This is a genomic window from Burkholderia savannae (assembly GCF_001524445.2).
GTDB lineage: Bacteria > Pseudomonadota > Gammaproteobacteria > Burkholderiales > Burkholderiaceae > Burkholderia > Burkholderia savannae.
In genome coordinates this window covers 1,831,554-1,889,224 of sequence record NZ_CP013417.1, presented here as the reverse complement: position 1 = coordinate 1,889,224, position 57,671 = coordinate 1,831,554, and the positions used below count along the sequence as shown (strand labels likewise).

Annotated in this window: 44 protein-coding genes and 2 pseudogenes (2 of these 46 cut by a window edge); 25 read left to right on the top strand and 21 right to left on the bottom strand. The window is 68.9% G+C overall.

What is annotated here, in order from left to right; all coding sequences use genetic code 11:
- The 4 genes from WS78_RS09395 to WS78_RS09380 all read right to left on the bottom strand — a co-directional run.
- A protein-coding gene (locus WS78_RS09395; protein ID WP_156437430.1) for a fascin domain-containing protein crosses the window boundary here: on the bottom strand, positions 1 to 29 show its 5' end (the start). 400 nt of this gene lie to the left of the window's left edge; 29 of the gene's 429 nt are visible here — the first part of the coding sequence; it begins with the start codon at positions 27 to 29; its stop codon lies beyond the left edge, outside the window.
- Between the two features lie 534 nt (positions 30 to 563).
- Positions 564 to 1,304: an ABC transporter permease gene (locus tag WS78_RS09390; protein ID WP_038742932.1), complete on the bottom strand. Its 741-nt coding sequence runs from the start codon at positions 1,302 to 1,304 to the stop codon at positions 564 to 566.
- The gene (gene ccmA / locus WS78_RS09385; protein WP_059577560.1) at positions 1,301 to 2,251 is read right to left on the bottom strand and encodes a heme ABC exporter ATP-binding protein CcmA; all 951 of its coding nucleotides are present in this window, start codon (positions 2,249 to 2,251) and stop codon (positions 1,301 to 1,303) included. The genes WS78_RS09390 and ccmA overlap by 4 nt, the downstream gene beginning before the upstream one ends.
- 20 nt (positions 2,252 to 2,271) lie before the next feature.
- Positions 2,272 to 3,309, bottom strand: a complete 1,038-nt coding sequence (locus WS78_RS09380; protein ID WP_226377237.1) for an FAD:protein FMN transferase — start codon at positions 3,307 to 3,309, stop codon at positions 2,272 to 2,274.
- 643 nt (positions 3,310 to 3,952) lie between these two features.
- Between WS78_RS09380 and nosZ the strand changes: the two genes are divergently transcribed.
- From nosZ to WS78_RS09315, 12 genes and pseudogenes are all read left to right on the top strand, one after another.
- Positions 3,953 to 5,920 carry a TAT-dependent nitrous-oxide reductase gene (nosZ, locus tag WS78_RS09375; protein ID WP_059577504.1) on the top strand — a complete coding sequence of 656 codons (1,968 nt, stop codon included), beginning with the start codon at positions 3,953 to 3,955 and terminating at the stop codon, positions 5,918 to 5,920.
- A gap of 183 nt (positions 5,921 to 6,103) precedes the next feature.
- The gene (locus tag WS78_RS09370; RefSeq protein ID WP_059577501.1) at positions 6,104 to 7,354 is read left to right on the top strand and encodes a nitrous oxide reductase family maturation protein NosD; all 1,251 of its coding nucleotides are present in this window, start codon (positions 6,104 to 6,106) and stop codon (positions 7,352 to 7,354) included.
- On the top strand, positions 7,351 to 8,265 hold the full coding sequence (locus WS78_RS09365) for an ABC transporter ATP-binding protein (RefSeq protein WP_059577557.1): 915 nt from the start codon (positions 7,351 to 7,353) through the stop codon (positions 8,263 to 8,265). Before WS78_RS09370 ends, WS78_RS09365 begins: the two co-directional genes overlap by 4 nt.
- Positions 8,262 to 9,094, top strand: a pseudogene (locus tag WS78_RS09360) (ABC transporter permease). The gene WS78_RS09365 and the pseudogene WS78_RS09360 overlap by 4 nt, the downstream one beginning before the upstream one ends.
- On the top strand, positions 9,091 to 9,621 hold the full coding sequence (locus WS78_RS09355) for a nitrous oxide reductase accessory protein NosL (protein ID WP_059577497.1): 531 nt from the start codon (positions 9,091 to 9,093) through the stop codon (positions 9,619 to 9,621). Before WS78_RS09360 ends, WS78_RS09355 begins: the two are co-directional and overlap by 4 nt.
- Before the next feature lie 10 nt (positions 9,622 to 9,631).
- Positions 9,632 to 9,901: a hypothetical protein gene (locus WS78_RS09350; RefSeq protein ID WP_038742918.1), complete on the top strand. Its 270-nt coding sequence runs from the start codon at positions 9,632 to 9,634 to the stop codon at positions 9,899 to 9,901.
- A 2-nt stretch (positions 9,902 to 9,903) separates the two neighbouring features.
- A complete protein-coding gene (locus tag WS78_RS09345; RefSeq protein ID WP_059577554.1) occupies positions 9,904 to 10,323 on the top strand; it encodes a hypothetical protein in 420 nt (139 codons plus the stop codon).
- A gap of 23 nt (positions 10,324 to 10,346) precedes the next feature.
- The gene (locus tag WS78_RS09340) at positions 10,347 to 10,874 is read left to right on the top strand and encodes a c-type cytochrome (protein ID WP_059577495.1); all 528 of its coding nucleotides are present in this window, start codon (positions 10,347 to 10,349) and stop codon (positions 10,872 to 10,874) included.
- A gap of 72 nt (positions 10,875 to 10,946) precedes the next feature.
- Positions 10,947 to 13,079, top strand: a complete 2,133-nt coding sequence (locus WS78_RS09335; RefSeq protein ID WP_059577492.1) for a 4Fe-4S binding protein — start codon at positions 10,947 to 10,949, stop codon at positions 13,077 to 13,079.
- A 210-nt stretch (positions 13,080 to 13,289) separates the two neighbouring features.
- Complete coding sequence (locus WS78_RS09325) at positions 13,290 to 15,722, top strand: DUF3772 domain-containing protein (RefSeq protein WP_059577488.1); 2,433 nt, start codon at positions 13,290 to 13,292, stop codon at positions 15,720 to 15,722.
- 276 nt (positions 15,723 to 15,998) lie between these two features.
- Positions 15,999 to 16,304 (top strand): hypothetical protein, encoded by a 306-nt coding sequence (locus WS78_RS09320; RefSeq protein ID WP_063889441.1) that lies wholly within the window; start codon positions 15,999 to 16,001, stop codon positions 16,302 to 16,304.
- A 172-nt stretch (positions 16,305 to 16,476) separates the two neighbouring features.
- Positions 16,477 to 16,707 (top strand): hypothetical protein, encoded by a 231-nt coding sequence (locus WS78_RS09315; RefSeq protein ID WP_059577485.1) that lies wholly within the window; start codon positions 16,477 to 16,479, stop codon positions 16,705 to 16,707.
- Positions 16,708 to 17,372: 665 nt separating this feature from the next.
- Here WS78_RS09315 and WS78_RS09310 read toward each other — a convergent pair.
- Complete coding sequence (locus WS78_RS09310; RefSeq protein ID WP_038742906.1) at positions 17,373 to 17,813, bottom strand: hypothetical protein; 441 nt, start codon at positions 17,811 to 17,813, stop codon at positions 17,373 to 17,375.
- A 495-nt stretch (positions 17,814 to 18,308) separates the two neighbouring features.
- On the opposite strand from WS78_RS09310, the gene WS78_RS09305 reads away from it, so the two are divergent.
- Complete coding sequence (locus WS78_RS09305) at positions 18,309 to 18,599, top strand: YciI-like protein (RefSeq protein WP_059577482.1); 291 nt, start codon at positions 18,309 to 18,311, stop codon at positions 18,597 to 18,599.
- Positions 18,600 to 18,609: 10 nt separating this feature from the next.
- Here WS78_RS09305 and corA read toward each other — a convergent pair whose 3' ends face one another.
- The gene (corA, locus tag WS78_RS09300; RefSeq protein WP_059577479.1) at positions 18,610 to 19,587 is read right to left on the bottom strand and encodes a magnesium/cobalt transporter CorA; all 978 of its coding nucleotides are present in this window, start codon (positions 19,585 to 19,587) and stop codon (positions 18,610 to 18,612) included.
- Between the two features lie 202 nt (positions 19,588 to 19,789).
- Between corA and cydX the strand changes: the two genes are divergently transcribed.
- Positions 19,790 to 19,948: a cytochrome bd-I oxidase subunit CydX gene (gene cydX / locus WS78_RS09295; RefSeq protein ID WP_038743296.1), complete on the top strand. Its 159-nt coding sequence runs from the start codon at positions 19,790 to 19,792 to the stop codon at positions 19,946 to 19,948.
- Positions 19,945 to 20,565 (top strand): AAA family ATPase, encoded by a 621-nt coding sequence (locus WS78_RS09290; protein WP_038742900.1) that lies wholly within the window; start codon positions 19,945 to 19,947, stop codon positions 20,563 to 20,565. The genes cydX and WS78_RS09290 overlap by 4 nt, the downstream gene beginning before the upstream one ends.
- Before the next feature lie 236 nt (positions 20,566 to 20,801).
- On the opposite strand, the gene WS78_RS09285 is transcribed toward WS78_RS09290, so the two are convergent.
- Complete coding sequence (locus WS78_RS09285) at positions 20,802 to 21,902, bottom strand: saccharopine dehydrogenase family protein (protein ID WP_038742899.1); 1,101 nt, start codon at positions 21,900 to 21,902, stop codon at positions 20,802 to 20,804.
- A gap of 488 nt (positions 21,903 to 22,390) precedes the next feature.
- On the opposite strand from WS78_RS09285, the gene WS78_RS09280 reads away from it, so the two are divergent.
- Positions 22,391 to 22,714, top strand: coding sequence for a hypothetical protein (locus WS78_RS09280; RefSeq protein WP_059577475.1), 324 nt, complete (start codon positions 22,391 to 22,393; stop codon positions 22,712 to 22,714).
- 106 nt (positions 22,715 to 22,820) lie between these two features.
- Here the strand turns inward: WS78_RS09280 and WS78_RS09275 are convergent, their stop codons facing one another.
- Both WS78_RS09275 and WS78_RS09270 read right to left on the bottom strand, forming a co-directional pair.
- Positions 22,821 to 23,900: a zinc ribbon domain-containing protein gene (locus WS78_RS09275; RefSeq protein ID WP_059577472.1), complete on the bottom strand. Its 1,080-nt coding sequence runs from the start codon at positions 23,898 to 23,900 to the stop codon at positions 22,821 to 22,823.
- A 68-nt stretch (positions 23,901 to 23,968) separates the two neighbouring features.
- Positions 23,969 to 24,430 (bottom strand): Lrp/AsnC family transcriptional regulator, encoded by a 462-nt coding sequence (locus WS78_RS09270; RefSeq protein ID WP_038743294.1) that lies wholly within the window; start codon positions 24,428 to 24,430, stop codon positions 23,969 to 23,971.
- 634 nt (positions 24,431 to 25,064) lie between these two features.
- Here WS78_RS09270 and WS78_RS09265 point away from each other — a divergent pair.
- Positions 25,065 to 25,580, top strand: coding sequence for a Spy/CpxP family protein refolding chaperone (locus WS78_RS09265; protein WP_038742893.1), 516 nt, complete (start codon positions 25,065 to 25,067; stop codon positions 25,578 to 25,580).
- A 258-nt stretch (positions 25,581 to 25,838) separates the two neighbouring features.
- Here the strand turns inward: WS78_RS09265 and WS78_RS09260 are convergent, their stop codons facing one another.
- Positions 25,839 to 26,864 (bottom strand): extracellular catalytic domain type 2 short-chain-length polyhydroxyalkanoate depolymerase, encoded by a 1,026-nt coding sequence (locus WS78_RS09260; RefSeq protein WP_059577468.1) that lies wholly within the window; start codon positions 26,862 to 26,864, stop codon positions 25,839 to 25,841.
- A gap of 191 nt (positions 26,865 to 27,055) precedes the next feature.
- Between WS78_RS09260 and WS78_RS09255 the strand changes: the two genes are divergently transcribed.
- Positions 27,056 to 27,490 (top strand): PGDYG domain-containing protein, encoded by a 435-nt coding sequence (locus WS78_RS09255; RefSeq protein WP_038742889.1) that lies wholly within the window; start codon positions 27,056 to 27,058, stop codon positions 27,488 to 27,490.
- Positions 27,491 to 27,702: 212 nt separating this feature from the next.
- On the opposite strand, the gene WS78_RS09250 is transcribed toward WS78_RS09255, so the two are convergent.
- From WS78_RS09250 to WS78_RS09210, 8 genes and pseudogenes are all read right to left on the bottom strand, one after another.
- Positions 27,703 to 28,722 (bottom strand): extracellular catalytic domain type 2 short-chain-length polyhydroxyalkanoate depolymerase, encoded by a 1,020-nt coding sequence (locus WS78_RS09250; protein ID WP_059577465.1) that lies wholly within the window; start codon positions 28,720 to 28,722, stop codon positions 27,703 to 27,705.
- Positions 28,723 to 29,367: 645 nt separating this feature from the next.
- A complete protein-coding gene (locus WS78_RS09240) occupies positions 29,368 to 29,730 on the bottom strand; it encodes a DUF3022 domain-containing protein (RefSeq protein ID WP_059577551.1) in 363 nt (120 codons plus the stop codon).
- A 14-nt stretch (positions 29,731 to 29,744) separates the two neighbouring features.
- Positions 29,745 to 30,296, bottom strand: a complete 552-nt coding sequence (locus WS78_RS38335; RefSeq protein WP_394335872.1) for a YhfC family intramembrane metalloprotease — start codon at positions 30,294 to 30,296, stop codon at positions 29,745 to 29,747.
- Positions 30,297 to 30,313: 17 nt separating this feature from the next.
- Positions 30,314 to 31,189 (bottom strand): annotated as a pseudogene (locus WS78_RS38330) (LacI family DNA-binding transcriptional regulator); the annotation flags it as partial.
- A gap of 638 nt (positions 31,190 to 31,827) precedes the next feature.
- Positions 31,828 to 32,805, bottom strand: a complete 978-nt coding sequence (locus tag WS78_RS09225) for a 2-hydroxyacid dehydrogenase (RefSeq protein WP_038742879.1) — start codon at positions 32,803 to 32,805, stop codon at positions 31,828 to 31,830.
- Positions 32,806 to 32,809: 4 nt separating this feature from the next.
- Positions 32,810 to 34,087, bottom strand: coding sequence for an MFS transporter (locus WS78_RS09220; RefSeq protein ID WP_038742877.1), 1,278 nt, complete (start codon positions 34,085 to 34,087; stop codon positions 32,810 to 32,812).
- A gap of 85 nt (positions 34,088 to 34,172) precedes the next feature.
- Positions 34,173 to 35,162: a sugar kinase gene (locus WS78_RS09215; RefSeq protein ID WP_059577456.1), complete on the bottom strand. Its 990-nt coding sequence runs from the start codon at positions 35,160 to 35,162 to the stop codon at positions 34,173 to 34,175.
- Positions 35,163 to 35,245: 83 nt separating this feature from the next.
- Positions 35,246 to 36,010: a TIM barrel protein gene (locus tag WS78_RS09210; protein ID WP_059577452.1), complete on the bottom strand. Its 765-nt coding sequence runs from the start codon at positions 36,008 to 36,010 to the stop codon at positions 35,246 to 35,248.
- Positions 36,011 to 36,329: 319 nt separating this feature from the next.
- Here WS78_RS09210 and WS78_RS09205 point away from each other — a divergent pair, with 319 nt between their 5' ends.
- On the top strand, positions 36,330 to 36,683 hold the full coding sequence (locus WS78_RS09205) for an SdpI family protein (RefSeq protein ID WP_059577450.1): 354 nt from the start codon (positions 36,330 to 36,332) through the stop codon (positions 36,681 to 36,683).
- Between the two features lie 92 nt (positions 36,684 to 36,775).
- Here WS78_RS09205 and WS78_RS09200 read toward each other — a convergent pair whose 3' ends face one another.
- Positions 36,776 to 37,678, bottom strand: a complete 903-nt coding sequence (locus WS78_RS09200; protein WP_038742869.1) for a LysR family transcriptional regulator — start codon at positions 37,676 to 37,678, stop codon at positions 36,776 to 36,778.
- A gap of 114 nt (positions 37,679 to 37,792) precedes the next feature.
- On the opposite strand from WS78_RS09200, the gene WS78_RS09195 reads away from it, so the two are divergent.
- Both WS78_RS09195 and WS78_RS09190 read left to right on the top strand, forming a co-directional pair.
- Positions 37,793 to 38,863 (top strand): YeiH family protein, encoded by a 1,071-nt coding sequence (locus WS78_RS09195; protein ID WP_059577446.1) that lies wholly within the window; start codon positions 37,793 to 37,795, stop codon positions 38,861 to 38,863.
- A 109-nt stretch (positions 38,864 to 38,972) separates the two neighbouring features.
- The gene (locus tag WS78_RS09190; protein WP_060821804.1) at positions 38,973 to 40,712 is read left to right on the top strand and encodes a ClcB-like voltage-gated chloride channel protein; all 1,740 of its coding nucleotides are present in this window, start codon (positions 38,973 to 38,975) and stop codon (positions 40,710 to 40,712) included.
- A 292-nt stretch (positions 40,713 to 41,004) separates the two neighbouring features.
- On the opposite strand, the gene WS78_RS09185 is transcribed toward WS78_RS09190, so the two are convergent.
- On the bottom strand, positions 41,005 to 41,625 hold the full coding sequence (locus tag WS78_RS09185) for a TetR/AcrR family transcriptional regulator (protein WP_038742865.1): 621 nt from the start codon (positions 41,623 to 41,625) through the stop codon (positions 41,005 to 41,007).
- A gap of 197 nt (positions 41,626 to 41,822) precedes the next feature.
- Between WS78_RS09185 and WS78_RS09180 the strand changes: the two genes are divergently transcribed.
- The 4 genes from WS78_RS09180 (at position 41,823) to WS78_RS09165 (ending at position 49,442) form a co-directional block, all read left to right on the top strand.
- Positions 41,823 to 42,938, top strand: coding sequence for an efflux RND transporter periplasmic adaptor subunit (locus tag WS78_RS09180; RefSeq protein ID WP_038742863.1), 1,116 nt, complete (start codon positions 41,823 to 41,825; stop codon positions 42,936 to 42,938).
- Positions 42,935 to 46,105 (top strand): efflux RND transporter permease subunit, encoded by a 3,171-nt coding sequence (locus tag WS78_RS09175; protein ID WP_038742861.1) that lies wholly within the window; start codon positions 42,935 to 42,937, stop codon positions 46,103 to 46,105. The genes WS78_RS09180 and WS78_RS09175 overlap by 4 nt, the downstream gene beginning before the upstream one ends.
- 2 nt (positions 46,106 to 46,107) lie before the next feature.
- A complete protein-coding gene (locus WS78_RS09170) occupies positions 46,108 to 47,832 on the top strand; it encodes an efflux transporter outer membrane subunit (RefSeq protein ID WP_156437428.1) in 1,725 nt (574 codons plus the stop codon).
- Positions 47,833 to 48,413: 581 nt separating this feature from the next.
- The gene (locus WS78_RS09165; protein ID WP_059577443.1) at positions 48,414 to 49,442 is read left to right on the top strand and encodes a MerR family transcriptional regulator; all 1,029 of its coding nucleotides are present in this window, start codon (positions 48,414 to 48,416) and stop codon (positions 49,440 to 49,442) included.
- Positions 49,443 to 49,523: 81 nt separating this feature from the next.
- On the opposite strand, the gene WS78_RS09160 is transcribed toward WS78_RS09165, so the two are convergent.
- Positions 49,524 to 57,671 carry the 3' portion of a non-ribosomal peptide synthetase gene (locus WS78_RS09160; RefSeq protein WP_059577440.1) on the bottom strand. Its footprint extends 2,109 nt past the window's final position, so the window shows 8,148 of its 10,257 coding nt (coding positions 2,110-10,257); its start codon lies beyond the right edge, outside the window; the stop codon is at positions 49,524 to 49,526.

Genomic DNA, 57,671 nt, shown 5'->3' with positions numbered 1-57,671 from the left:
GTCAACATTGCCGACATGACGTGATCCAAACGGCGCCTCCAAAGCATTGCATTCATTTTTGCCCCCAATTAAACATCTGATAACGAATGATCAGAAATGCGCGGCATGGAAACGATTTCTCTTTACAGCCTCCATCGAAGCGGCCGCGCGACACTCGACGCCAAACCGGTTTCATCGAAATTTCACTTCGTTTTCAACCCCGTTTAATCAATACGGATTTAATTTTTTAAATCCCTCCATGCCTTCAGGAACGATAGATCGTTTTCAACGAAAACATAGAAACTTCAATTCCGCACGAGGATGTGAAATTTCAAACGCCGATTCATTTAATCGAGGATATCGATTCACAATCTGAACTGGTGAATATGGGCGACTTGGAATAATCGTCGTAGAGCCCTGCTCTGTTGGCAGCTTCGGAAGGTCGCCGCATCGACGGGGCGAAGTCGTGTGACGTGGTCGAATGGGAAACCAGACCGTTAGTTGCACCTCTGGATAAACGGACGTTGAGCACGGCTGTCGTGCGCCGTCCCGACGCGTGCCGCTCGACGGGCCCGGATCGCGCGCTAAGCGTCCCGCCGCCCGATGCGACGCACGACGAGCCAGCCCGCGGCGGCGAGGCACGCGGCGAGCGCCGCGATCGAGCGGGACGGCGCGATCGCGAACTGCGTCGTCAACACACCGCGCATCAGGTCGACCCCGTAAGCGGCGGGATCGAACGCGGCCGCCGCGCGAATCCAGTCCGGCGCGAGGTCGAGCGGATACAGGCCGCCCGACAGGAAAAACATCGGCAGCAGCAGCGTGTTCGACACGACCGGAAACACAATCACCGAACGGAACGGCAACGCGAGCGCGAGTCCGAGCGCCGAGAACACGAGCGCGGCGAACGCCATCGCCGCGACGAGGAGCGCGAGGCGCGGCGCCGTGAGGCCGATCCCGATCGCCGGCGAGAACGGCAGCAGCAGCAGCGCCTGTATCCACGCGAGCAGCGCGCCCGAGCCGATCTTGCCGAGGGCGATGTCGACGCGGCGCACGGGCGACACCAGGAGCGCGTTCAGAAAACCGGTCTGGCGGTCGTGCACAATGCCGACTGCGGCCGAGATCGCCGTGAACATCAGCGACAATCCGACCACGCCCGGAAAAATGTACGCCTGGTAACCGCCGATCTCCGCATAGGTGCCGCTTCGCAGCGCCGCGCCCAGCACGAACAGATACAGGAGCGGCTGCGTGAGCCCGAACAGTATCCGCAGCGGCGACGCCCAGAAGCGCTTCAGATCGAACCAGACGATCGCGAGAACGTCGCTCATGCGCGCTCCCCGGCGCGCGGCGCCGCCGCGTCTTCGCGCCGCCGCGCGGCGATCCAGTGGCCGACGACGTCCTTCAGGCCGGGGGCCGCGATATCCGCGCCGAGCACGCGGCACGGCATCCGTCGCAGCAGCGCCGGCAGCACGGCCTGCGGATCGGCGCCCGCGACGACGACATTGTCTTCGTCGACTTCGACCGGATAGCCGTGCTCGGCGAGCCAGCGGCGCGCGGCGTCGATATCCGGCACGCGCAGGCGGATCACGCCGGGCACGGGCGCGCGCATCGCACGCCACGAGCCGAGCGCGACCCGCTCGCCGCGATCGAGCACGACGATGCGATCGGCGTCGCGCGCCTCTTCCGTGTGATGCGTCGAGCACAGCACCGCGCAGCCGTCGGCGACGAGCCGCTTGATCTCCGCCCAGAACGCATCGCGCGCGGCCACGTCGAGGCCGAGCGTCGGCTCGTCGAGCAGCAGCACGCGAGGCTTCGCGACAAGCGCGCGCGCAAGCTCGAGCCGCCGGCGCTGGCCGCCCGACAGCCAGCGCACCGGCGTCGCCGCGTGCGCGTCGAGGCCGAGCATCGCGAGCAGCTCGCCCGTGCGCGCCCGCGCGGCGCGCCCTCTTACGCCCTGGCAATGCGCGATGAACCACAGGTTGTCGCGCGCGGACAGGCGCGGCTCGAGCGCGGACTCCTGAAACACGACGCCGATTCGCTCGCGCACCCTGGCCGGCTGCGCGAGCGCGTCGACACCGTCGACGAAGATCCGCCCGCCGCTCGGCGCGGCGAGCGTCGCGACGAGCGACAGCAGCGACGTCTTGCCCGCGCCGTTCAGCCCCACCATCGCGACGAGCTCGCCGTATCCGATCGACAGGCTCACGCGCCGCAGAATCGCCCGGCCGCCGCGATGGAGGCTCACGTCCTGCAAATCGATGCTCGGCCCGTGCGACATCGCGGCGGCGCTCCCGTCGCTCAATCGAGGCGAGCGGCGCGCAGCGCCGGATCGGCGAAGCGCACGCGCGCGGCCATCGCGTCCGTCGCCCACACGCGCCCTTGCGCATCGACGATCAGCACGGCGTCGACGCCGAGCCCGCGCGTGAGCGGCATCGCCGCTCGTCCCGCGATGAAGGGCGGCTTGCTCGCGCCGTCGGAAAGCGCGCCGGCGTGCGGGCCGGGCGCGACGAGCACGGTCACCGATTCGCTTTGCGTCGCGGGAAAGCCGCTGCGCGGATCGATGATGTGGCAATAGCGAACGCCGTTCGCCTGGAAGAAGCGCTCGTAATCGCCGCTCGTGCCGATCGCCTCGCCGTCGCGCAGCTCGAGCGTCGCGAGCGTGCCGGGCTTGCGCGGGTCCTGAATGCCGACGCGCCACGCCTCGCCGCCCTTGCTGCCGAGCGCGAGCAGATTGCCGCCGACGTCGATCAGCGCGTTGTCGATGCCCTGCGCCTTGAGCATCGCGGCCGCGTCGTCGAGCGCCCAGCCTTTCGCGTAGCCGCCGAGATCGATCGCGATCGCGCGGTTCGCGCTCGTAACGACGCCGGACGGCGAAATGACGAGATCCTCGATGCGCGCATGCCGCGCCGTTTCGCGTTGCACCGCGTCGCGCGACGGCGGCTTCACGTCGAACTGATCGGACTGGAAGCCCCAGAGCCGGATCAGCCGTCCGATGCCCGGCTCGAAAAGCCCCTGTGTGTCGATCGACAAACGGCGCGCCGCGCGCAGGATCGCGGCGAGCTGGGGGGGCGCGTGAAACGGCTCGCCCGCCGCGAGGCTTCGATTGAGCCGCGTGACGTCCGACGGCTGCCACGCGTGCAGCCCGCGATGCATCGCCTGGAAATGCGCGAACACCGCGTTCGTCGCCTGCTGCGCGCGATCGAGCGGCACGCCGTAGAGCGCCAATTGCACGCGCGTGCCGAATACATAAGTGCCCTGGACATAAACCTCCGGCGCTCTGAGCGTCAGCCAGAGCGCAAAGGCGATACCGATAATGGCCGTCAGCGACAGGCCAATGGTTTTCCTAAAAGCAGACAATTTAAATGCACTCGAATCAGTTTTTCACCATGAAGCTCGATGACCGAATTTCATCCGGCCAATGGCGAATTATTATTTTTCCCGGTTACTTTTTGGTTTGATTCAAATCAAATTGGGCCGGCGAAAGGTCCGACAGCGATTTCTTGGCCGGCGGTCCGCTGCGTCCGGGTGCCGCATGTCGGCAGCGTCTTTTCGCATCATTCATCAGACGTTTAAAGTGCCGTAAAACCGCGTCAAGTTGCGTCGAACCCGCACTTCGCCTCCTCCCTCCGGCCGTGTTTCGCGCATCCGGTTTGACGCCGTTCAAGCACACCCGCGACGATGCCAGAAAACATTCATCTCCAATACCCCTTCTTGATCCAGATCATTTCTCATGAATAGGCGAGCTACGACACTAGCGACGGAAATCTTTCCGTTCAAATCAAGATGAATAAATAAATTTCATAATCCTTACTTTTTGTTTTATTTGCATTTGCCCTTGAGATGAAAGGAGATTGAGGCTATTGAGTGACATTTTGCCGCAATGCGGTGCATATCCAGTCACCAGGAAACCCGTATTTCTGAAATCGAAGTAAAGCTACCGGTTGCTTGGCGCTGAATCGAAACGATAAGTGAGAATGTGATGGCTAATACCAAGGCAAACACTGAAGACGCGGCGGCGCCGCAGGACGCGCGGCGGCGCAAGTTCCTCGCGTCGTCGGCGGTCGCCGGGCTCGCGGGCGCGAGCCTGTCGCTCGGCCTCGCCGGCTGCAACAAGGGCGGCGACGCGCCCGCCGCCGCGGGCGGCACGAGCGCGAGCGCGGCGAGCGGCGCGAGCCCCGCCGCCGCGATCGACTTCGGCAAGTACGAAGTGCATCCGGGCAAGCTCGACACGTACTACGTGTTCTCGAGCGGCGGCCACTCGGGCGACATCCGCGTGCACGGCCTGCCGTCCGGCCGCGAGATACGGCGCATTCCCGTCTACAACATCGACTGCATGTCCGGCTGGGGCATCACGAACGAATCGCGCAAGATCATCGGCACGAAGGCCAACGGCCAGCTCGACTACTTCACGGGCGACACGCACCACGTGCACATGTCGTATGCGGACGGCACGTACGACGGCAAGTACATCTTCGTCAACGACAAGATCAACGCGCGGATCGCGCGCGTGCGCCTCGACACGATGGAATGCGACGCGATCACGCCGTTGCCAAACGTGCAGGGCTTCCACGGCATCTTCCCGGACAAGCGCGACCCGCTCGACGACAAGATCAACTACACGACGCGCGTGTTCTGCGGCAACGAGTTCCACATTCCGCATCCGAACGACGGCCGCGACCTGAACGATCCGAAGAAGTACTACTGCCTCTTCACGTGCGTCGACGCGAAGACGATGCAGCCGCGCTGGCAGGTGAAGATCGACGGCAACATGGATCTCGTCGCGACGTCGTACGACGGCAAGCTCGCGTGCTCGAACCAGTACAACACCGAGAACGGCGTCCATTACGAGGACATGATGGCGGCCGAACGCGACGCGTGCGTGTTCTTCAACGTCGCGCGCATCGAGGAAGCGGTGAAGAACGGCAAGACGTTTCGCATCGGCAATTCGCCCGTACCCGTCGTCGACGGCACGCATGCGGCGAACGCCGATCCGAAAACCGCCCTCACCTGCTACGTGCCCGTGCCGAAGAACCCGCACGGCGTGAACGTCTCGCCCGACGGCAAGTACTATGCGTGCGCGGGCAAGCTCTCGCCGACCGCGACGCTGATCTCGCACGAGCTGATGCTCAAGTGGTTCGCGGGCGAGCTGAAGGAGCCGCGCGACGCGGTCGTCGCGGAGCCCGAGATCGGGCTCGGGCCGCTGCACACAGGCTTCGACGGCAAGGGCTACGCGTACACGACGCTCTTTCTCGACAGCCAGATCGTCAAGTGGAGTCTCGACGAGGCGATCAAGGCGTACAAGGGCGACAAGGCGGCGAAGGTGGTCGTCGACCGGATCGACGTCCACTACCAGCCCGGCCACGGCTTCACGTCGATGGGCGAGACGAAGGAGCCGGACGGCAAATTCTTCATCTCGGACAACAAGTTCTCGAAGGACCGCTACCTGCCCGTCGGCCCGCTGCATCCGGACAGCGCGCAACTGATCGACATCAGCGGCGAGAAGATGCAGCTCGTCGCCGATCATCCGACGTATCCCGAGCCGCACGATTCGATCGTCGTGCGCCGCGACATCATCAAGACGCGGCAGATCTACAACCTCGACGAGTTCCCGCGCGCGGTGAAGAACGCGAAGGACAGCCGCGTCGAGCGGCACGGCAGGAAGGTCACCGTCTACCTGACGTCGCAGGCGCCGACTTTCGGGCTGCGCGAATGGACCGTGAAGAAAGGCGACGAGGTCACGATCATCCTGACCAATCTCGACAAGGTCGAAGACCTGACGCACGGCTTCGCGATCCCGTTCTACAACATCAACTTCGTCGTGCATCCGCAGCAGACGCAGTCGGTGACGTTCGTCGCGGACAAGCCCGGCGTGTTCTGGTGCTTCTGCACGAACTTCTGTCACGCGCTGCACCTCGAGATGCGCTCGCGAATGCTCGTCGAAGCATAGCGCGCTCGCACGCCGGCGGCACGTGCCGCGCGGGCGGCGGCGACGGGAACCGGGGCTTCGCGCCCGGGCGAGCACGCCGCTGCCCGGGACGACGCGGGCCGCCGGCGGCCCGCGCGCGAAGCGAACGAAGCGAACGAAGCGAACGAAGCGAAAAACGCCGACGCCCTGACGAAACGGAAAACAATGCCCACTCCCCACGTTCTCGTGACGCTCGCCGCCGCGCCGCTGCTGATGCACGCCGCGTTCGCGGCGACGCTCGCCGTGCATCCCGGCGAGCGCATCGGCGCGGCGCTCGCCGCCGCGCGGCCGGGGGATACGGTGCTCGTGCATCCCGGCCGCTACGCGGAGAACCTGACGATCGACAAGCGCCTCACGCTGCGCGGCGTCGGCCGCCCGACGATCGACGGGCGCCTTTCCGGCGACGTGATCCGCGTGGCCGCGCCGGACGTGACGATCAGCGGCCTGTCGATCGTCGACAGCGGCGCCGACCTGACCGCGCAGAACGCGGGCGTCTACGTGCAACCGGGCTCCGACCGCGCGCGCATCGAGCACTGCGAGCTCGTCTACAACCTGTTCGGCATGTGGATCGAGCGCTCGGCCGACGTGCAAGTCACCGACAACGTGATCGTCGGCAAGCGCGATTTCCTGTCGCCGAAGCGCGGCAACGGCATCCAGCTCTACAACACGACGGGCGCGCGCATCGTCGGCAACACGATCAGCTACGCGCGCGACGGCATCTACGTCGACGTGTCGCATCACGCGCGCTTCGAGCGCAACACGATCCACGACGTGCGCTACGGCACGCACTACATGAACTCCTACTACAACGTCTGGGACGGCAACGACGTGTATCACAACCGAGGCGGCCTCGCGATCATGGAGGCGCGCAATCAGATCGTGCGGAACAACACAGTCTGGGGCAACACCGATCACGGCATCATGCTGCGCACGATCCAGGATTCGCTGATCGAGAACAACGTCGTCGCCGGCAACCAGCGCGGCTTTTTCGTCTATGACGCCGAGTACAACACGATCCGCGGCAACCTCGTCGTCGACAACAAGGTCGGCGTGCATCTGTGGGGCGGCTCGATCCACAACGACGTGACGGGCAACGATTTCGCCGGCAACCGCGAGCAGATCCGCTACGTCGCCGCGGCCGACGTCGCGTGGCCCGGCAACTACTGGAGCAACTACATCGGCTGGGACCCACGCGGCCGCGGCGTCGGCGACGTGCCGTACAAGGCGAACGATCTCGTCGACCGGCTGACCTGGCGCGTGCCGCCGGTCAAGGTGCTGATGAACAGCCCGGCCGTGCAGGCGCTGCGCGTCGTCGCGCGGCAATTTCCGCTGCTCGCGGTGCCGAGCGTCGTCGACGACGCGCCGCGCATGCGCGCCGCGCACGCCGGCTGGCAACAATGGGCGGGCAAGCGATGATCGAGCTGACAGGCGTCGTCAAGACATTCGGCGCGGTGCGCGCGATCGACGGCGTCGATCTCTCGATCGCGCCGGGCGAGCTGTTCGGCCTCATCGGCCGCAACGGCGCGGGCAAGAGCACGCTGTTCCAGCTGATGCTCGGCCTCGTCGCCGCCGACGCGGGCGACGTGCGGATCGAAGGCGTGTCCGCGCGCGACGCGCGGTTTCTCGCGATCCGGCGCACGCTCGGCTATCTGCCGGAAAACGTCGTGCTCTACGACAACCTGACGGGGCTCGAGACGCTGCGCTTCTTCGCGCGGCGCAAAGGCGTCGAGCCGGCCGCGTGCGCGCCGCTCCTGGAAGAAGTGGGGCTCGCCCGCGCGGCCGCGCGCAAGGTTCGCGAATACTCGAAAGGCATGAAGCAGCGGCTCGGCTTCGCGCAGGCGCTACTCGGCGATCCGCGCCTGCTGTTCCTCGACGAGCCGACAAACGGCCTCGATCCGGAAGGCATCCGCGCGTTCTACCGGATTCTTCGCGAGCGGCAGCGCGCGGGAGCGACGATCGTCATCACGTCGCACATCCTCGCCGAGATCCAGCAGCGCGTCGATCGCCTCGCGATCGTGCGCGCGGGCCGGCTGCAGGCGGTGGGCAGCGTCGACGCGCTGCGCGGCGAGACCAACCTGCCGCTCACGATCGAGCTCGTGCTGCGCGACGACGACACGCGCGCCGTCGAGGCCGCGCTGCGCCGCGCGCCGTTCGGCGAACCGACGATCCGCGGCCGCCGGATCGCGTTCGCCTGCCCGCAACACGCAAAGATGGCGGCGATCGCCGCGCTGTCGCCGCTCGCCGCGCGCATCGTCGACCTGCACATTCACGAACCGTCGCTCGAAGACGTGTTCCTCGGCTACGCCGGATACGAGGTGAACGCATGAGCACGCCCGCTCGCCCGCCGTGGGCGCAAATCCGCGTGATCGCGGGCAAGGAGTTCCACGACCGCATCCGCAACCGCTGGGTGCTCGCGGTCTCGCTCGTGTTCGCCGCATTCACGCTCGCGATCTCGTATTTCGGCGCGGCCGCGCAAGGCGCCGTCGGTTTTCACGGCATCGAGCCGCTGATCGCGAGCCTCGTGAGCCTCACGATCTACCTGCTGCCGCTCATCGCGCTCATCCTCGGCTTCGACGCGCTGGTCGGCGAGCGCGAGCGCGGCACGCTGAACCTGCTCCTGTCGTATCCGCTCACCCGCACCGAGCTGCTCGTCGGCAAGTACGCCGGCCTCGCGGCCGCCCTCACCTGCGCGACGCTCGCGGGCTTCGGCGCGGCGGGCGCGGTGATCGCCGCGCGCGTGCCCGTCGCCGACTGGTATCAGTACGCGGGCTTCGTCGTGAGCGCGGTGCTGCTCGGCTGGGTGTTCCTGAGCATCGCCGTGTGCGCGTCGGCGTTCTGCGCGAGCCGCACGTCGGCGAGCGGCGTCGCGATCGCGCTGTGGTTCTTCTTCGTGCTCGTCTACGACCTGCTGCTGCTCGGCGCGCTCGTGCTCACGGGCGGCGCGGGGATCGGCCCGCTGCTGCCGCCGCTGCTGCTGCTCAATCCCGCCGACGTGTTCCGCATCCTGAACATCTTCGGCCGGGCGATCTGCATACGATGTTCGGCGCCGTCAGCGCGTTTCCCGCCGCGCTCGCGTCGCCGCTCTTTCTCGGCCCGGTCATGCTCGCGTGGATCGTGGCGCCGCTCGGCCTCGCCGCCTGGAGATTCAATCGATGAAACACCGCCGCATCCCCGCCGCCGTGAGGACGGCCGTCGCCGCGCTCGCCGCCGCTGTCCTCGTCGCCGCCTGCGGCCACGATGCGCAAACGCCGCCCGCGCCGCGCGAAATCACCGACGCGACCGTCAGCGTGCTCGACGGCATGAGCCTGAAGGATTACCCGGGCCCGAAGGCGCAGATCGTCTACGCGGACGGCCAGCCGGACTTCTTCTGCGACACGCTCGGCCTCTTCTCCGTCTATCTGCGCCCCGAGCACGACCGCAAGGTCCGCGCGCTCTACGTGCAGGACATGGCCGCGGCCGACTGGCGGCACCCGGTCGGCCACTGGATCGACGCCAAGCGCGCGATCTACGTGATCGGCTCGAAGAAGCTCGGCGCGATGGGCCAGACATTCGCGTCGTTCGCCTCCGAAGCCGACGCCGCGCGCTTCGCGCAAACCGAGGGCGGCAAGCTCTACCGCTTCGACGAGATCACCCCCGAGATGGCGACGACGGATGGCGGCGTCGTCAAGGACCAGACGATGTGAGGACGACGAGATGACGCATTTCTTCCGCAACCTGCCCAACGAGGCGGCGCAGCAGATCGACGCGCTGAGCCGCCTGCTCTACGACCTGCGCGAGGATCGCAAGCGCCTCCTCGCCGAATTCGGCGCGGCCGACGAAGCGGCGCTGCTCGCGCGGATCGCGGCGGGCGAAGTCGACGAACACCCGGCGTACGAGCACTACGTCGCCGCGAAGACGCTCACCCACACGCGCGAGACGATCCGCGAGCAACTGCGCGCGCTGCTGCTCGCGCAAGGAGCATGACGATGCTGCACATCGAACTGAAGGAGCGCATCGAGACCACGTTCGACGCGACGCGCGTCGCGTCCGTCACGCTGCGCCGCGACGCGCTCGACGTGAGCCTCGCGAACGGCGTCGAGCTGACGCTGCGCATCGCGGGCCCGCACGAATACGCGATCGCCTGGCGCTGGGGCGACGCCGAGATGCGCATCGACACCGCGCCGCGCCCCGCGGGCGTCGACGCCCGCGCGCCGTCGAACGCCGCGCACCCGAATCATCTGCACACGCCGGACGGGCGCGTCGTCGCCGATCCCGTCACCAAGATCGGCGCCGAGCCGTGGCGCAACGTCCGCGTGCTGATCGAACGGCTTGCCGACGCGCCGCTGCTCGGCCACGAACCCCCGTCCGCGCACGGCTCGTCCGATGCGCGGGCCGTTACATCCTGACTCCCCTGATACGAGGAAAAACCATGAAGATTCGAAACCTGTCGATCGCCGCCGTCGGATTCGCGCTTGCGCTCGGCCTGTCGGGCTGCGGCAAGCGCGACGGCGGCGCGCCGCCCGCCGCGTCGTCGGCATCGATCGCGCCCGCCGCTTCGGTCACGGTCGACGCGTCTGCCGGCGCGAGCGCCGGGGCCGCTTCCGCGCCGTCCGCCGCGCCGGCCGCGCCCGCGCCTTCGAGCGACCCGGCGCCCGCGGCCAATGCAGCCGCGGCGGCCCCGACCACCGCCGCGGACGCGCCGAACCCCGCCGGCGAGAAAGTGTTCAAGAGCGTGTGCTTCATGTGCCACCAGACGGGTGCGGCCGGCGCGCCGATCGCCGGCAACAAGGACGACTGGGCGCCGCGCATCGCGCAAGGCAAGCCGACGCTGTACAAGCACGCGCTCGAAGGCTTCACCGGCGGCAAGGGCACGATGCCGCCGCGCGGCGGCAATCCGAGCCTGAAGGACAACGAGGTCGAGGCCGCGGTCGACTTCATGGTCGCCAAGGCGCACTGACCGCACCGCCGCCGGCGACGCGGGCGCGATCGACGTCGCGCCCGCGCCCGCGCCTTCGTCAAAGTGACCAACATGAAAGCACTGTTCCGGATCATCCTGTTCGCGCTCCTCGTCGCGGCGGCCCGCCCCGGCGTCGCGTCGATCTACGAGCAGGAGCTGCCGCCCGAACTCTTCAGCCAGCCCGAGATGTGCAAGTGGACCGATTGCGCGTCCGTGCTGCCGGGCGCCAACGCGTTCTCGGCGCGCAAGGGCAGCCCGCCGTACGTCGACGCTTACGCGGACGACGGGCGCACACGCACGCTGAAGGGCTACGTGTTCCTGTCGACCGACATCGTCGACATCCAGGGCTATTCGGGCAAGCCGATCGTCACGCTGATCGGGATGGACACGAAAGGCACGATCACCGGCGTGCGCGTGCTCAAGCACAGCGAGCCGATCCTGCTCGTCGGGATTCCTGAAAGCAAGCTGCTCGCGTTCCTGCGTCAGTACGTCGGCAAGTTCGCGGGCGCGCGGCTCGAAATCGGCAACGGCGACGCGGGCGCGACGAGCGTCGACGCGATCTCGGGCGCGACCGTCACCGTGATCGCCGAGAATCAGTTGATCTCGCGCTGCGCGGTCGCGATCGCGAGCCAGGTCGGCATCGTGAAGGAAACGGTGCTGCCGCAGGCGAGGCTGCTGCCGTCGAACACGCGCTATGCGTGGCGGACGCTCGTCGAGCGCGGCGCGCTCGCGCATCTCGCGATCCGGCCGGCCGACGTCGGCGCGCCGGACACGGGCGCGCCCTATCTCGATCTCTACTACGGCTATCTGAACGCGCCCGCGATCGGCAAGAGCATCCTCGGCGACTACGAATACGCGCAACTGATGAGCCGGCTGAAACCGGGCGAGCACGCGCTGTTCGTCGTCGCGAACGGCACCGAGTCGTTCAAGGGCTCGGGCTTCGTGCGCGGCGGCATCTACGATCGCATCCAGGTCCGGCAAGGCATCAACGCGTTCACGTTCAAGGATTCCGACTACCTGAATCTGTACGCGATGCAGGCGGCCGGCGCGCCGGCCTTCGACGAGACGGGCATTTTCATCGTGCGCAGCACGCGGTTCAGCGCCGCGTATCCGTGGCAGTTCGTGTTCCTCGGCCACCGGTCCGACAAGGAGACGGGCGCGAAGACGTTCTCCGCGTTCGGCTCCCGGTACTGGCTGCCGGGCGAATTCCTCGCGGGCGGCCGCCCGCGCGTCGACGAAGACGTGCCCGCGTGGCGCAAGGCCTGGACGGCCAAGCATCTCGAGATCGGCCTGTTCGTCGCCTGGATCGCGGCCGTCACGCTCTTCTTCGCGACGCGCGAGCGCTGGGTGCGCCGCGCGACGCGCGCGGACAAGCGCTGGGTGTCGTGGCCGAAGACCGCGAGCTGGCTGATCGCGATCGGCTTCGCCGGCTGGCACGAGATGGCGCAGCCGTCGATCACGCAGGTACTCACGCTCGTCCATTCGCTCGCGGGCGGCTGGAACTGGGGGCTTTTCCTGTCCGATCCGTTCGTCTTCCTGTTCTGGATCGCGATCGCGATCACCGCGATCGTCTGGGGCCGCGGCCTCTTCTGCGGCTGGCTGTGCCCGTTCGGCTCGCTGTCCGAGCTGCTCTACAAGACCGCGCGCGCAACAGGCCTCGCGCGCCTGCAGCGCAAGCTGCCGCCGCGCTGGCACGGCCGGCTGCGCATGCTGAAGTACGCGGTGTTCGCCGTGCTGCTCGTCGTGTCGTTCTTTTCGATGCCGTGGGCCGAGAAGCTCGCCGAGATCGAGCCGTTCAAGACGACCTTCCTCGTCGGCGTCCTCAACCGCTCGTGGCCTTTCATGCTGTTCTGGACGCTCGTCGTCGGCGCGTCGATCTTCATCGAGCGGCCGTTCTGCAAGTATCTGTGCCCGCTCGGCGCGAGCCTCGCGCTGCCCGGGCGCTTGCGGCTCCTCAAGCTGCGCCGCAAGCCCGAATGCACGAGCTGCCATGCGTGCGCGGTCGGCTGCGGCTCGCAGGCGATCGACGCCGCCGGCCGGATCGATCCGATGGAATGCCTGCTGTGCCTCGACTGCATGGTCATGTACTACGACGCGCACAGCTGCCCGCCGCTCGCGAAGGAACGAAAGCGCCGCGAGAAGGCCGGCCTGCCGGTGACGCCCATCGGCAAGGACGGCCGTTACATACCGATCGAGCGGATCTGAGGTCCGCCGCGCGCCGCCGCGCATCGCGACCGGAGCCGCGCGCGGCACCGGCGCGCGGCGGCGCGCGGCATGCGCTGTCAAGAACCTTAATATTTCGTTTTCCTTTCAGTTGTTTCGGATTGTCGTCGGCGATACGCGAGCCGAAAAACCGTGGCAATCTACAGCGCATTCCGGTTGTCCGTTCGCGCAACCGATCTGTAAGGTTTCCCGATGGTCCGTTTTCCGAAATTTGCGCGCCATGTCGCGCTCGTTTGTCTATTTCATCTGTTCTGTGTGGCGCTGCCCGCCGTCGCGGCCGTCGACCTCGCGTCCGGCGCGACCGTGCCGCCCGCGCCGACGATCTCGCGCGACGAGGCCGTCGCCGAGCTCAAGCGCGTGCAGGTCACGCTCGACCGCATCAAGCAGCAGGCGTCGACCGCGACAACGTACAAGCAGCTGAACGCGCTCGACGAAGCGACGCAAGCGCTCGCGACGGACGTCGAGAAGCTGACGGCCGCGCTCGTGCCCGCGCGCGCGCAGCTCCAGGCGCAGCTCGACGTGCTAGGCCCGCCGCCCGCGCCGGGCGCCGCGCCCGAGACGGCTGCCGTCGCGCGGCAGCGCGCGGACCTGAACGCGCGCAAGACGCAGTTCGACGCCGCGCTCAAGCAGGCCGCCGACGAGAAGGACAGCCTCGTCAACCTGACCCAGCAATACTCGAAGCTGCGTCGCAGCCTGCTGCGCGACCAGCTCGTGCTGCGCTCGGGCAGTATCCTCGGCGCGCAGTTCTGGGCGCCCCTCTTCCATCCGTCGGACGACGACCGGCAGGAGCTCGACGCGTTCGGCGCGCAGATCGGGCAAATGCTGCGCGCGGCGTGGGAGCCGGGCCGGCGGCTCGGCACCGCGCTCCTCATCGCCGCCGCGCTCGCCGTGTGGACGATCGGCAGGCGGCTCGCCGAGCGCGCGCTCGCCTGGTTCAGCCTGACGAAGCTGCCGGAAACCCGCGTGCGGCGCAGCGCGCTCGCGACGTCGGTCGTGCTGGCGAGCGTCGTGACGACGGGCGTCACGGTGCAGCTCGTCTACCTCGCGCTCACGCGCGACTACGCGCTGCCGAGCGCACTGCAGGATTTCGCCGACGAGCTCGCGAAGCTCGCGCTGACCTGCGCGCTGATCGCGGGCCTCGGCCGCGCGCTCTTGTGCACGCGCCATCCGAGCTGGCGCCTGCCCGCGCTCGCCGACGAAGTCGCGCTCGCGATGCGGCCGTTCCCGGCGATCCTCGCGACGCTGCTGCTCGTCGCGGGCGCGCTCGAGCAACTGAACCGCACGGCCGACACGAGCGTGCAGGTCACGCTGTTCGGCCGCGGGATCGTGTCGCTCGTCGTCGTCATGACGATCGGCGCGTCGCTGCTGCGCGCGAACCGCGTGCGCACCGCGCTCGCCGCGGCGGGCGAGCCGCCCGAGGCGCGCTCGACGCTCGCCGGGCTGATCCACGCAGGCGTCACGCTGACCGTCGTCGCGGCGCTCGTCGCGCTGCTCGTCGGCTATATCTCCGTCGCCCGCTTTCTGACCTACGAGCTCGTCTGGTTCGAGATCGTGCTCGGCAGCCTGTACCTGCTGACCCGTCTCACGCGCGACGTGTGCGCGAGCGCGTTTTCCGCGAACCTGTCGAGCGGCAAGCTGATCAAGCATCTGTTCGGGCTGAACGACAGCCATCTCGATCAGGCGAAGACCGTGCTGTCCGGGTTCGGCACGAGCATGCTGCTGCTCGTCGCCGTGGTCGCGCTGCTGACGGGCGGCTTCGGCACGACGCCGAACGACCTGCTCGTGAGCGTGATCTCGATGTTCGGCGGCGACAAGCTGCAGCGCCTGAACATCGTGCCCGACCGCATCCTGAACGCGGCGCTCGCGCTCGCGGTCGGCCTCTATCTGCTGCGTTCGGTGCGTCGCTGGCTCGACAACGAGCTGCTGCCGGCGATCGGCATGGACCCCGGCATGCGCGCGTCGCTCATCACGCTCTTCAGCAATGTCGGCTACGTCGCGATCGTACTGCTTACGCTGTCGCTGCTCGGCGTCAAGTGGGACAACCTCGCGTGGATCGTGAGCGCGCTGTCCGTCGGCATCGGCTTCGGCCTGCAGGAAATCGTGAAGAACTTCGTGTCCGGGCTGATCCTCTTGACCGAGCGGCCGGTGAAGGTCGGCGACATGATCAGCATCTCGGGCGTCGAAGGCGACATCCGGCGGATCAACGTGCGCGCGACCGAGATCCAGCTGTCCGACCGCTCGACCGTGATCGTGCCGAACTCGCAGCTGATCTCGCAGAACCTGCGCAACGTGACGATGGGCAACAGCACGCAAGGCGTCGCGACGCTGATGCTCACGTTCCCGCTCAACACCGATCCCGAGCAGGTGCGCGACCTGCTGCTCGGCGCGTACCGCGAGCACGCGGCGATCCTCGAGAAGCCCGCGCCGTCCGTCACGTTCAGCCAGCTCACGCCGGACGGGATCACGCTCAGCGTGACGGGCTACGTCGGCAGTCCGCGCATCGCCGGGACGACGAAGAGCGATCTGCTGTTCGAGATCCTCAAGCGGCTGCGCGCGGCGGGCATTCCTCTGTCGAATCCGCAGACGCTGATGGTGCAGAACCTGCCGCCGCCGCAAAGCGAGTGATGCGATCGCGCCGCGTCGATTCACTTGCGGCGCGAGCCGATGCGAATGGGCGCGCGGCGGCGCACGGCGGCACACGGCATGCGCACCCCGGTCGCGAATGAACGGCCTTCGGCGGCTGCACGAGCGTCGTGCCTTTCCCGAGCGTCGGTCCGCCGCCCGGGACGACACGCGGCGCCGCATCGCGCGGCGCGGCGGCCGTCATCGTCATATACCGTTGCAATCCTTTACACGCGGCGGTCCGCCAACTCTCTATGATTCGGGTTACGAACCGACTTCATGGGGTTGAAAGTCATGAAAAAACTGATGCTTCTGCCGCTCCTCGCGAGCGCAATGCTCGCAGGCTGCGCTGTGTATCCGGCCGAACCCGCCGTCGGCGTGAACGTCGGCATCGGCTGGCACGGCGACCGTTATTGGGACGGCCAGCGCTACTGGGAACGCGCTGAATGGGAACGCTCGCATCCGCCGCAATACTATCGCCGTGACGACAACCGGCGCGACGACCGGCGTGACGATCGCGGCGGCTATCGCGACGGCGACCGCGGGCGCGACGACCGACGCGGCGACGACAATCGCCAGTACTGAGCCGACCGACGGCGGCGTAACAAGCCAATGCGCGGCGCCGGCCGTCCGCGCGACGCGCCGGCATCGAGCGCGTCGCGCGATTGTCAAAGATCATTCGGCGCAGGCAAACGAAAGGCACACGGCCCGCAGTCGCGCTATGCTCGTTCGCCTTATCCGACCGGAGCACATTCTCTTGAAGCTTTCGATTCTCATCGCGGCCGCCTGCGCCGCATTCGCGCTGACCGCGCTGGCGCCGGTCGCCCACGCGCAGACCTATCACTTCGGCGAAGGTCAGACGGGCATGTCCGGCGGCGCGCAGGCCACGCCGGCACGGCACGCCGTGAAAACGACGCATCATCACAAGCAGCGCCGACACCACGTGCGGCGTGCCGTGCGCGCGCCGCGCACGTACGCGCATCACTGACGTCGCGTGACGCGGGGGCCGCGCGCGGTAGGTTACGGCTCGCGGCGTTGGGCTGACCAGGCCATTGAAAAACTGGTTTGCGAGGTGCTCCTCGCACAAGGTTTTTGGGGGAGCCTCCCCCATACCGAAGCCGAACAAGCGGTTTGTCGCGCATTCAGAGAGGTCGACGATTTTCTCCGACACCTTGCAGGAGAGAATTTCAACGGCCTCTGTTAGGGCTTAGGGCTTAGGGCTTAGGGCTTAGGGCTTAGGGCTTAGGGCTTAGGGCTTAGGGCTTGCGCGAGCGCTTCTTCGCGGCCCGGTTCCCCGCCTTTCCCAACCTTCTCGCGCCACAATCTTTCCGTGCAGCGGCCGATCGCCGAATGCGATCGGGCGTCGCGCTCGCGCGCGAGTTCGCTGTCGCGGCGACCATTTACCGCCCAGCCCGCCTCCAATCGGCGCGACCGAGCACATGCCGCGCGCACCACGGCGCCCACCGCCGCGATCGGTCGTTGCAACGCGCGGGGGCCCCGCCCGAAGCCGGTCGCCGTGCGCTCACATCGGCTTCGAGCGATGAGCGACACGCCACGCGCCGCTTCGGCGGCGGCTCAATTGCATGAAGCCGATCGCCGCCGCACGCCGAAATACGCAGCACTCCCGCCGACCACCGGCCGCGAACGGCCGGCTCACTGCGGCTGCGACGCGCCGCTCGCCGCGATCGCACCGCTGATGCGGTCGATCAGCGACTTCGCCGCACCGGCGGCGAGCGCCGCATCGACGTGCGACGTCTGCCACGCGCCGTCGCTGCCCTCGGTGAACGTGAGCGTCGTGCGCAACGACGCGTCGCCTTCGTCCGGCCGCCCGTCGTGCCAGGTGATCGCGACGTTGCACGAATACGTGCGCTCGGCCACCTTCGTGCAATCGCCGACGGGCTTCACCGACGCGACGTCGGCCGCCACCGGCAGCGGCTGGCCGAGCATCGAGTTGAGCGGCCCGCGATTCTCCGCGTCGAGCGCGCGGCGCACGGCCGCGTCGATGTCGCGCTCGCCGGGGCCCGCATGGAACCAGCCGCACGCGGCGAGCATGGCGGACGACATTCCCAGTAGCAACAGTGTTCGGAGCTTCATCGATTCGTGTGGTGTCGTGTGATTCGGTGCGGCGTCGCGATCGCGCCGCCTGCGTATCGCAAAGGCATGCCGCGCGACGGTCGTGAGCGCTCGCGTACGCTCGTGCGTCTGCCGTCGCGCGATGCGTCCGCAGCGTCCGCCCGATGGATGAACATGCGGACGAACGTGCGCATTGCGCGCCAGTCTGACGCGTGCGGACGCCACGGTCCGTATCGATTTGTAACGGCGTGTTCGCCGCGACGCGCGGCAACCGCCGCGCCGCCGACGAGATTCGGCGCTCAAGCCCGCCGGGCGCGCCGACGCGAACGTTCAGGGGCGGCCGCGCGGTCGATGCGAGGTGTTCGCCCGCGACCGATTGTTACACGATGCGGCGCCCGCGAAGCCCAGCCTATACTGGCCGTTTACTGGCCGTTGCCCGTGGCCGTTGCCCGTATAACCGCCCGCCGCGGGTTCGCGCCGACGGGCCGGCATGCCCCATCCTGTGAGGAGCGCTCCATGTACTACCTGCTGACCTACGAACTCGTCGACGACTATCTCGAGCGGCGCGGCACGTACCGCGCCGAGCATCTCGAGCTCGCGAAGGCGGCCACCGCGCGCGGCGAGCTGCTGCTCGCGGGCGCGCTCGCCGATCCGACCGACGAAGCGGTGCTCGTGTTCGACGCGCCGTCGCCCGCCGCCGCCGAGGCGTTCGCGCAAGCCGATCCTTACGTCGCGAACGGCCTCGTCAAGCGCTGGCGGGTGCGGCCGTGGAGCGTCGTCGTCGGCAAGCTCGCGACGCCCGCGTGAGCACGGCGGCTCACAGCCATCCGGCCTTCCTGAAGCGTTTCCACAGGAACAGGTCGGCGGCCGCCATCACGCCGAGGCACACATAGAAGCCGTAGCGCCAGTGCAACTCCGGCATGTTGTTGAAGTTCATCCCGTAGATCCCGGCGATCATCGTCGGGATCGCGAACAGCGCGGCGAACGAACCGAGCCGCTTCGTCACCTCGCTTTCCGCGAGCGAGATCATCCCGAGGTTCACCTGGAGCGCGGTCACGAGCATCTCGCGCCGCCCTTCGATCGTCCGCACGATCCGCAGCAGATGGTCGTAGACGTCGCGGAAATAGTGGTCCATGCCCGCGCAGACCTGCGGAATCCGCCCGCCGACGAGCTTCGCGAGCGGCTCGACGAGGGGCGCCGTGTGCTGGTGCATCATCACGAGCCGGCGCTTGAGCGTGTACAGATCCTCGATCAGCGCGCGGGCGGCGGCCGTGCCCGTCTTCTCGAAGATCCGGTCCTCGAGCGCCTCCAGCTCCGCGCCGAGCGCCTCGAGGATCGGGAAATAGCGGTCGACGACCTGGTCCATCAACGCGTAGAACACGAACGCGGCGCCCTCCCTCAGCAGATGCGGCTCGCGCTCGCAGCGCGCGCGCACCGCGCGGAAGTCCTGCTCGGTGTGATTGCGGATCGACAGCACGTAGTTCGGGCCGACGAACACGTTCAGCTCGCCCAACCGAAGCTCGCCTTGCCCGTCGATCTCCAGCGTATGCAGCACCGCGAACAGCGAATCGCCGTATTCCTCGATCTTCGGGCGCTGATGGCCCTTGCGTGCGTCCTCGAGCGCGAGTTCGTGCAGATCGAACTCCTCGCCCATCCGTTCGATTTCTTCCGGCTCGGGGTCCTTCAGCGCGACCCAGACGAAGCACTCGGGCTTCGCGACGTAGTCGCTGATGTCGTCGATGTCGATGTCGGCCAGCTTGCGGCCATCCTGGTATGCGGCGCAATTGATCAGCATGCTGTTGCTAGGTTCGAAGCGATTCCGGCGCACAGTTTAGCCGCTCTCGCGCGAAGCGGCGGCGACGCGTCGCTTGCGCGGGCCGCCGATATTGGTCATGATCGGCGTCGTGCACGCGTCGCCGCCCGCCCTCGCGCGAAGCGGCGCTCCCTCGAATCGTCCGGCGGCCCATGCCGCCGTCCTGAGCGTCAAGGAGGCAGCGATGTGGTACTTCGCATGGATTCTCGGCATCGGCGTCGCGCTCGGCTTCGGCATCATCAACGCGATGTGGCTCGAAGCGAGCGGCAATTTCCCGACGGGCTCGCCCGACGACGCACACCGGGCGAGCGAGCCCGCCGCCCCGGAGGGCAGCCGTTCGTGACGTATCTGGTGTTTTTCTGCGGCCATGCCGGCACGGGCAAGACGACGCTCGCGAAGCGGCTGATCCGGCCGCTGATGAAGACGACGGGCGAAGCGTTTTGCCTGCTCGACAAGGACACGCTGTACGGCCGCTACAGCTCGGCCGCGATGGGCGCGCTGACGCACGACCCGAACGACCGCGACAGCCCGCTTTATCTTCAGCATCTGCGCGATCCCGAATATCAGGGGCTCCTCGACACCGCGCGCGAGAACCTCGAGCTCGGCATCAGCGTGATCGTCGTCGGCCCGATGTCGCGCGAAGTGCGCGACAGGCGCCTCCTGGACCGCGCGTGGCTCGGCATCGGGCCCGACGTCGAGCTGCGCATCGTCTGGGTCCACACGGCGGAGGAGACCGCGCACACGCGGATCGTCGCGCGCGGCAACCCGAATGACGCCTACAAGCTCGCGCACTGGGACGAATACCGGCAGCGCCGCTTCATCCCGACGGGCGAGCAGTGCGAAGGCCTCCTGATGTTCGACAACACCGCGCCGTCGGATGCCGACGTCGGCGCGCTCCTCGATCACATCGCACCGCCGCCCGCGCGCGGCGCGTCGACCGTGCCGCCGCTGCCCGCCTGACGCGGCGAATCGCGACGGCTGTCCCATTTCCGTTTCCGACACGGCTTGCAAAAAACGCCGGGCGGCCCTACGGCCGGCCCGGCGTCGTTTCGCGGGGTCTTTGCGGTCTTTGCGGTCTTTGCGGTCTTTGCATCGACGCGCCTCGATTCACGTTGACGCGCCGCGCTCCGGTCGGCACCGCTCGTCGCGACGGAGCCGCCCGCCGCGCGCAACACGCGTCGCGCGCGGCGCAGGCATTACGCGAGCGCGTGCATCCTCTCGAGCGTGCCGCCCTCGTACAGCTTGCCGAAGCGGTTCGCGAGGAACGCGTGCAGCGGCACCTGCTCCTGGCGCACGAAGCCGCTCTGCGGCAGCTTCTTTTCGCGGAACAGATCGAGCACCGCGCACATCGCGCCCGCCGTCGTGATCTGGATCGCGCTCATCGGCATTGCGCAAACTTCCTTCGCGAAGATCTTGCGCGTGAACACGTCCTGCACGAGCTGGCCGTGCTTCATGCCCGTCACCGTGACGAACACGAGCACGACGTCCTGCTTCGTCGACGGCACCGCGCGGCGCATGATCGCCTTCAGCGTGTCGCGATCGGTCGACAGGCGCAGATCCTCGAGCAGGAACTGGATCAGCTCGCGGTGGCCCGGATAGCGGACCGACTTGTAATCGAGCGTCTCGACCTTGCCTTCGAGCGTCTCGCACAGCGTGCCGAGGCCGCCCGACGTGTTGAACGCCTCGTATTCGATGCCGTCGAGCGAGAAATGCTCGAGCCCCTCGAGCGGCTGCACCCATTGGCGGCGGCCGTCGCGAACCGCTTCGCACGGCTGGCAGTATTCGTTGATGAGGCCGTCGACGCTCCACGTCAGGTTGTACTTCAGCGCGTTGGTCGGATACTCGGGCAACGCGCCGACGCGCATCTTCACGTCGCGCACCTCGGAGAAGCCGTTCACGAGCTCGTGCGCGGCGATGCCGATGAAGCCGGGCGCGAGGCCGCACTGCGGCATGAACGCGCGGTTCGCGCCTTCGGCGAGCTCGCGGATCGCGCCCGTCGCGCGCACGTCCTCGGTCAGATCGAAGTAATGGACGCCCGCGGCCTTCGCGGCGGCGGCGACGTTGACGGCCAGGTAGTACGGCAGCGCGTTGACGAGCGCGTCGAAGCCCTTCACCGCTTCGCGGATCGCGGTCGCATCGGCGGAATCGACACGCAGCGTCGCGATCCCTTCGTTCGCGAGCTTCGCGAGCGCGTCCGGATCGCGGTCGAACGCGACGACTTCGTAGTCGCCGGTTTCGCGCAACAGATGAGCGATGGTGTGACCGATGAGACCCGCGCCGACGATGGCGATTTTCATGTCGTTCTCTCCTGACAAGGTGATTGTTGTAAGTGGCGTGTTGCCCTGTCGGAAAGTGTAGGGATGTGCAAAAACACTTTGTAGACGAAAACTGATGCGGATCGACGCGAATTTTCGACGGATTGCCGATCGTTTTCGACGATTCGTCGAAAACGATCGGCGGGCGGCCGATTCGAGCGGACCGCCCGCCTGTGCTGCTCCGCGATATTGCCGCCGCGTGGCCACCATATCGCCACCATGTCGCCGCGACGCGCCGCAAGGCATCGGCCGCCATTCGACGCGCGTTGCCCGCCCACCAGATTTCGCAGCTTGACGGCACGCTTTCGGCTTTCTTAGGCTCGATCGCGGGCATCGTCGCGCCGCATCGCGCCGTGACGCATCGATCCCGCCCGGCTCCGGCGCGCCGCCGGCCCATCGCCGCGCCCCTACGGGCGGCCGGCTCGTCCGAGGCCGGCCGGTCTCGGACGCATTCGCTGGAAAGAAGAACAATGACAATCGTCACCCGGAACGCAGGCCGTCTGATCCGTCTTGCCGTCGTCGCAGGCTTCGCGTCGCTCGCCGCCGCGCCTGCCGCTCACGCGGCAAAAGTCAGTCAGGAGGGGCGTTGCTCGATCAAGGAAGGCGCGCCCGCCGACCCGTGCAAGGCCGACCGCGGGCGGTCGGCCACGGGCGTCGTCCCGGGCAACAGCCACGACGCGTGCACGGCAGCCAAGAAGCTCGCGCGGGAAAACCTGCAACGGCTCGTCTCGAACAAGACGTGCATGAGGTACACGGACTGCAACAAGCCCTGCAAAGTGATCGAATCGCCGTAACCCGGCCGCGCGCGCAAACGGCCGCCCGCCACACACCCATGACACACCCATGACGACCCATGACGCGCCGGCCGCGCGTCATGCGTGATGCGTGATGCGTGATGCGTCACGCGTCGTCCGCGCGCCGCCGCTCGTCTTCCGCACGGCTCACCGACGCCCCGCAGCCGCTGCAAAACGGGAAAAACGCGAAGTTGCGCGTGCCGCACCCGCACGGCTCGAACAGCTTGAGCCCGCAGTGGATGCAGAACGTCGCGCCGTCGCCGCCCAGGTTCCATGGCTTGTCGCACGACGGGCACAGCTTCTTCTGATACGCGGCGATCGCCTTGTCGTAACCGATCGCCTGTGCGCGTTCGCGCTGGCTGCGCCGCATCTCCTCGCGCTTGCGCTCCACGTACCGCTGGAACGCGCGAAGCATGTAGACGCCCGCGAACACCGTCAGCACGATGCCGACGATGACGCGCACGTAGCCGCCGAAGCTCGGCAGATACGGCACGAGCTCGACGAAGAACGCCGTCAGCGCGAACATCCCGAAGCCATAGACGAACGGCCAGTAGCGCACTTTCCGGTAACGGACGAACAGCCAGACCGCGAGCACGAGGATCGGCAGCGTGAATGCGAGCCGCCACGCGAACACGACGAGCTCGTAGCGCCGGCTTGCCTGCTCGAAGCGCTGCTCGGCCTGCGTCCGCGATTGCGCGAGCTGCGCGCTCACGTCGTCCTGGCGCTTGCGCAGCGCGTCGAGCTGATCGGCGATCTGATCGTGCCGGCGCTGCCATCCGGCCACGGCTGCCTGCAGCTCGTCGAGCTGGCGCGTGCGCGCGAGCACCTCCGGGTTGCGGCTCGCGTCGCCCGTCGCGCTGCGCGTCGCGATCCAGTTGCGAAAGCTCTCCTTCGCCTGGTCGTAGTCCTGCTGCGCGCGATTGCGGGCGGTCGCGAACGCGTCGGCCTTATCCGTCAGCGCGCCCTGCTCGCGCTGCAGTTCCCGCTGCGACGCGCGCAGCGCGGCGTCCGCCTGCGTGTCGGCGTAGCGCGCGAGCGTCGGCGGCCCGCCGCGCGGCGCGAACGCCATGTCGCGGATCACGAGGCTGCCCAGCATGTTGAGGAACAGCGCGAACGCCACGGCGATGCCCCACGACGCGATCTGCAGCAGCCGCTCGGGGCGCGAATAGGTTTGGCTCGTCGTCATGATCCCGGCCTCTCGTCAAGGTTGTCTCATTCGTCCTCGCCCATCGCGCGCTCGGGCGACGCGGCGCGTCAGCCGATCGTCCCGCGGTCGATCTTGCGCGCGAGGATGATCGACGTCGTCGTCCGCTCGACGCCTTCGAGCGCGCCGATCTGATCGAGCAGATCGTTCAGGCGCTCGGGCGAATCGGCGCGCAGCCACGCGACGTAGTCGTACTCGCCGCTCACCGCGCACAGCAGTTGCACCTCCGGCATGCGATCGAGGCGCTTGAGCACGTCCTTGCCGTACTTCGGCGCGAGGATGATGCCGACGTACGCGTAGATGCTCGCGTCGAGCACGTCCTGCCCGAGCCGCACGCTGTAGCCCGCGATCACCTGCGTGCGCTCGAGCCGCGCGATCCGCGCGAGCACGGTCGTGCGCGCGACGTCCAGTTGCCGCGCGAGATCCGCGACGCTCGCGCGGGCGTTCGCCTGCAATAGCGCGACGAGGTTGCGGTCGAGTTCGTCGAGTTGATCAAGTCGGGGTGGACGCATGGCGAATCGGCAAATGGAAGTGCCGCGATGATAGCGCCGAACGGCCGCGCGCCCAACCTCGCGTTCGATCGACAGACCGATCGGCTTTTCGACCGAATCCGCCGTACCGAGCTGTCGTGCGAGCGACGGGGACGCTGCGCGCGGGCGCGAGAGCAAGATGGACGCCGCGCTGGTGCGCCGGTGTCGGTCGATGTCGGTCCGGCTTGGTCACTTGGTCACTTGGTCGGTTGGTCGGTTGGTCGGTTGAGACATCCATTCATCGAAGCGCGTTGCGCACATCCTTCGCCGCCGTCCGGATTCCAGACATCGGCGCCGCGCTTTCGCAGCTTGCCGACACGCACCGCAAGCGATCCGATTCGCGCCACGGCGCGCCGACTCGACGAAGGCGTCGCCGATCGCGGCCCCGCCACCGCGCGCACGCCCTGATCCACCCGCCGCACGCCGACGCGCACGCCGGCCGAAACCTCCCCCGCACAGGCGTGATTTCGATTCGTTTCGGTTGTAAGCAGATGTCGCATCGTCGCCCAACGGCCCGATACCGTGCTACTAATAGCGCGGGACGCGCGCCGCGCAGGCGGTCGAACGCGCCGCGCCCGCATCCGAATTCCCGTCCGACGACCACACAGGAGCTCCAATGAAAAAGATCTCGCTGACTTTTGCTGCCGCGCTCGCGCTGGCGGCCACGCTCGCGCACGCGCAGACGAGCGCGTCGGCGCCGGCCGCGCCGGCCTCCGCCCCTGCCGCCGCCGCGCGTCATGAAGCGCGCGTCGAGGAGCGCATCACGTACCTGCACAACCAGTTGAAGATCACGCCGGAGCAGGAAGCGCAATGGAAGACGTTCGCCGACACGATGCGCGACAACGGCGCGACGATGGCGCGGCTCTATCGCGAGCGGATGGAAAACAAGAACGCGTCCGCGCTCGACGACATGAAGCAATACGCCGAGCTGACGCAGGCGAACGCCGACGGCGCGAAGAAGCTCTCCGACGCCTTCGCGCCGCTGTACGCGAGCTTCCCGGCCGAGCAGAAGACGCTCGCCGATTCGACGTTCCGCAAGTGGCTGCACCCGGAGCCGGGCAAGGCGCGCGCGCGCAAGCATCCGGGCAAGGCGGACGGCCAGGCCGCCGCGAGCTCGGGCGCCGCGCAGTAACGGCATGAAAAGCGTGTCGCGCGGGCCCGCGCGACACGCTCCCGTCAGCTCACGCCCGCTTGCGGCGCGTTGGGCGAGCGCGCAACCTCGCGAACGCACCGCGAACCAATCTCCGACGCGTCGCCCCATAACCGTCCCCTACGGCACACGCTCGCTCGGTCATCACGCGTTCACCGGCCCGCCGCTAGCTCGCCGATTCGCGCGCCCCTCGCACGCGCGCCCGAGCCGCCCGAACCCCGCCCCTACGGCACACGCGCGTCACCGCGCGGACGTCACCCGATCGATCATCGCCCGCACCGCGCGCATCTGCGCGCCCGACTTCAGCGCATAGTTCTGCCCGGTATACGCGAACCAATCCCAGCATCCCTGCGGATTGCCCGGCGTGCCGGCCTTCGCGACCTGCGGATACAGCACCACGATATTGTTCGCATCCGCCCAGTCCCGGTAGGTCGTCATGTCGCGCACGACGTCCGCCGACTGCAGGCAGCCATGGAACACGACGTGGACCTTGCAGCCGGCGCTCGCGCCGCATGCGCTCGGCACGTACGCGTAGCCGTCCGCCGCGAGCCCGCTCGACGCCGGCGCGAACTCGCGCTGGTCGAACGTGATCGCGCGCCCCGTCGGCTGCGCGACGGGCGGCGCAAGCGGCCCGTAGATCGTCTCGAGCAGCGCGCCCGCCTGATCGTAGCCCGACTGACCGACCCTGCAATGGCTGATGTACGGCGCGGCGTTCGCATCGCACGCGTTGCCTGCCGACGGCGTGATGAATGCATGCCCGGCCGGAATGTCGGCGACGTAGACGATGTTCGTCACGGGCACGCCGGCCAGCCAGAAAAACGACCACGTCGCATCGACGGCGGGCTCGCGGACGATCGTGTCCTTCGTGCCGCTGAACAGATAGATCTTCGCGCGCTGCAGGTTCGCGAGCGGATCGATCTGACCGCTCGCCGCGAAGCCCAGCGCGGCGGTCAACAGCAGCCCGGAATCGGGCACCGTGTTCGGCAAGAGTCCCATGCAGATGCCCGTGTTCGTGAGGCTGCCCGCCGCGCAGTAGTACGGGCCGCCCGCGATCACGCCCGCGCCGATCACCGACGCCGAATACGCGACCTGATACTGCACCGCCATGTACGCGCCCGACGACAGCCCGGACACCGACACCTGGTTCGGGTCCGCGCGCAGCGCGGGCAGCGGCGGCGAAGCTTGCGCGCTCGCGGACACGGCGGCGAGCGCGATGGTCAACGCGGCGGCGAGGATCGCGCGCGCGGCGGCGTGGCGCATCTGCATGGATTTCCCCTTGATCCCGCCGGGCGACGGCAACGACGGCCGGCGTCGCCCGGACAGGTCGACACAGTCGGACGGCAAAATCGAGACGCGATCACTTCATATTCGTCGCTGCCTCCGTTGCCCGCAAGGTCGGCGTTCACGCGCGCCTGGATTCGCGCTAAAGTGATGCGCTTTTATTGACAAAAATCGACATGATCGAATTGAAAAACGTCGACCTCCGCAATGATCCGGACGCCTTGCGCGTCGTCAAGAACGAGACGGTCCAGGTCAAATTCGCCGCGCAGGCAGGCGAGCTGATGAGCCTCGAAGGGCCGAACCGCTATGCGGCGGGCGACGCGCTCGTCACCGGTTCGACGGGCGACCGCTGGGTGGTGTCGCGCGAGCGCTTCGACGCGAAGTACCTGCCCGCCGCCGACAGCGTCGTGCACGGCGCGCCGGGCGCGTACCGCAACCGTCCCGCCGTCGTGCTCGCGAAGCGGATGGACGCGCCGTTCTCGATCGCGCGCTCGGCGGGCGGCGACACACTGCATGGCGACGCGGGCGACTGGGTGATGCAATACGCGCCGGGCGACTACGGCGTCGTGCAGGCGCAGCGCTTCGCGCAGGTGTACCGCGAGGCGGACTGACGCCGGCGCCGGCGGTACGACGCCGCCCGCGCCGGCCGTGAACACTCCGCGTGCGCGCCGCGCGCACCTCCGCTGCTCTCCCCATGCGGCGGGCGGCGGCGAAGCGTCATGCACGCCACGCCGCATGCGCGCCGCCGCCTTCCTGCTCCCTCCCGCGCCGCGTCGCCGCGGCTTCACGCGCGAGCGCGTCTGCGCGTCTGCGCGTCTGCGCGTCAATGCGACGACGTCACCCGTTCGATCATCTTGCGCACCGCGCGCATCTGCGCCCCCGACTTCAACGCATACTCCTGCCCCGTATAAGCGAACCAGTCCCAGCATCCCTGCGGATTGACGGGCAAATCCGCCGCCACCTGCGGATACAGCACGACGATATCGTTCGCATCCGCCCAGTTCCGGTAGGTCGTCATGTCGCGCACGACGTCCGCCGATTGCAGGCAACCGTGGAACACCACGTGCACCTTGCAGCCGGCGTTCGCGTCGCACGCGCGCGGCACGTATGCGTAGCCGTCTTTCGCAAGCCCGCTCGCCACGGGCGCGAACTCACGCTGATTGAACGTGATCGCGCGCCCCGCCGGTTGCGCGACGGGCGGCGACAGCGGCCCGTAGATCGCCTGAAGGAGCGCTCCCGCCTGGTCGTAACCCGCTTGCGAGACGGTGCAATGATTGATGAAGGGCGTCGCGTTCGCGCTGCACACGCCGCCAGCGGCAGGCGTGACGAACGCGTGTCCGGCCGGCACGTCGACGACGTACGCGAGATTTGCCGCAGGCACGCCCGCCAGCCAGAAAAACGACCACGTCGCGTCGACGACAGGCTGACTCACGACCGCGTCTTTCGTGCCGCTGAAGAGATAGACCTTCGCATGCTTCAGGTTCGCGAGCGGATCGATCTGGCCGCTCGCCTCGAAGTCGCGCGCCCTGGTCATCAGTTGCTCGGTATCCGGCATGCCTTGCATGCAGTTCTTCGTGTTCGCGAGCTTGCCCTTCGCGCAGTAATACGGGCCGCCCGCGACCACGCCCGCGCCGATCACCGACGCCGAATACGCGACCTGGTACTGCACCGCCATGAACGCGCCCGACGACAGCCCGGACACCGACACCTGACGGGCGTCGGCCCGTAGCGCGGGCAACGACGCGGAAGCTCGCGCGTTCGACGACGCAGCGGCCGCGAGCGCGAGCGTGAGCGTGAGCGCGGCGGCCGACATCGCACGCGACGCAACGTGACGTATCTGCATGGATTCCCCCTTTTCGTCATGCCGATCGACCGTCGGATGCGATCGGAGTCGATCGGCCGGTTGGCACAACCGGTCGGCCCCTCGGGCCGCGATGCGGGCATCTTGAGCGCATCGCGGCAAGCTCGGCAAGCGCGATGCCCGTGCGGGTCCGGTTTCAAGCCGGCGCGACGCGTCTTTTTCCGCGCGCCCCGATGCGATCGGGCCGAAAGATGCCGGCCTTCGCAACGATCCCGATGCCTGACGCCGCGTCGAGCGCATCGCTGCCTGCATGAAACGTCGCGCGCGAATGCGCCGCGAGGTGAAGCGAGACGAAATGAGATGAGGCGAAACGAAATGCATCGCGGCTCGCGATCGCGCGCGCATGTCGCGAAAAAGACGAATGGAAGGAAAGCGCGCCGAGTCGAGAAACGGCCGGCCGTCGAACCGATCGAAGCCGGACGTCGATTCGGCCCGTGAGAAGAGCGACGTCGCGAAGCAAGGCAAGCGGTTCGAGCGGGACGTTGCGCCGGGATGTCAGGCAGGCAGGATCGGAACGGCGCCCCGGGCGATGCGTCGCGGCGTTCGTCGATCGCCCGTTTGCGCGCGCGCCGCCGCCATCGTGCGCGCGGCGATCACGCACGCCGCACGCCCGTTACGCAACCCCCGTCACGCGAACTCGTCGCCGAGCTCGAGCGTCGTCTCGCGCGGCACCGCCTCGCCCGCCGCATGCCGTTCCTCGAGCGAGCCGAGCGTCGCCTCGACGTACGCGCGCAGCACCGCGTGGCTGCGCGCGCGCTGCATCGGCCTGAGCGCGAGATAGCGCCGCAGCGCGGCGCCCGCGAAGCGCACGTCGAGCGTCGTCTTGCGCGGCGTCGCGCCGAAGCGCATCGCGAGCCAGTGCACGGATAGAAAGCGCCCCGCTTCGTCGGCGCGTTCGGCAAAGCGCGTCTGCTCGGGAAAGAGATCGCAGATCACCCGCGCGAGCTCGTCGAATTCGGCGCTCGCGCAGTCGTATTGATAATCGTCCATCGTCGCGTTTCGGTTCAGCGTGCGGCGCGCGCGGGCCGGCACAGTTTCATCAGCGCGCCGGCGAAGCCCGCCGTCAGCAGCAGATACAGCGCGACCATCCATTCGAACGGCACGCCGCCGCCGTTATACAGGATCGACGGCAGATCGATGACGGGATGCAGCACGATCATCGCGGGCAGAATCCAGCGCTTGTTCGCGCGCATGCCGCGCCACATCAGCACGGACAGCGCGAGCTGCACGACGAACGCCGCGACGCGCTCGAGCGCCGACACCGCGACCGACACGGGCGACATCGTCGCGAGCATCACCTGGATGCGCAGCGCCAGGTCGGCGGGCATCGTCGACAACTGCGCGTTCAGCTCGCCGCGGTTCGCGAGCCACGCGAGATAAACCCATTGCGCGAGCACGACGACGCCGACGAACCACGCCTGCGCGCCGCCGTGGCCGATGCCGTTCGACAAGCCGCGCGCGTCGCCGTCCGACGGGCCGTAGCGTTTCGCGAGAAAGCGCAGCCCGAGATAGCGGCCGATTTCCTCGAAGAGCGCGGCGACGACGGTGCCGAACACGGCGAACGTGACGGGCGATCGTCGATCGCGATCAGCGCGGCGCGCTTTTGCCACGCGTCGCCGTACCGCGCGTGCAGATGCCGCGCGATCACGAGCGCGACGGGCGCGTTCGCCGCGAAGATCGCGGGCCGCACCGGCTCGCCCGCGGCCGCTTCGATGCGCGCGTCGAGCTCGGCGAGTGCGCGCTGCGTCGACTCCGGACCCTTCGGCTCGAGCACGATCGTCGGATGGACGGTGCGCCCCGATGCGCCAACCTGCGCGCGGAACGCGGCCTCGCGCAGCCGCCGCGAACTGACGTGCTCGAAAGGCTGCACGACGAAATGAATCGACCGGAAGCCCTGCGCGAACAGATGCTGCAAGCCCATCTCGATCGCGGCCTCGTTGTCGAGGCCGATCATGTCGGTCGCGAAGCCTTCGACGCTGCGATCGACGAGCACGGTCGGAATGCCGCCGCCGCGCAGCGATCTCAGCGCGTTCTCGTCGGCCCCGAGCGCGTTGACGATCATCCCTTCGACGCGGTAGGTGGTCAGCAACTGCAGATAGCGGCGCTCCATCTCGAGCTCGTTCGCCGCGTGGCAGATGAGCGGCATGTAGCCGAGCGCGTGGCACGCGGCCTCGACGCCACGCAACACTTCGACCGTATAGGGATTCGTCAGGTCCGCGGCGAGCAGGCCGAGCAACCGGTTGCGGCCGCGCTTCAGGCCGCGGGCCATCTGGTTCGGACGGTAGTTCAGGCGCGCGATCGCATCCTCGATGCGCTGGCGCAGGTCGGCGGACAGCACGTTCGTCTCGCCGTTCAGATAGCGCGAGACGCTGGTCTTGCCGGTGCCCGCTTCGCGGGCGACATCGCTGATCGTCGCGGGACGCGACGGTAGAGTTCGTGGATCGCTCACAGTGGCGCCTCGTAACGAGCGGCCCGCGCCGCCTCGCAAACGGGCGGGTCATTGTTGTTGGATGGAAAGGCCAACTGACGATGTCTCCTGTCGGCCGATTCCGGCCCGGCAAAGCTACGGACGGCGCACGAGCGCCCATCTTGCCGCGACGGCTGCGCGACAATTAGCGGGCGATCATAACGCAGGCGATCGGACCGTACCAAGACGGCCTCCTCTAGCGTGGAGGGACGCGCGGCGCGCGCGCCGGATGCGCGTCGCGCGGCCGCGCGGCGCCGGCGTCCGGGCGCGGCGCAAATCGAATGAACGGTCGCTGCGTTGCGCATCATCGCGTTCTCGGCATCGAATCCTGCGTACGCGGGCAAGCCCGCATGCTGTCGGACTGCTGACGATTCGGCAACCGAATCCCGGCGCCGGGCTCGGCATCGGCCTCGACGCGAAACGGGCCGCGCCCGACGCCGCGCACGCGGCTCGCCGCATCGGATACGATGCGGCGAGCCGATTCGGAACATTCCTAAAAGTCCGCCAAACGCGCCGCGGCGCGCATGACGAACCGCTCCCTTCTTCCGCCCTGCTTGCGTCCGTCGCCATCGCGAGCGGCGAACATGCCGCGCGCGATCCGCCGGACGTTCGCGCCACCTTTACGACACCGATTGCGCGCGCTGCAGCACATCGCGGTTGACGACGTTGCGCGCCAGCGTGCCGTCGAGCGCCGCGATCAGGTTCTCCGCCGCGCAGCGCGCCATCGCGTGGCGCGTCTCGCGCGTCGCCGAGCCGATGTGCGGCAGCGCGACGACGTTGCTCATCGACAGCAGCGGCGAATCCGCCGCGAGCGGCTCGTGCTCGAACACGTCGAGCCCCGCCGCCCGGATCGTGCCCGCGCGCAGCGCGTCGATCAGCGCGGCCTCGTCGACGACGGGCCCGCGCGACGCGTTCACGAGGATCGCGCTTCGCTTCATCTTCGCGAATTCGCGCGCGCCGATCAGATGCCGCGTCTGCGGCGTGAGCGGCACTTGCACGCACACGAAGTCGGCTGTCGCGAGCAATTCGTCGAGCGCGACGCGGCGTGCGCCGAACTGCGCCTCGGCCTGCGGATTCGCGCTGCGGTTCGTGTAGAGCACCGGCATCCGGAAGCCGAGCGCGGCGCGGCGCGCGAGCGCCGCGCCGATGCGCCCGAGCCCGATGATGCCGAGCGTCTTGCCGTTCACGTCGGTGCCGTATAGCGGCTCGCCGATGCTCTGCCGCCACTGCCCCGCCTTCACGAATTCGGCGAGCTCGACGACGCGCCGCGCGCTCGCGAGGATCAGCGCGAACACGGTGTCGGCCGTCGATTCGGTCAGCACGTCTGGCGTGTGCGCGAGCACGATCCCGCGGCGCGTCAGGTCGGCGACGTCGAAATTGTCGAAGCCGACCGAGATCGTCGACCATGCGCGCAGCCGCGGCGCGCGATCGAGCAGCTCGGGCGTGATCTCGAGGCTCGCGCCGAGCGCGCCGTCGGCGGTGTCGAGCGCGCGCGCAAGCGCGTCGGCGCCGTCGACGATGGTTAGGTCGGCGCGCTCGCGCAGATACGCGAGCACGTCGTCGGGGAGCGGCTTGTAGACGACGATGCGATGCTTCATCGATTCACTTTCCTTGCAACGGATGGGCGAGCGGCGGCGTCGCGCCCGCCTGCCTCACCGACAGCGTGAGCACGACGGCCGCGACGAGCGCGGCGCTCATGAACGCGTAGGACGCGGCGGGCGAGCCCGTCGCGCCGTTCAGATAGCCGACCACGTACGAGCCGACGAACGAGCCGAGCGCGCCCATGCTGTTGATGAGCGCCATCGCGCCGCCCGCGACGTTCTTCGGCAGCAGTTCCGGCACGATCGCGAAAAACGGCCCGTACGGCGCGTACATCGCCGCGCCCGCGACGACGAGCAGCGCGTACGACAGCCAGAAGTGCGCCGAGCCGAGCGCGTACGACGCGGCGAACGCGGCCGCGCCGATCAGCAGGAACGGCCACACGAAGCCCTTGCGCGAGCCGAGCTTGTCGGACGCCCAGGACGCGGCGAGCATCGCGATCGTCGCCGCGAGATACGGCAGCGCGGACAGCCACCCCGTTGCGACCATGCCGAGCGCCGAGCCGTTCTTCACGATCGACGGCAGCCACAGCACGAAGCCGTATACGCCGATGCTCCAGCAGAAGTACTGTGCGCACAGCTTGACGACGGCGGGCGAGCGGAACGCCTCGCGATAGTTGCGCACCGGCTTGAGCGCCGCCTGCTCGGCGGCGAGCGCGGCGTCGAGATCGCGCTTTTCCTGGTCGGTGAGCCACTTCGCCTGCGCGGGCTTGTCCTGCACGAGGAACCACCAGCACACCGCCCACACGACGGCGGGCAGCCCTTCGGCGACGAACATGTGGCGCCAGCCGAACTCGTGGACGAGATAGCCCGATACGACCGACATCCACAGCACCGTCACCGGGTTGCCGAGGATCAGGAAGGTGTTCGCGCGCGAGCGCTCGCGCTTCGTGAACCAGTTGCTGATGAAGATCAGCATCGCGGGCATCACGGCCGCCTCGACGACGCCGAGCAGGAAACGGATCGCCATCAGCGACGGGATGTTGCTCACGATGCCCGTGAGCGCCGCGCAGCCGCCCCACAGCACGAGGCTCCAGAACACGAGCGTCTTCACGCTGCGGCGCTCCGCGTAGATCGCCCCCGGAATCTGGAAGAAGAAATAGCCGAGGAAGAACAGCGCGCCGATCAGCGACGACAGCCCCTTGCTGATGCCGAGATCCTGATTGATCCCGGCCGCGGCGGCGAAGCCGTAGTTCGCGCGGTCGAGATAAGCGAGGCTGTACGTGACGAAGACGATCGGCATGATCGTCCACCAGCGGCGAAGCGCGAGCGTTGCGGGCATGATGTGAGTCTCCAGTGTCGTGCGGCGCCGTATGAAACGCGGGGATTCGCCGCGATTGTGCCCGTCCTGCGTCGGGACGGGCGGCTTATCGGACGAGCGGCGCCTCTAGCCGATCCGGCGCATTGCTCAGATTTTCGATCCGATCGAGCTGCGCGCGCAAAGGCAATCCTTCCGAGTCGCCGATTACCTGGATCGCGAGCGCGCCGATCCGGTTGCCGCGCGCCACCGCGTCGTCGATCGCGCGGCCTTCGAGCAACGCGCTCACCACGCCGACCGCGAAGCCGTCGCCCGCGCCGACCGTGTCGACGACGTGCTCGACGCGCTCGGCCGCGACCGTGCCTTCGCGGCCGTCGTCCGTGCGGAAGTACGCGCCCGCCGCGCCGAGCTTGACGACCACGCCGCGCGCGCCCCGCTCGATGTAGAAGCCCGCGATATCCGCGGGCGTGTCGAGGCCCGTCAGCTGACGCCCCTCGGCGAGGCCCGGCAGCACCCAGTCCGCCTGCTCGGCGAGCGCGTTCAGCGTGCGCGCCATTTCGTGCGCGGACGGCCACAGCGTCGGCCGCAGGTTCGGATCGAACGACACCGTCTTGCCCGCCGCGCGCATCGTGCGCGCGAGGTGGAACGCGAGCTCGCGCGACGAATCGGACAGCGCCGGCGCGACGCCCGTCAGGTGCAGGTGGCGCGCGCCGAGCGCGTAACCGGGCGCGTAGTCGTCGAGCGACAGGCGGCTCGCGGCCGAGCCCTTGCGGAAATATTCGACTGCCGGGTCCGCGCCGTCGGTCGCGCGCGACTTCAGCTGGAAGCCCGTCGGATAGCGCGCGTCGATCGTCACGCACGACGCGTCGACGCGCTCGCGCGCGAGCGTGTCGAGCACGTAGCGGCCGAACGAATCGGCACCGACGCGGCTGATCCAGCCGACCCGAAAGCCGAGGCGCGCAAGGCCGATCGCGACGTTCAGATCGGCGCCCGCGATGCGCTTCGTGAACTGCGTCGCGCTGTCGAGCGGGCCGGGCTCGGCGGCGACGAACATCGCCATCGCTTCGCCATAGGTGAGAACGTCGAGCGGGGCTTGCATGGTGTTGGCTTACTCCTTCGGTCAACGGCCTGGCGCCGGCGCAAGCGTCGAGCTTGGCCGACTCCGGCGCGAGTGGGTGGATCTCATGCGGCCGCGAGCCATGCGACGCGCGTCGACGCGTCGTCGGCCACGCGCGCCGCATCGAGCGGAAACTCGATCCCGCGCGGCGCCGTGCGCGGCAGCAGCGCGAGCACGTCGTCGCAGAAGCGCTCGCCCGGCCTCGGCGCGACCGCGAAGCGGCGCGCGCCCTCGCCGTCGACCGCCTTGCAATGGACGTATTCCACGTGCGCGGCGAGCGCGCGCGCGGCGGCGAGCGGCGCGTCGCCCGCCCACAGCCAGTTGCCGATGTCGAACGTCATGCCGACGAGCGTCGGGCATCGCTCGTCGCGCAGTGCGGCGAACAGCGACTCGAACTGCGCGAGCGCGCCGCCCTGCCGCAACTGGCCGTTCTCGACGAGCGCGCGGGCGCGCGCGCCGCGCGTCGCGGCGGCGATCTCGGCCGCGTGCGGACGCGCGGCGAAGCCGCCGAGCTGAAACTTGACGAAGCGCGCGCCGAGCGCGTCGGCCTCGGCGAGCGTCGCGGCGAGCGCGTCGCGGTTCAGATCGCCGCCGTCCGTGTAGAGCGTCGCGGGGGTCGAATACACCGACCACAGCCCGGCCGCGGCGATCGCGTCGCCGAGCCGCGCGAGCGCGGGGGCGGCCGCGTCGTCGTCCGACGCGAACAGCTCGCGCCGCACCTCGAACCCCGCGGCGCCCGCGTCGGCCGCCGCCGCGACGAATGCGCGATGGCCCGCGCGGCGCACCGCGTCCGCGCCGAACGCGCTCGCGACGATCACGATGTCGACCATGCTTGGCTCGCCTCCTTCTCGATCGGGATATTGTCGAAACCGTATGAATGGAACCGGTTCCATTCATCAACGGACGAATAGTGCGCCGAGCGTTCGAGGCGAACCATAGTGGAAATCCCTAGGCGCGGCGGACGGTGAACCTGCGGCGTTGACCGCGCGCAGGCGGCGCGCCGACGGTGCAGAATAAGCAGCGGCAAACCGCCCGGACGCCGCGGCAACGAGCCGATCGCGCCGCTTCGTTGTACTTCGTTGTACTTCGTTGTACTTCGTTGTACTTCGTGGCGCTTCGTTCGCCTGTCTGCCCCCAGGAGCAAACGGCATGCTCGATTTTTCCGATGGCGCCCCGTACCTGCTCGTGAGCGCGCTCTTCTTCCTGCTCGCCATCCCGCTCGCGGCGAAGCGGGTCGGCCCCAATCGCTTCTACGGCGTCAGAACGCGCGCGACGCTGCGCGACCCGGCGCTCTGGTATCGCCGCAACGCGATCTTCGGCGTCGCGCTGATGGGCACGAGCGCGGCCTTCATCGCCGCCGTCGAATATTGCCGGCTGCGCGGCGTGCGCGTGCCGAACGCCGCCCTGCTGGCGGCGTTCGTCGTCGAAATCGCGGTGCCGGCCGCGCTCTGCTTCGCCGCGCCCGGCCCGCCGGGCGACCGTCCGGACGGCGGCCGCCGCTAACGCGTCAATCACTCGCCGGTCACTCGCCGGCCACTCGCCGATGAGCGGCCGATGAGCCGCCGACAGCGCGACTGCCGTCGCCGCGCCGCCCGTCAGGCCGGATCGGCCTGCGCGACGCACAGCGCGAGAAAACGCTTGGCGACGCGCGACGGCGTCGCGCCATGCGGCACGAGGATCGAGAAATGGCGCGTGAGCGGCTCGGGCGCGATCGACACCATCGCGAGCGCCGCATCGTCATGCCTGAGCGACATCGCGGACACGAAGCCGACGCCCATTCCGGCGCGCACCGCCTCCTTCACCGCCTCGACGCCCGCGATTTCGAACGCGACCGCAAGCGGCGCCGCCGCGCGCGCGAACGCGCGCTCGACGAGCTGCCGCACGCCCGAGCCCGCCTCGCGCAGCACGAGCGGATACGCGGCGAGCTCGTCGAGCGTCGCCCGCGCGCGGCCTTGCTCGCGGCGCGCGGCGAGCGGATGCGACGACGGCACGATCGCGACGATCTCGTCCTCGCGCCATTCGTGCACCGACGTGCCCGTCGGCAGCGCGTCGCCGGGCGGGCCCTCGATCAGCGCGATGTCGAGCGACGCCAGCGCCGCGACGACGTCGGACGTGTTGCCGCTCATCGTCTGGATCGCGACGTCCGGCGCGAGCGGATGGAACGCGGCGAGCAGGTACGGCAGCAGGTAGCTCGCGGGCGTCGTGCTCGCGCCGATCCGCAGCGTCCCGCGCTCGAGCCCGCGCACCGCGTCGCGGTACGCGCGCGCCTGCGCGAACGTATCGCGCAGTTGCGTCGCGTGCCGCGCGAGCGCCTCGCCGACCGGCGTGAGACGCACGCCGCGCCCGTCGCGCTGGTACAGCGGCTCGCCGAACTCGTCCTGCAGCTGGCGCAACTGGCCGGACACCGCGGGCTGCGACAGATGCAGCGCGAGCGCCGCGCGGCTGATGTTCAGGTGCTCGGCGACCGCCGCGAACGTTATCAGTTGATCTGGGGTCATCGGTCTAAAATATCGGATTTTTGGATATTTTACGTTACAAATCACGATTTTTCATATCGATATAACCAATTTAGGATTAGGCCCATCGTCACAGAGAACGAAACGAACGAAGCCATGTCCACGCTCACCTCTCCCCAGCTCAGCGCCGCCGCGCCGTCACTGCGCGGGCGGCTCAACGGCATCCTGTTCGTCGGCCTGTTCGCGCTCGCCGTCACGAGCGTCGCGCAACTGCCCGCCGTCGCGCGCTTCGGCTTGAGCCCGCTCATCGTCGGGATCGTCGCGGGCGCGCTGTACGGCAATCTGCTGCGCGACGGCATGCCCGCGAGCTGGGCGGCCGGCATCGATTTCTCCGCGCGCAAGCTGCTGCGGATCGCGGTGGCGTTCTTCGGGCTGCGCGTGAGCCTGCAGGAAATCGCGCAGGTCGGCCTGCCGGGGCTCACCGTGTCGGCGCTCGTCGTCGCGAGCACGCTCGCCGTCGGCACCTGGGCCGGCATCAAGCTGATGAAGCTCGACCGCGACACCGCGCTCCTGACCGCCGCGGGCAGCGCGATCTGCGGCGCGGCCGCGGTGCTCGCGTTCGAATCGACGCTGCGCTCGAAGCCGCACCAGAGCGCGATGGCGGTCGGCAGCGTCGTGCTGTTCGGCACGCTGTCGATGTTCGCGTATCCGCTCGCATACCGCGCCGGCTGGCTGCATCTCGACGCCACGGGCCTCGGCCTCTTCTTCGGCGGTACGATCCACGAGGTCGCGCAGGTGGTCGGCGCGGCGAGCGACGCCGGCCCGGAGGTCACGCGCGTCGCGACGATCGTCAAGATGACTCGCGTGATGCTGCTCGTGCCCGTGCTGCTCGTGCTCGGCGCGTGGCTCGCCCGCTCGGCGCGCCGCTCGCCGGCGGCCGGCCACGGCGCGCCGCGCAAGCTCGCGGTGCCGTGGTTCGCACTCGGCTTCCTCGGCTTCGTCGTCGTGAATTCGCTGCAGATGCTGCCCGCCGCCGCGATCGGCACGCTCAACGCGCTCGACACGTTCGCGCTCACGATGGCGATGACGGCGCTCGGCATCGAGACGCGGATGTCGCAGATCCGCGCGGCCGGCCCCCGCGCGCTGATGACGGGCCTCATCCTGTACGCGTGGCTGATTTTCGGCGGCTATGCGATCGTCTGGGCGACGGAGCGCTGGCTTGGCTGACCGCCCGCCCTCCTCGCCGCGCCGCCGCGCCGCGTCCGCCGGGTTCGCCCCGCGCACGCGGCGCGGTGCTATTCTTCCGCTCGATTTCATCCGCCGGGCCACCGCCGCCGTGCTCTCGTTCCTGCTCAAGCTGCGCACCCGCGCGCAAACCCTGTTTCGGCTGTCCGACGCGCACACGATGCTCGTGTGGTCGGTGATCGTCGGCATCGGCGGCGCGCTCGCGACGGTTGCGTTCCGCGAAGGGATCGAGCTGATCCAGCGCGCGGTTTCCGGCACGAGCGGCAGCTTCACCGAGATGGCGAAGCGCCTGCCGTGGCAGATCCGCTTCTGGCTGCCGGCCGCGGGCGGCTTCCTCGCGGGCTGCGTGCTGCTCGTCGCGCAGCGCGACGCACGCAAGCAGAGCAAGACCGACTACATGGAAGCCGTCGCGCTCGGCGACGGCGTCGTGCCCGTGCGGCAGAGCTTATGGCGCAGCGCGTCGTCGCTCCTCACGATCGGCAGCGGCGGCTCGATCGGCCGCGAAGGCCCGATGGTGCAGCTGGCCGCGCTCGCCGCGTCGCTCGTCGGGCGCTTCGCGCACTTCGATCCGCCGCGGCTGCGCCTGCTCGTCGCGTGCGGCGCGGCGGCGGGGATCACGTCCGCGTACAACGCGCCGATCGCGGGCGCGTTCTTCGTCTGCGAGATTGTGCTCGGCTCGATCGCGATGGAAAGCTTCGGGCCCGTCGTCGTCGCGTCGGTCGTCGCGAACATCGTGATGCGCGAGTTCGCCGGCTACAAGCCGCCTTACGAGATGCCCGTGTTTCCCGCCGTGGCCGGCTGGGAGGTGCTGTTCTTCGTCGCGCTCGGCCTCCTGTGCGGCGCGGCCGCGCCGCAGTTCCTGCGCCTGCTCGAGCTGTCGAAGACGCAGTTCAGGCGCCTGCCCGCGCCGCTGCCGGTGCGGCTCGCGGCAGGCGGCCTCGTCGTCGGCGTGATCTCGGTGTGGGTGCCCGACGTCTGGGGCAACGGCTACAGCGTCGTCAACGCGATCCTGCATTCGCCGTGGACCTGGCAGGCGCTCGTCGCGGTGCTCGTCTTCAAGCTGATCGCGACCGCGGCGACGGCGGGCTCGGGCGCGGTCGGCGGCATTTTCACGCCGACGCTCTTCGTCGGCGCCGTGGCCGGCTCGCTGTTCGGCATCGCGCTGCACGCGCTTTTGCCCGAGCACGTGTCCGCGTGGTACGCGTACGCGATCGTCGGCATGGGCGCGTTCCTCGCGGGCGCGACGCAAGCGCCGCTGATGGCGATCCTGATGATCTTCGAGATGACGCTCAGCTATCAGGTCGTGCTGCCGCTGATGGTGTCGTGCGTCGTTGCGTATTTCGCGGCGCGCGCGCTCGGCAGGACGTCGATGTACGAGATCACGCTGCACCGGCACCGCGACGACGAGGAACGCACGCGGCTGCGCGCCGCGCAGATGCGCGACCTGATCCAGCCGGCCGCGACCGTCGTGCCGCTCACGGCGAGCGTCGCCGACATGACGCGCGTGTTCCTCGAATACCCGGTCAAGTACCTGTACGTGACGGACGACGCCGGGCGCTTTCGCGGCGCGGTCGCGCTGAAGGACATCACGTCCGATCTGCTCGAGAAGCGCGACACGACGCACAAGCGCGCGGCGAACTACTTGCACACGCCGTTTCCGCTGCTCACGCCCGACATGCCGATCGGCACGGCGCTCGAGCACTTCATGCGGTTCCAGGGCGAGCGGCTGCCCGTCGTCGAGCGCGAGGACGAGCCGACGCTCGCGGGCGTCGTCTACAAGACGTCGCTGCTCGACGCGTATCGTCGGATGAACACGGACCTGGAACGCTGATCAAAGGTTGGCGGTTGGCGGTTGGCGGTTGGCGGTTGGCGGTTGGCGGTTGGCGGTTGGCGGTTGGCGGTTGGCGGTTGGCGGTTGGCGGTTGGCGGTTGGCGGTTGGCGGTTGGCGGTTGGCGCGATCGCTCATTCGCCCCACGCAGGCCCGCCGGCGCGCGATCGCCACGCGCGACGATCGCACGCGATTCGCGCGAAAAATCGCCTGAAAAAAGTCGAGGCGGACGAAGTCAAACGCCCGTGCGAAACGCGGCGGCCGGACACGCGCGCGAATGCCGCGCCGCCATCGTCAGTCCGGCGCGCGCCCGAGCACGACGCGCGCGAAGAAGCCGGCAAGCACCTCCTGCGCGGTATCGCCCGTCACGTGCCGCGGGTCGGCCGCGTGATAGGACTGCACGCCGTCGCAAAGGCTCATCAGCCCGAGCGCCAGCACGTCGGCGGGCAGCAAGAGCGGCGTGCCCACGCGCTCGGCGAACGTCAGGATGTAATGCGTGAAGCGGTCGCGCTTTTCCTTCACGAACTCATTGAAGCGCGCGCGGAACTTCGCGTCGCGCGTCGCCTGCAGCTTCGCCTCGCCCCACAGCAGGAACGCCGGGCTGTTGCGGAAGAACTGGCTGTAGTACTCGAGCGCGTGCGCCTCCATCTGCTCGCGCGTGCCGCCGCTCTCGAAGATCTTCTGCATATCCGCTTCCGCCTCTTCGTGATCGCGCCTGAGCAGCTCGAGCAGCAGCTCGGCCTTGCTGCGGAAGTTCGAATAGAACGCGCCGCGCGTGTAGCCCGCCGCCGACGCGATGTCCTCGACGCTCGCGGCCACATACCCCTTCTTCGTGAAAGTGGCGTGGGCAGCGCTCAGCAGACGCTCGCGCGTCAAATCCTTGCTTTGTTCTCGAGTCAGGCGGGTCGGCTTCATGGCCGGGAAGTCTAGCATCTTCTCGCGAATCGAAACAACTTTGCATCCAGATACAACCCTGTATTAGAATTCAGCCAAGTTTTTGTAAGCAAGTTGGCAACGTGCGCGCGGATTGTTTTGTTTTTGCCGCGCGCGACGCCGGGCAAGCGTATCCGGCTTGCCGGTTTTTCCGTTTTCTCCTGTTCCGAGGGGTCACCGTGAATCGTTCCGGTTCTCGCGCCGCGCTGATGATCGGCGTCGCGCTCATCGTTGCCGCCTGCCACCGCAAGGAAGCCGCGCCGAGCGCGCCGCGCCCCGTGGTCGCGGTGCCGGCCCAGGCGGACGGCGTCGCCGCCGCCGTGTCGCTGCCCGGCGAGATCCAGCCGCGCTATGCGACGCCGCTGTCGTTCCGGATCGCCGGCAAGATCGTCGAGCGCAAGGTGCGCCTCGGCGACGCCGTGAAGAAGGGGCAGGTCGTCGCGCTGCTCGACACGTCCGACGTCGCGAAGAACGCGGCGAGCGCGCAGGCGCAGCTCGACGCCGCGACGCATGCGCTGACGTTCGCGCAGCAGCAGCTCGAGCGCGACCGCGCGCAAGCGCGCGAGAACCTGATCGCGCCCGCGCAGCTCGAGCAGACCGAGAACGCGCATGCGTCCGCGCGCGCGCAGCGCGACCAGGCGGCGCAACAGCTCGCGCTCGCGAAGAACCAGCTTCAGTACGCGACGCTCGTCGCCGATCACGCGGGCTACATCACCGCCGAGCAGGCCGACACCGGTCAGAACGTGTCCGCCGGCCAGCCCGTCTACCAGCTCGCGTGGTCGGGCGACGTCGACGTCGTCACCGACGCGCCGGAAAGCGAGCTGCCGCGCCTCACGCCGGGACACGCGGCGAGCGTCACGCTGCCCGCGCTGCCCGGCCGCACGTTCGACGCGCGCGTGCGCGAGATCGCGCCCGCCGCCGATCCGCAAAGCCGCACGTACCGCGTGAAGCTCACGCTCGCGCAGCCCGATCCGGCCGTGCGGCTCGGCATGACCGCGAACGTCGCGTTCACGCCCGACGCCACCGGCAACGCGCGCGCGCAGACGCTCTTCACGCTGCCGTCGACGGCCCTCTTCCATGCGGGCAACGCGCCCGCGCTGTGGGTCGTGCGCAAGCAGGACGACACGCTCGAGCTGCGCCGCGTCGACGTCGTCCGCTACAACGAGCGCACGGTGACCGTGTCGAACGGAATTGCGCCCGGCGAGCGCATCGTGCTGCAAGGCGTGCACACGGTGAGCGCGGGCGAGAAGGTGCGCGCGGTGCCGCCGCTTCATCCGGAGGACGTCGCGTCATGACGGCTGGCCGAGAAGAAGGCGGGCGCTTCAATCTGTCCGCATGGGCGCTGCGCCATCAGGCGCTCGTCATCTACCTGATCGCGCTCTCGACGATCGCCGGCATCCTCGCCTACTCGCGGCTCGCGCAATCGGAAGACCCGCCGTTCACGTTCCGCGTGATGGTGATCCGCACGTTCTGGCCCGGCGCGACCGCGCGCCAGGTGCAGGAACAGGTCACCGACCGCATCGGCCGCAAGCTGCAGGAGATGCCCGCGATCGACTATCTGCGCAGCTATTCGCGCCCCGGCGAATCGCTGCTGTTCTTCGCGATGAAGGATTCCGCGCCCGTCAAGGACGTGCCGGAAACGTGGTACCAGGTGCGCAAGAAAGTGGGCGACATTTCGGTGACGCTGCCGCCCGGCGTTCAGGGCCCGTTCTTCAACGACGAGTTCGGCGACGTCTACACGAACATCTACACGCTCGAAGGCGACGGCTTCTCGCCCGCGCAGCTGCACGACTACGCGGACCAGCTGCGCGTCGTGCTGCTGCGCGTGCCGGGCGTCGCGAAGGTCGACTATTTCGGCGATCCCGACCAGCGGATCTTCGTCGAGATCGACAACACGCGCATCGCGCGGCTCGGCATCTCGCCGCAACAGATCGCGCAGGCGATCAACGCACAGAACGACGTGTCGTCGCCGGGCGTGCTGACGGCCGCGCACGACCGCGTGTTCATCCGCCCGAGCGGCCAGTACGAAAGCGTCGACGCGATCGCCGACACGCTCGTGCGCGTCAACGGCCGCACGTTCCGCCTCGGCGACCTCGCGACGATCAAGCGCGGCTACGACGATCCGCCCGTCACGCAGATGCGCACGGTCGGTAAAGGCACGAGCGGCAAAGCCGTGCTCGGCATCGGCATCACGATGCAGCCGGGCGGCGACGTGATCCGGCTCGGTAAGGCGCTCGACGCAAGCTCGAAGGCGTTGCAGGCGCAGCTGCCGGCGGGCCTCCGGCTCACCGAAGTGTCGAGCATGCCGCACGCGGTCGCGCGTTCGGTCGACGACTTCCTCGAGGCGGTCGCGGAAGCGATCGCGATCGTGCTGATCGTGAGCCTCGTGTCGCTCGGCCTGCGCACCGGGATGGTCGTCGTGATTTCGATTCCCGTCGTGCTCGCCGTCACCGCGCTGTTCATGTATCTGTTCGACATCGGGCTGCACAAGGTGTCGCTCGGCACGCTCGTGCTCGCGCTCGGCCTGCTCGTCGACGACGCGATCATCGCGGTCGAGATGATGGCCGTGAAGCTCGAGCAGGGCTTCAGCCGCGCGCGCGCCGCCGCGTTCGCGTACACGAGCACGGCGTTCCCGATGCTCACGGGCACGCTCGTCACCGTGTCCGGCTTCCTGCCGATCGCGCTCGCGAAGTCGAGCACGGGCGAATACACGCGCTCGATCTTCGAGGTGTCGGCGATCGCGCTGATCGCGTCGTGGTTCGCGGCAGTCGTGCTGATTCCCCTGCTCGGCTATCACATGCTGCCCGAGCGCAAGCCGCCGCCGAAAAACGCCGCGAGCGGCGCGCCGCACCCGGACGCCGCGCACGACCACGAGCACGGCCACGACATCTACGACACGCGCTTCTACACGCGGCTGCGCGTGTGGATCAAGTGGTGCATCGAGCGGCGCTTCGTCGTGCTCGCGATCACGGGCGCGCTGTTCGTCGTCGCGCTCGCTGGCTTCTCGCTCGTGCCGCAGCAGTTCTTCCCGAGCTCCGACCGCCCCGAGCTGCTCGTCGATCTGCGGCTGCCCGAAGGCGCATCGTTCGACGCGACGCTCGCGCAGGCGCGGCGCCTCGAGAAGTTGATCGACAAGCGCCCCGAGATCGACCATGCGGTGAACTTCGTCGGCTCCGGCGCGCCGCGCTTCTACCTGCCGCTCGACCAGCAACTGCAATTGCCGAACTTCGCGCAGTTCGTGATCACCACGAAGTCGGTCGAGGAACGCGAGAAGCTCGCGGCGTGGCTCGCGCCCGTGCTGCGCGAGCAGTTCCCGGCGGCGCGCACGCGGATCTCGCGGCTCGAGAACGGCCCGCCCGTCGGCTATCCGGTGCAGTTCCGCGTGAGCGGCGACAGCATCGCGACCGTGCGCGCGATCTCGGAGAAGGTCGCGGCGACGATGCGCGCCGATGCGCGCGCGGTCAACGTCCAGTTCGACTGGGACGAGCCCGCGGAGCGCTCGGTGCGCTTCGAGCTCGACCAGCACAAGGCGCGCGAGCTGAACGTCACGTCGCAGGACGTCGCGAGCTTCCTGGCGATGACGCTGTCCGGCACGACGGTCACGCAGTATCGCGAGCGCGACAAGCTGATCGCGGTCGATCTGCGTGCGCCGCGCGCGCAGCGCGTCGATCCGGCAAGCCTCGCGGGCCTCGCGATGCCAACGCCGAACGGCCCGGTGCCGCTCGGCTCGCTCGGGCGCTTCCACAACACGCTCGAATACGGCGTCGTCTGGGAACGCGACCGCCAGCCGACGATCACCGTGCAGTCCGACGTGGCGGCGGGCGCGCAAGGCATCGACGTGACGCACGCGATCGACGCGAAGCTGAACGCGCTGCGCGCGCAGCTGCCCGTCGGCTACCGGATCGAGATCGGCGGCTCCGTCGAGGAAAGCGCGAAGGGCCAGACGTCGATCAACGCGCAGATGCCGCTCATGGCGATCGCCGTGCTGACGCTGCTGATGATCCAGCTGCAAAGCTTCTCGCGCGTGCTGATGGTCGTGTTGACCGCGCCGCTCGGGTTGATCGGCGTCGTCGGCACGCTGCTGTTGTTCGGCAAGCCGTTCGGCTTCGTCGCGATGCTCGGCGTGATCGCGATGTTCGGGATCATCATGCGCAACTCGGTGATTCTCGTCGATCAGATCGAGCAGGACATCGCGGCCGGCCACGGCCGTTTCGACGCGATCGTCGGCGCGACCGTGCGGCGTTTCCGGCCGATCACGCTGACGGCCGCGGCCGCGGTGCTCGCGCTGATTCCGCTGTTGCGCTCGAACTTCTTCGGCCCGATGGCGACCGCGCTGATGGGCGGCATCACGAGCGCGACCGTGCTGACGCTCTTCTTCCTGCCGGCGCTCTACGCCACTTGGTTCCGCGTGAAGCCTGACGAGCGCGATCCGGAGCCGCCCGCCACGCCCACGGGAGCCTGACCATGCGCGCCTCGATCTCTCCGTTCCCGTTCGCGGCCCGCCTCGCGCCGCGCGCGGCCGCCGCGGCCGCGCTCACCGCCTCGCTTGCCGGCTGCTCGCTGTTCGCGCCGAGCGATACGCCGCCCGCGATGCCGTCGCCCGCGCATTACGGCGCGACGCCGCTGCCCGAGCGTACGGCCGCGGCGCAAGGGCTCGCGCAGCGCTTCGACGTCGGCGCGCAGCCCGTGCCCGACTGGTGGAAGCGCTACCGGTCGCCCGCGCTCGATGCGCTCGTCGACGAGGGCCTGCGCAACAGCCCGACGCTCGCCGCCGCCGACAAGAGCCTGACCGCCGCGCGCGAGCAGTTGCGCGCGCAGATCGGCAGCTCGCTGCTGCCGTCGATCGACGCGGGCGGCCAGGCGACGCGCGAGCGCGCGCTCGGCGTGCCGACGTTCGGCCCGCAGACGGTGCTCTACAACGTGTTCGCGGGCCAGTTGCAGGCGAGCTACACGCTCGACCTGTTCGGCGCCGCGCACTTCGCGAACCGCGCGCTGTCGAAGCGCGTCGACGTAACCGCGTACCAGCTCGAATCCACTCGGCGTGCGCTCGCCGCGAACATCGTGACGGCGGCCGTGACGTCGGCCGCGCTCGCCGAGCAGGTGGCGACGACCGAGCGGCTCGTCGCGCTCGCGCGCGAGCAGGCGAACGACACGGCCGCGCGCCATCGGCTCGGCGCGGCGTCGCGCACCGACATGCTGAACGCGCAGCAAAGCGCGGCGGCGCTCGAGGCGAGCCTGCCCGCGCTGCGCCAGCAATGGCAGACGACGCGCCACGCGCTCGCCGTGCTGCTCGGCCGCACGCCGGATCAGGCGAGCGCCGATCTCGCGCTCGCCGATCTGCATCTGCCGCAGGACGTGCCCGTCGTCGTGCCGTCGACGCTGCTGCAGGCGCGGCCCGACATCCGCGCCGCCGAGGCCGGGCTGCAGGCGGCCGCGGCCGAGGTCGGCGTCGCGACCGCGCAATTGTTCCCGCAGCTGTCGCTGTCGGCGTCGATGGGCCATGCGGGCTTCAACTGGCCCGCGATGCTGTCGGGCGCGGGGGCGATCTGGAGCGTCGGCGCATCGCTCACGCAGCCGCTCTTCCACGGCGGCGCGCTGCTCGCGCAGCGCCGCGCGGCGCGCGCGACCTACGAGGCGGCCGTCGACCAGTACAAGCAGACCGTGCTCGCCGCGTTCCAGGACGTCGCGGACAAGCTCGCCGCGCTCGACAACGACGCGAGCGCGCTCGACGCTTCGAACCGCTCGGCCGTCGCCGCGCGCGGCGCGTTCGACGACACCGCGGCGCGCGTGCGGCTCGGCGCGCTGCCGCCTTCGGCCGCGCGCGCGAGCGAGCAGCAGTACCGCAACGCGCGGCTCGACGAAATCCGCGCGACGGGCACGCGGCTCGTCGACACCGCGCGGCTCTTTCAGGCAATGGGCACGCCGACGGACGGCGGCAAGGACGCGAAAGACACGAAGAGCGCGAGCGGCGCGGACGGGGCGAACGATGTGGGCGCGACGCAGCGCGCGAACGACGCCAAGCGGACCGGCGACGCCGGCGATGCGCACGTGCCCGGCACGGCCGGCGAGGTCGACGCGGCGGGAGCGTCCGGCGCGGCGGGCGCTGCCGCCGGCGCAATGGTCGCGACAAACGGCGAAACAAACAGCGAAAACGCGCCAGGTACGCAGCCGGCCGACGGCCCCCGATGAACGCGATGAACGCGATGAACGCAGCAGGGCCGACGGGCGCGCGCGGCACGACGACCGATTCGAGCCCGGCGAATTCGCCGGGCCGGGCGAGCGCATCGGTCACGTCCGGGGACACGTCGGGCGCTTGACATCTGACGTGACGCGCCGCCCGCGCGCGGCCGACGGCGCGGCCGCCGGCTCCGGCCCCCGTTGCCGAGACAACGGCCGCGTCAGTCGCTGAACGCGCTAGAAACGATGAACGCGCCGAACGACGACGATTGACGGCAACGCCACCGGAGCCCCACCCGCTCGCGCGCCGAACGACGCGCGAAGCCCGCGCCGCCACTCGCGCGTCGCGCGCACGCCCCGCACCGAGCGCATACGTTCACGCAAGCGCGGCAAGCAGTTACCATCCGCAGCGCGCGTCGAATGCATCGCGCACGCAGTGGCGTGCCGTGCGGCCCACCACGTCGGCCCGCCACGCCCGCGCTGCCCGGCGTCCCGCCCTCGACCGGTGCCGGCCGCCGCGCCGGCCGATTCCGCTTGACCCTCACGCAACGTCAGGTTTCATCCTCCACGGTGCGCATGAAACGGAGGCAAGAATGCTGCTCAAGATCGGAGAGCTGGCGAAACGCAGCGGGCTGACGGTCCGCGCGCTGCACCACTACGACGCGATCGGCCTGCTCAAGCCTTCGGCGCGCGCCGACAACGGCTACCGGCTGTACGACCGCAACGACATCGCCCGGCTCCACCAGATCCAGGCGCTGCGTCGTTTCGGCCTGACGCTCGCCGACGTCGGCGCCTACCTGGCCCAGCCCGGCACGCCGCTCACGTCGATCGTCGCGCGGCAGATCGCGATGCTCGACCGGCAGATCGAGCAGGCGGCGCGTCTGCGCGAACGTCTCGCGCAACTGCACCGCGAGCTCGTCGACGGCGCGCAACCCGAGCTGGCCGATTGGCTCAAGACCCTGGAGTTGATGACCATGTACGACAAGTACTTTTCCGAAGAAGAGCTCGCGCGCCTGCCGATGTATCGCAACAGCCAGGTGCCCGCCCCGGAGTGGGCCGCGCTCGTCGACGAGGCGCGCGCGCTGATGGACGCGGGCGTCGCGCCCGAGGACGAGCGCGTGCGCGCGCTGTCGGTCCGCTGGATGACGATGCTCGTGCGCGAAACGAACGGCGACCCGCGCTTCCTCGCGAAGCTGAACCTGATGCACGACCGGGAGCCGTCGATGCAGGCGCACGTCGGCATCTCGCTCGCCCTGCGCGACTACGTGCTGCGCGCGTTTTCGGAAACCAAGATGCGCATCTACGAGCGCTATCTGTCGCCCGAGGAAACGCGTTTCATGCGCGCGAACTATGGCAAGCGCGCGATGGAATGGCCGCAGTTGATGGCGGACGCCCGCGACGCGATCGAAGCGGGCGTCGCGCCCGCCTCGCCTGAAGGCCACGCGCTCGCTCGGCGCTGGCTCGAGCTGTTCAGGAGCTACGCGGGCGACGATCCGGCGACGCAGCTCAAATTCCGCGAGGCGCTCGCGAACGAGCCCGAGCTGATGACGGGCACGTACGCCGACGACGCGCTGCTCGGCTTCGTGCGCGAGGCGATGCAATCTTTGACGCAGGCGCGCTGACAAGCCGCGCGCCGGGCGATCCGGCCCGGCGGCGGCTGAGCGTGCGCATCCGGCCCGCGCGGGCCGGATGCGATCGGCGACTCAATATTCCGAGATCGCCATGTATGCGCTCATCAGCATCTCGTCGCGCTCGGCCGCTTCGAGGTAAGCGTCCCAATGCGGCGTTTGCGCGGCGTCGCGATGCCAGAACTCGATCTCGCTGCCGCCGTGCTGCAGGCTGCGCCACGCTTGCGTCAGCAAGCGCCGCTCCTCGTCGCCGAGCGAGCTCAGCTGCGAGACCGGCACGTCGCCCCCGTCGACGATCGCCCCGATCAGGTTCGACAGATGCGCCCACAGCAGGCGGATCGTCGATTCCCGGAACAGATTGACGTTGTATTCGACGTGGCCGACGATCGCGCCGCCCTCCTCGCGCAGATCGAACAGCAGATCGAGAATCGACGCGGCCCGGTCGAGCTCGACGGGCGCGATGCGCAGCCCGTCGACCTGCGGCATCGACAGATCCTCGTTCTGCAGCACGAACATCACCTGCACGAGCGGATTCACGCGCGGGTCGCGCTCCCTGAGCGCCATCTGCACGAGATGCGTGAACGTCACGTCCTGATTGTCGAACACGTTCAGCACGTCGTCGCGCACGCGCGCGAGATGCGCGGCGAAGCTCGCAGCCGGATCGAAGCGCTGCCGCACCGGCAACGTGTTCGTCAGGAAGCCGATGAGCGGCTCGGTCTCGATGCGCGAGCGGTTCGCGACGGCCGTGCCGAGCACGAGATCGCCCTGCTTCGCGTAGCGCGACAGCAGCAAGCCCAGCGCGGTCTGCAGGAACACGAACACCGTCGACTTCGACGCCCGGGAGAACGCATGCACGCGCTCGACGAGCGCGGCGGGCAACGCCACCGCGATCCGCCGCCCGTCGAACGTCGGCTGGTCCGGGCGCTCGAAATCGGTCGGCAATTGCAGCACGCCGGCGTAGCCGTCGAGGTAGCCGCGCCAGAAGTCGAGCTGGCGCTTGAACGGCTCGGACTGCGCAAAACGCCGCTGCCAGATCGCGTAATCGGCGAACTGGATCGGCAGCGGCGGCAGCTCCGCCGCCCGCCCGTCGCGCCGCGCCGGATACAACTGCTCGATCTCGCGCAGGATCACGCCCGCCGACCACCCGTCTCCGATGATGTGATGATTGCGCCAAAGCAGCACGTGCTCGTTGTCGGACAGCCGGTAGATCGTCGCCGAGCACAGCGGCAGCGCGTCGAGCCTGAACGGCCGGCTCAGCTCGGATTCGATCGCGCTGTCGAGCGCTTCGCGCGCGCTCGAGGCGTGCTCGCCGGACAGGTCCTTCACGGCGAGCGGGAACGTCATCTCGGGCGCCACCACCTGACAGGGCTGATTGTCGAGCGTCGCGAAGCGGGTTCGCAGGATCTCGTGGCGATCCGTCATCCGCTGGAGCACCCAGGCGAGCGTGTCGACATCGAGCGGCCCGTCGATCCGCAGCGCGAAGTGCGAGCCATAGGCGCGCTGCGAGGCGTCGATCTTGTCGAGGAACCAGAGACGCTCCTGGTTGAACGACAGCGGAATGTGCTCGGGGCGCCCCTGCGGCGCGATCCTGTCTTCCCGCAACGCCTCGGCCTGGGCGGCCGCGATCGCCGCGGCGAACGAGATCGCCGTGTCGTGCTCGAACAGCGCGCGGATCGGCAAATCGATCCGGAAATGCCGGCGCGCGCGAGACACGACCTGCGTCGCGAGCAGCGAGTTGCCGCCGATGTCGAAGAAGCTCCAGTCGGCGCTGACCGCCGGGCGCTTGAGAATCTGCCGGAACAGATCGACGACGAAGGCCTCGACGTCGTTGCCCGGCGCGACCACCTCGAGCTGCGCGCACGTCTGCGCATCGTCCGGCAACGCGAGCGCCTTGCGGTCCACCTTGCCGTTGACGTTCTTCGGCAGACGGTCGAGCGCGACGATCACGTCGGGAATCATGTACGCGGGCAGCCCGAGCTTCACCTGCTTGCGCAGCGCCGACACCCACGCGCTCGTCGCGCCCGCGCCCTCCAGCGCGCGAAGATCCGCAGGGACGGCCCACGCCGCGAGCGACAGTTGCCCCGTCGCGTCCGGCAGCGCGAGGACGACCGCTTCCTGCACCGACGGCTCGCGATTGAGCGCGGCCTCCACTTCACCGATCTCGATGCGATGGCCGCGGATCTTCACCTGGTTGTCGCGCCGGCCGATGAAGAACAGCTCGCCGTTCGCGGCGCGCCATCCGCGATCGCCGCTGCGATAGAGGCGATGCGAGCCGGCGAACGCGGCCTCCCGCGACGAATAGGCGGCCGCGGTGCGCTGCGGATCGTTCAGATACCCGAGCCCGACGCACACGCCGCCGACGTACAGCTCGCCGGGCGTGCCGGCCGGCACCGTGCGCCCCCACGGATCGAGCACGTAGACGGCCGCGTTCTTGATCGGCCGCCCGATCGAGATCTTCGGCGCGCGCGCGTCGAGGTCGAACGGCACCTTGTAATGCGTGCAGTCGTCGGAGGTTTCCGTCGCGCCCCACATGTTCAGGATGCCGACGCGAGGGTGCACCGCGCGCAGCTGATGCACGAGCGACGGCTGCAGCGTCTCGCCGCTCGACACGACCCAGCGCAGCGCCGACGCGCCGAGCGCGAGCGCCGGCGCGTCCGGCTGCGCGGCGTGCACGAGCAGCATCGTGCTCAGCACGGAGGGCGACACTTCGAGAATCGACACGCCGTCGGCGACGACGCGCTCCAGGAGCCGCGCCGGATCTTTCGCGACGGCGTCGTCGTAGATCCTGACCTGCGCGCCCGCGATCAACGGCGCGCAGAATTGCCACACGCAGATGTCGAACGTCGCGGCGGCGTCCTGCGACACGATGTCCGCCGCGCCGATCCCGAGATCCTCGATCTTCGCCTCGATGTGATTGATCATCCCGCCGTGGTCGATCATCACGCCCTTGGGCTCGCCCGTCGAACCGGACGTGAAGATCACGTAAGCGAGCGTGTCGGCGGACGCCTCGAACGCGGGCGCTCGCAGCGCGGCCGCGTCGGCCGGCTCGGCGAGCGCGTCGAGCGCGATCCTGGCCGCGCCGCTGCGCAGGCGCTCGGCGACGCTCGCATGCCCGCGCGCGACGACGAGATGCGCGGCCCGCGCGCGCTCGAGCAGCGCGTCGATCCGCTCGGCCGGCCCGTCCGGCAGCGGCACGAACGCCGCCCCGACCCGCCAGAGCCCGAGGATCGCCGTCAGATAGTCGATCGAGCGATCCGCGAGCAACGCCACGATGTCGCCCGGACGCACGCCGCGCGCGCGCAGCTGCGCGGCGGCCGTGCGGCTTGCGTCGAGCAGCGCGCGATAGCCGATCGAGCGCGACGCGTCGACGGCCGCGATGCGATCCGGCCATTCGCTCGCGCGCCGCTCGAACGTCGCGACATATAGCCCCGGCGCGCCCGCCGGCCGTTCGACCAGGGCGCCCGCGGCGGCGCGGCGCTCGACGGCGGCCTCGTCGTCGCCGAGCAGCGTGCGCGCGGCGAAATGCTCGTCGGGCGACGCGACGATCGCCTCGAGCGCGCGGCGGAAATAGCCGCCGATCGCGACGAGGCGCTCGAGCGGCAACGCGTCGAGATTCGCCTCGAGATCGAGCGTCAGATGCTTCGTGAACGGGTCTTGGTTGAATTCGACGCGCAGCGCGAAGTGCGTCTGGATATACGCCTTCGCATCGACGACGCTCACCCCCGCCAGTTGCTCCAGCTCCTCGTACACATGGAAGTGCGTGTAATTGAAGCTCACGTCGAAGAGCGGCTCGTTGCCCTTCAGGTGCTGGATTTCCTGATACGGATAGCGGCGATACGCCTGCAGCGCGGATTCCTTGTCATGGATGCGCTTGACGAGCTCGGACCAGGTGTCGCCGCCGAGCTGCACGCGCCACGGCACGACGTTCAGATGCGTGCCGAGCACGCGCTCGCCGTCGCCGTCCTCGAGCCGGCCGTTCGACTCGACGGCGAGAACGACGTCGGACTCGCCGCTCACGAAACTCATGACGCTCGCATGCGCCGCCAGCAGCACGTGCTTGAGCGACACGCCGAGCCGCGCGGCCAGCGCCTTCAGGTCGTTCGACAGCGCCGCCGGCACATCGACCGCGTAAAAGCGCATCGGATTGCGCCCGGCGTCCGCGTGCGTTTCCTGCAGGTACGCGAGCCGCGTCGGCCGGAAATCCTCGAGCTCCGCTTCCCAGAATGCACGCACCGCCGGATCGGCGACGGTCTCCTGTTCCAGCGAGACGTAATCGGAAAAGCGCGTATGCAGTTCGGGAAGCTGCGGCAGCGCGCCGTCGCCGACGAGGCTCACGTAGTTGCGCAGGATCTCCGACACGGCCGACGATTCGCTCCAGCCGTCGAGCAGCGCGTCGTGGAACGACATCGTGAACACGAACTCGTCATCCGTCCAGCGGTGCAGCGAGAAGCGCAACAGCGGCGCGCGCGCGACGTCGTACGGACGGCGCTTTTCGCCGTCGAGCCACGCCTCGTAGCGCTGCTTGCGGCGCGCGTCGTCGACGTCGCGATAGTCGAACACGTCGACGACCGGGGCCGAATGCGCGTGAACGATCTGCAGCGGCCGCTCGAACTCGCCGAGATGGAACGACGTCCGGAAAATCGGATGGCGCTCGATCAACGCGGCGAGCGCTTGCTCGAACGCGCGCAGATCGTAGCGCGCGCGCAGCCGGAATTCGAAGATGTCGCAATACATCGCGATGTCGTCGCCGAATTGCGAGTGGAACAGCAGCCCTTCCTGAAGACGCGCGAGCGGATAGGCATCGACCGCATCCTCAGGCAGCTGGCGACGCTCGGCGTCGCTCGTTTGCGCGAACGCGGCGACGCGAGGCCGCTCGGCCAGCTGGGCCGAAATCTTCGTGACGGCGGCGAGCGCGGCGGGCGTCTGGAGCCGAAACACGTCCTGGACGCTGATCTGCAAACCCGCCTTCAACGCGCGGCTGCGCAACTGGATGATGCGGATCGAATCGCCGCCGAGCTCGAAGAAGCCGTCGTTGGCGCCCACGCGCGGTTTTTCCAGCACGTCGGCGTACAGCTTGCACAGCAGCTTCTCCTCGTCGGTGCGCGGCGCGACGTAGGCCGCGCGCAACGGAATCGCGCCGTCCGCCCGCTGCATGAGCGCCTTCGCGTCGACCTTGCCGTTCTGGTTCAGCGGAATCGCATCGATCGGCAGCACGGCCGACGGCATCATGTAATCGGGTATGCGCTCCGACAAGTGGCGATACAGCGCCTGAACGTCCGGCAGCGCATCGCAGACGATGTACGACACGAGCCTGGTCTGTTCGTCGTCCGGTTGCGGCGTCGACGCGGCGCGGATCAGCTGCCGGATCTCGGTGATCGCGCCGGCCCCGCCGCCCGCCGACGCCGGTGCAACGACGTTGCGCGGCTTGTGCGGCTTGCTCGCGAGCGTGACGGCGTCGCGAATGCCGTCGAAGCGCGTGAGCGCCGCCTCGATTTCGCCGAGCTCGATCCGAAAGCCGTTGATCTTGACCTGCTGATCCTTGCGGCCCAGATACTCGTAATCCGCGTCGCCGACCTTGCGCGCGAGGTCGCCGCTCTTGTAGTAGCGCCCCACGCCCACGCCCGGCTCGATGTCGAGATCGACGAAGCGCTCGCGCGTGAGCGTCTCGTTTCGCAGATAGCCGAGCGCCACGCCCCGGCCCCCGACATAGATCTCGCCGACCTCGCCGTCCACCACCGGCTTGCGATCCTCGTCGAGCAGCACGATCGACAGGTCGCGCAGCGGCAGGCCGATCATGCTGCCCGGCGCGTCGAGATCCGCGAGCGTGACGGGCCGGTAGGTTCCGTGCACGGTGATCTCGGTGATCCCGTACATGTTGACGAGCAGCGGCTGCGCGTCGCCGTACTTGCGGAACCAATCCTTGAGGCTGCCGAACACGAGCGTCTCGCCGCCGAAGATCACGAGGCGCAGCGCGCTCAGGCGGTCGTCGCGCCGCAGATCGGCAGCGATGAAATACTTGAACGCGCTCGGCGTCTGGTTGAGCACCGTCACGCGCTCGCGTGCGCACAGCGCGCGGAACTCGTCCGGCGAGCGCGAGATTTCGTACGGCACCCCGACGATCCGGCCGCCGTAGAGCAGCGCACCCCACATTTCCCAGACCGAGATGTCGAACGCGATCGAATGGAACAGCGTCCACACGTCGCGCTCGTCGAACCGGTATTCCGGCTCGGACGACGTGAACAGGCGCAGCACGTTGTCGTGCGTGACCTGCACGCCCTTCGGCCGCCCGGTCGTGCCGGACGTGAAGATCACGTACGCGCAGTCGTCGCGGCGCAACGCGCGCGCCGCCTGCGGCGCGCGATCCGCTGCGTGCGCCCCGTCGCGCGCCGGCTCGGCGAGCGCGTCGACGAGCAGGATGGTGCGGCCCTCGACGGACGGCAGCTTGCCCAGCAAGTCGCCGAACGCCGTCGACGTGACGAGCACGCTCGGTTGCGCGTCCTCGAGAATGAAGCCGAGCCGCTCGGCCGGAGAGTGCGGGTCGAGCGGCACGTACGTGCCTCCCGCCTTCAGAATGGCGAGGATGCTCACGACGACGTCCACGCCGCGATGCAGCAGAATCGCGACGGTGGTCGGCCCGTCGGCCCGCATCCGCGGCGCGAGCGCGCGCGCGAGCTGCGTCGCGCGTTCGTCCAGTTCGCGATACGTGAGCGACGATTCGCCGTAGGTGAGCGCGACTCGCTGCGGGCCGCTGCGCACCTGCTGCTCGAATCCTTCGATCAACGAATTGCATTGCGCGGGCGGCACGGCTGCCGCCGGGAGATCGGCGGCGCGCTCGGCCGCCGGTGCGTCGATCGCGGCCGGCGCCGCCTTGGGCTCGATCGTGTGCAACGGCGCGTCGGCCGCGTCGAGCACCGCATCGAGCAGTTGCAGGTATTCGTCGGCGAACGCGGCGACCTGATCGCGCGTCGCGAGCGTCGCGCCATATTCGAGCATCGCTTCGATCCCGCGCGCGGCAGGCGCCATCGTCAACGCGAGATCGAACTGGGACGGCGCGGAGCGCAACGGCAGCGAACGCGCGGTGATCGAACCGATTTCGATTTCGGCGGCGACGCCCTTGATCGCGAACGCTTCGGTGCCGCGGCGGCCGCTCGACTGCTGCATCACGAACAGCGCCTGGAAGAACGGATGCCGGCCGGCGCGGCTCTTCGACGCATGCTCGTTGACGAGGTGCGCGAACGGATACGCCTGGTGGGCGATCGCGGCGGTGAGATTGTCGGCCGACTGCGACAGGAACGCCGCGAACGTCGTGTCGTCGCGATACGCGGTGTGCAACGCGAGCGGATTGACGAAATAGCCCTGCGTGCGCGCATACGCCCAGTGCGTCCGGCCGGCGGCGAGCGTGCCGATCGCGAGGTGCTCGGCGGCGCCGCGGCGATGCAGCAGCAACTGGAACGCGGCCAGATAGACCGCGTTGAGCGTGCGGCCCGAGCGCCGCGCGAATGCCTCGACCCGTTTCGCGAGCGTCTCGCCGATCCGGAAATTGACGGGCCGCGGCGCGCCGTCCGCGGCGCCTTCCGCGCGTTGCGCGCTTGGCTCGAACACCGAGGCGAGCGCCGAATCCGCACGGTTCTCGCCCAGGACGGTGCGCCAGTACTGGCGGTCCGCCAGCGCGGCGGCGCTGCCCGTGTACGCGTCGCGCTCCCGGCACCAGTCCTGGTAGTCGCGCTCGGGATCGGCAATCGGCTCGCCGCCCGACGCGTCCGACACGATTTCCTCGACGAGTTGCGACATCGACCAGAAATCGGAGGCGATGTGATGCAGGTTGACGAGCAGCCAGGTCCGCCCGCCGTCGCGCTGCGCGACGCGAATGCGCAACGCCGATCCCCGCTCCAGGTCGAACGGCCGCAGCGCTTCGTCGCCGAAACGCTCGATCAACGCGGCGTCGTCGAGCCCTTGCGGATCGATTTCGGCGAAATCGACGCATGGCGTCGGCTCGACCGTCTGCACGTTGCGGCTGTCCTCCGCGCGATAACGCGTACGCAGGATCGGGTGCCGCGCGCACGCGCGCGCGACGCTCGCCTCGAGCGCGTCGGACGCGAGCGCCGGCCGGCATTCGATCAGGAGCGCCAGGTTGTAGTCATGCCGATCCGGGTCGAATTGATGCAGGAACCAGAGCTGCTGCTGGTTCGGCGACAGCGCGAACTCGCGTTCTTTCGCACCCGC

Bases quoted from the DNA above. Each gene is read 5' to 3' on its own strand.
- WS78_RS09390 (WP_038742932.1), bottom strand. From the start codon at position 1,304: ATGAGCGACGTTCTCGCGATCGTCTGGTTCGATCTGAAGCGCTTCTGG.
- ccmA (WP_059577560.1), bottom strand. From the start codon at position 2,251: ATGTCGCACGGGCCGAGCATCGATTTGCAGGACGTGAGCCTCCATCGC.
- nosZ (WP_059577504.1), top strand. From the start codon at position 3,953: ATGGCTAATACCAAGGCAAACACTGAAGACGCGGCGGCGCCGCAGGAC.
- WS78_RS09370 (WP_059577501.1), top strand. From the start codon at position 6,104: ATGCCCACTCCCCACGTTCTCGTGACGCTCGCCGCCGCGCCGCTGCTG.
- WS78_RS09365 (WP_059577557.1), top strand. From the start codon at position 7,351: ATGATCGAGCTGACAGGCGTCGTCAAGACATTCGGCGCGGTGCGCGCG.
- WS78_RS09355 (WP_059577497.1), top strand. From the start codon at position 9,091: ATGAAACACCGCCGCATCCCCGCCGCCGTGAGGACGGCCGTCGCCGCG.
- WS78_RS09350 (WP_038742918.1), top strand. From the start codon at position 9,632: ATGACGCATTTCTTCCGCAACCTGCCCAACGAGGCGGCGCAGCAGATC.
- WS78_RS09345 (WP_059577554.1), top strand. From the start codon at position 9,904: ATGCTGCACATCGAACTGAAGGAGCGCATCGAGACCACGTTCGACGCG.
- WS78_RS09340 (WP_059577495.1), top strand. From the start codon at position 10,347: ATGAAGATTCGAAACCTGTCGATCGCCGCCGTCGGATTCGCGCTTGCG.
- WS78_RS09335 (WP_059577492.1), top strand. From the start codon at position 10,947: ATGAAAGCACTGTTCCGGATCATCCTGTTCGCGCTCCTCGTCGCGGCG.
- WS78_RS09325 (WP_059577488.1), top strand. From the start codon at position 13,290: ATGGTCCGTTTTCCGAAATTTGCGCGCCATGTCGCGCTCGTTTGTCTA.
- WS78_RS09320 (WP_063889441.1), top strand. From the start codon at position 15,999: ATGGGGTTGAAAGTCATGAAAAAACTGATGCTTCTGCCGCTCCTCGCG.
- WS78_RS09310 (WP_038742906.1), bottom strand. From the start codon at position 17,813: ATGAAGCTCCGAACACTGTTGCTACTGGGAATGTCGTCCGCCATGCTC.
- WS78_RS09305 (WP_059577482.1), top strand. From the start codon at position 18,309: ATGTACTACCTGCTGACCTACGAACTCGTCGACGACTATCTCGAGCGG.
- corA (WP_059577479.1), bottom strand. From the start codon at position 19,587: ATGCTGATCAATTGCGCCGCATACCAGGATGGCCGCAAGCTGGCCGAC.
- cydX (WP_038743296.1), top strand. From the start codon at position 19,790: ATGTGGTACTTCGCATGGATTCTCGGCATCGGCGTCGCGCTCGGCTTC.
- WS78_RS09285 (WP_038742899.1), bottom strand. From the start codon at position 21,902: ATGAAAATCGCCATCGTCGGCGCGGGTCTCATCGGTCACACCATCGCT.
- WS78_RS09280 (WP_059577475.1), top strand. From the start codon at position 22,391: ATGACAATCGTCACCCGGAACGCAGGCCGTCTGATCCGTCTTGCCGTC.
- WS78_RS09275 (WP_059577472.1), bottom strand. From the start codon at position 23,900: ATGACGACGAGCCAAACCTATTCGCGCCCCGAGCGGCTGCTGCAGATC.
- WS78_RS09270 (WP_038743294.1), bottom strand. From the start codon at position 24,430: ATGCGTCCACCCCGACTTGATCAACTCGACGAACTCGACCGCAACCTC.
- WS78_RS09265 (WP_038742893.1), top strand. From the start codon at position 25,065: ATGAAAAAGATCTCGCTGACTTTTGCTGCCGCGCTCGCGCTGGCGGCC.
- WS78_RS09260 (WP_059577468.1), bottom strand. From the start codon at position 26,864: ATGCAGATGCGCCACGCCGCCGCGCGCGCGATCCTCGCCGCCGCGTTG.
- WS78_RS09255 (WP_038742889.1), top strand. From the start codon at position 27,056: ATGATCGAATTGAAAAACGTCGACCTCCGCAATGATCCGGACGCCTTG.
- WS78_RS09250 (WP_059577465.1), bottom strand. From the start codon at position 28,722: ATGCAGATACGTCACGTTGCGTCGCGTGCGATGTCGGCCGCCGCGCTC.
- WS78_RS09240 (WP_059577551.1), bottom strand. From the start codon at position 29,730: ATGGACGATTATCAATACGACTGCGCGAGCGCCGAATTCGACGAGCTC.
- WS78_RS09225 (WP_038742879.1), bottom strand. From the start codon at position 32,805: ATGAAGCATCGCATCGTCGTCTACAAGCCGCTCCCCGACGACGTGCTC.
- WS78_RS09220 (WP_038742877.1), bottom strand. From the start codon at position 34,087: ATGCCCGCAACGCTCGCGCTTCGCCGCTGGTGGACGATCATGCCGATC.
- WS78_RS09215 (WP_059577456.1), bottom strand. From the start codon at position 35,162: ATGCAAGCCCCGCTCGACGTTCTCACCTATGGCGAAGCGATGGCGATG.
- WS78_RS09210 (WP_059577452.1), bottom strand. From the start codon at position 36,010: ATGGTCGACATCGTGATCGTCGCGAGCGCGTTCGGCGCGGACGCGGTG.
- WS78_RS09205 (WP_059577450.1), top strand. From the start codon at position 36,330: ATGCTCGATTTTTCCGATGGCGCCCCGTACCTGCTCGTGAGCGCGCTC.
- WS78_RS09200 (WP_038742869.1), bottom strand. From the start codon at position 37,678: ATGACCCCAGATCAACTGATAACGTTCGCGGCGGTCGCCGAGCACCTG.
- WS78_RS09195 (WP_059577446.1), top strand. From the start codon at position 37,793: ATGTCCACGCTCACCTCTCCCCAGCTCAGCGCCGCCGCGCCGTCACTG.
- WS78_RS09185 (WP_038742865.1), bottom strand. From the start codon at position 41,625: ATGAAGCCGACCCGCCTGACTCGAGAACAAAGCAAGGATTTGACGCGC.
- WS78_RS09175 (WP_038742861.1), top strand. From the start codon at position 42,935: ATGACGGCTGGCCGAGAAGAAGGCGGGCGCTTCAATCTGTCCGCATGG.
- WS78_RS09170 (WP_156437428.1), top strand. From the start codon at position 46,108: ATGCGCGCCTCGATCTCTCCGTTCCCGTTCGCGGCCCGCCTCGCGCCG.
- WS78_RS09165 (WP_059577443.1), top strand. From the start codon at position 48,414: ATGCTGCTCAAGATCGGAGAGCTGGCGAAACGCAGCGGGCTGACGGTC.